The sequence below is a fragment of the Arthrobacter oryzae genome, from assembly GCF_003634095.1.
Taxonomy (GTDB): domain Bacteria; phylum Actinomycetota; class Actinomycetes; order Actinomycetales; family Micrococcaceae; genus Arthrobacter; species Arthrobacter oryzae.
The window spans coordinates 1-55,739 of the sequence record NZ_RBIR01000001.1; the positions used below are offsets into that span (position 1 = coordinate 1).

Annotated in this window: 56 protein-coding genes, 5 tRNA genes and 1 other RNA gene (1 of these 62 running past the window's edge); 35 read left to right on the top strand and 27 right to left on the bottom strand. The window is 66.9% G+C overall.

Going from position 1 to position 55,739, the window contains the following annotated elements; genetic code table 11:
• A partial coding sequence (locus tag C8D78_RS19870) for a hypothetical protein (RefSeq protein ID WP_244208162.1) occupies positions 1-206 on the bottom strand: 206 nt, incomplete at its 3' end.
• 409 nt (positions 207-615) lie between these two features.
• On the opposite strand from C8D78_RS19870, the gene C8D78_RS00010 reads away from it, so the two are divergent.
• The 4 genes from C8D78_RS00010 (at position 616) to C8D78_RS00025 (ending at position 2,666) form a co-directional block, all read left to right on the top strand.
• Positions 616-1,035, top strand: a complete 420-nt coding sequence (locus C8D78_RS00010) for a DUF3052 domain-containing protein (protein ID WP_120949872.1) — start codon at positions 616-618, stop codon at positions 1,033-1,035.
• Positions 1,032-1,559 carry a peroxiredoxin gene (locus C8D78_RS00015; RefSeq protein ID WP_425266662.1) on the top strand — a complete coding sequence of 176 codons (528 nt, stop codon included), beginning with the start codon at positions 1,032-1,034 and terminating at the stop codon, positions 1,557-1,559. Before C8D78_RS00010 ends, C8D78_RS00015 begins: the two co-directional genes overlap by 4 nt.
• A gap of 31 nt (positions 1,560-1,590) precedes the next feature.
• On the top strand, positions 1,591-2,499 hold the full coding sequence (locus C8D78_RS00020; RefSeq protein ID WP_425266663.1) for an NAD-dependent protein deacetylase: 909 nt from the start codon (positions 1,591-1,593) through the stop codon (positions 2,497-2,499).
• A gap of 91 nt (positions 2,500-2,590) precedes the next feature.
• Positions 2,591-2,666: transfer RNA gene (locus C8D78_RS00025), tRNA-Val, on the top strand.
• Between the two features lie 131 nt (positions 2,667-2,797).
• Here the strand turns inward: C8D78_RS00025 and C8D78_RS19615 are convergent.
• A complete protein-coding gene (locus tag C8D78_RS19615; RefSeq protein WP_167467812.1) occupies positions 2,798-2,941 on the bottom strand; it encodes a hypothetical protein in 144 nt (47 codons plus the stop codon).
• A gap of 211 nt (positions 2,942-3,152) precedes the next feature.
• On the opposite strand from C8D78_RS19615, the gene C8D78_RS00030 reads away from it, so the two are divergent.
• Positions 3,153-3,443: a hypothetical protein gene (locus C8D78_RS00030; RefSeq protein ID WP_120949874.1), complete on the top strand. Its 291-nt coding sequence runs from the start codon at positions 3,153-3,155 to the stop codon at positions 3,441-3,443.
• A gap of 198 nt (positions 3,444-3,641) precedes the next feature.
• On the opposite strand, the gene C8D78_RS00035 is transcribed toward C8D78_RS00030, so the two are convergent.
• The gene (locus C8D78_RS00035) at positions 3,642-4,370 is read right to left on the bottom strand and encodes a FadR/GntR family transcriptional regulator (protein WP_120949875.1); all 729 of its coding nucleotides are present in this window, start codon (positions 4,368-4,370) and stop codon (positions 3,642-3,644) included.
• Positions 4,371-4,635: 265 nt separating this feature from the next.
• Here C8D78_RS00035 and gndA point away from each other — a divergent pair, with 265 nt between their 5' ends.
• Both gndA and C8D78_RS00045 read left to right on the top strand, forming a co-directional pair.
• Entirely contained in the window at positions 4,636-6,072 is a 1,437-nt protein-coding gene (gene gndA / locus C8D78_RS00040; protein ID WP_120949876.1) for an NADP-dependent phosphogluconate dehydrogenase, read from the top strand.
• Between the two features lie 115 nt (positions 6,073-6,187).
• Positions 6,188-7,021, top strand: a complete 834-nt coding sequence (locus C8D78_RS00045; protein ID WP_120949877.1) for an oxidoreductase — start codon at positions 6,188-6,190, stop codon at positions 7,019-7,021.
• A gap of 22 nt (positions 7,022-7,043) precedes the next feature.
• On the opposite strand, the gene C8D78_RS00050 is transcribed toward C8D78_RS00045, so the two are convergent.
• From C8D78_RS00050 to msrA, 5 genes are all read right to left on the bottom strand, one after another.
• Positions 7,044-8,009 carry a formylglycine-generating enzyme family protein gene (locus tag C8D78_RS00050; protein WP_120950604.1) on the bottom strand — a complete coding sequence of 322 codons (966 nt, stop codon included), beginning with the start codon at positions 8,007-8,009 and terminating at the stop codon, positions 7,044-7,046.
• Between the two features lie 14 nt (positions 8,010-8,023).
• Complete coding sequence (locus C8D78_RS00055; protein WP_120949878.1) at positions 8,024-9,565, bottom strand: arylsulfatase; 1,542 nt, start codon at positions 9,563-9,565, stop codon at positions 8,024-8,026.
• A gap of 180 nt (positions 9,566-9,745) precedes the next feature.
• Positions 9,746-10,330: a serine O-acetyltransferase EpsC gene (gene epsC, locus C8D78_RS00060; protein WP_120949879.1), complete on the bottom strand. Its 585-nt coding sequence runs from the start codon at positions 10,328-10,330 to the stop codon at positions 9,746-9,748.
• 39 nt (positions 10,331-10,369) lie between these two features.
• Positions 10,370-11,305: a cysteine synthase A gene (gene cysK, locus C8D78_RS00065; RefSeq protein ID WP_120949880.1), complete on the bottom strand. Its 936-nt coding sequence runs from the start codon at positions 11,303-11,305 to the stop codon at positions 10,370-10,372.
• Positions 11,306-11,370: 65 nt separating this feature from the next.
• The gene (gene msrA / locus C8D78_RS00070; protein WP_120949881.1) at positions 11,371-11,895 is read right to left on the bottom strand and encodes a peptide-methionine (S)-S-oxide reductase MsrA; all 525 of its coding nucleotides are present in this window, start codon (positions 11,893-11,895) and stop codon (positions 11,371-11,373) included.
• A 99-nt stretch (positions 11,896-11,994) separates the two neighbouring features.
• On the opposite strand from msrA, the gene C8D78_RS00075 reads away from it, so the two are divergent.
• The gene (locus C8D78_RS00075; RefSeq protein WP_208641824.1) at positions 11,995-12,906 is read left to right on the top strand and encodes a Nif3-like dinuclear metal center hexameric protein; all 912 of its coding nucleotides are present in this window, start codon (positions 11,995-11,997) and stop codon (positions 12,904-12,906) included.
• 123 nt (positions 12,907-13,029) lie between these two features.
• Positions 13,030-13,767, top strand: a complete 738-nt coding sequence (locus C8D78_RS00080) for a zinc ribbon domain-containing protein (protein ID WP_120949883.1) — start codon at positions 13,030-13,032, stop codon at positions 13,765-13,767.
• Between the two features lie 90 nt (positions 13,768-13,857).
• Here C8D78_RS00080 and C8D78_RS00085 read toward each other — a convergent pair whose 3' ends face one another.
• Positions 13,858-14,622 carry a YaaA family protein gene (locus C8D78_RS00085; RefSeq protein ID WP_120949884.1) on the bottom strand — a complete coding sequence of 255 codons (765 nt, stop codon included), beginning with the start codon at positions 14,620-14,622 and terminating at the stop codon, positions 13,858-13,860.
• Between the two features lie 102 nt (positions 14,623-14,724).
• Positions 14,725-15,648 carry a slipin family protein gene (locus C8D78_RS00090; RefSeq protein ID WP_244208163.1) on the bottom strand — a complete coding sequence of 308 codons (924 nt, stop codon included), beginning with the start codon at positions 15,646-15,648 and terminating at the stop codon, positions 14,725-14,727.
• Positions 15,649-15,759: 111 nt separating this feature from the next.
• Here C8D78_RS00090 and rnpB point away from each other — a divergent pair.
• The 5 genes from rnpB (at position 15,760) to C8D78_RS00115 (ending at position 20,961) form a co-directional block, all read left to right on the top strand.
• Positions 15,760-16,153, top strand: an RNA gene (gene rnpB / locus C8D78_RS00095) — RNase P RNA component class A.
• A gap of 192 nt (positions 16,154-16,345) precedes the next feature.
• Positions 16,346-18,013 carry a GMC family oxidoreductase gene (locus C8D78_RS00100; RefSeq protein ID WP_120949885.1) on the top strand — a complete coding sequence of 556 codons (1,668 nt, stop codon included), beginning with the start codon at positions 16,346-16,348 and terminating at the stop codon, positions 18,011-18,013.
• A gap of 229 nt (positions 18,014-18,242) precedes the next feature.
• Complete coding sequence (locus tag C8D78_RS00105) at positions 18,243-19,733, top strand: glyceraldehyde-3-phosphate dehydrogenase (protein ID WP_120949886.1); 1,491 nt, start codon at positions 18,243-18,245, stop codon at positions 19,731-19,733.
• 102 nt (positions 19,734-19,835) lie between these two features.
• On the top strand, positions 19,836-20,045 hold the full coding sequence (locus C8D78_RS00110) for a hypothetical protein (protein ID WP_120949887.1): 210 nt from the start codon (positions 19,836-19,838) through the stop codon (positions 20,043-20,045).
• A 109-nt stretch (positions 20,046-20,154) separates the two neighbouring features.
• Positions 20,155-20,961, top strand: a complete 807-nt coding sequence (locus C8D78_RS00115; RefSeq protein WP_120949888.1) for an HNH endonuclease family protein — start codon at positions 20,155-20,157, stop codon at positions 20,959-20,961.
• A 25-nt stretch (positions 20,962-20,986) separates the two neighbouring features.
• Here the strand turns inward: C8D78_RS00115 and C8D78_RS00120 are convergent, their stop codons facing one another.
• Positions 20,987-21,958, bottom strand: a complete 972-nt coding sequence (locus C8D78_RS00120) for a 1-phosphofructokinase family hexose kinase (RefSeq protein ID WP_208641825.1) — start codon at positions 21,956-21,958, stop codon at positions 20,987-20,989.
• A gap of 147 nt (positions 21,959-22,105) precedes the next feature.
• Here C8D78_RS00120 and ppk2 point away from each other — a divergent pair, with 147 nt between their 5' ends.
• Both ppk2 and C8D78_RS00130 read left to right on the top strand, forming a co-directional pair.
• Positions 22,106-22,999, top strand: coding sequence for a polyphosphate kinase 2 (gene ppk2, locus C8D78_RS00125; RefSeq protein ID WP_120949890.1), 894 nt, complete (start codon positions 22,106-22,108; stop codon positions 22,997-22,999).
• Positions 23,000-23,015: 16 nt separating this feature from the next.
• Positions 23,016-23,726 (top strand): alpha/beta fold hydrolase, encoded by a 711-nt coding sequence (locus tag C8D78_RS00130; RefSeq protein WP_120949891.1) that lies wholly within the window; start codon positions 23,016-23,018, stop codon positions 23,724-23,726.
• Between the two features lie 199 nt (positions 23,727-23,925).
• Here C8D78_RS00130 and def read toward each other — a convergent pair whose 3' ends face one another.
• From def to orn, 4 genes are all read right to left on the bottom strand, one after another.
• Positions 23,926-24,498, bottom strand: a complete 573-nt coding sequence (gene def, locus C8D78_RS00135) for a peptide deformylase (protein ID WP_120949892.1) — start codon at positions 24,496-24,498, stop codon at positions 23,926-23,928.
• A gap of 41 nt (positions 24,499-24,539) precedes the next feature.
• The gene (locus C8D78_RS00140) at positions 24,540-25,694 is read right to left on the bottom strand and encodes an acyl-CoA dehydrogenase family protein (protein ID WP_208641826.1); all 1,155 of its coding nucleotides are present in this window, start codon (positions 25,692-25,694) and stop codon (positions 24,540-24,542) included.
• Positions 25,695-25,814: 120 nt separating this feature from the next.
• Positions 25,815-25,887 (bottom strand) — tRNA-His (locus C8D78_RS00145).
• A gap of 132 nt (positions 25,888-26,019) precedes the next feature.
• On the bottom strand, positions 26,020-26,664 hold the full coding sequence (orn, locus tag C8D78_RS00150) for an oligoribonuclease (protein WP_120949893.1): 645 nt from the start codon (positions 26,662-26,664) through the stop codon (positions 26,020-26,022).
• Positions 26,665-26,833: 169 nt separating this feature from the next.
• On the opposite strand from orn, the gene mptB reads away from it, so the two are divergent.
• Positions 26,834-28,474: a polyprenol phosphomannose-dependent alpha 1,6 mannosyltransferase MptB gene (gene mptB, locus C8D78_RS00155; RefSeq protein ID WP_208641827.1), complete on the top strand. Its 1,641-nt coding sequence runs from the start codon at positions 26,834-26,836 to the stop codon at positions 28,472-28,474.
• 12 nt (positions 28,475-28,486) lie between these two features.
• Here the strand turns inward: mptB and C8D78_RS00160 are convergent, their stop codons facing one another.
• On the bottom strand, positions 28,487-29,170 hold the full coding sequence (locus tag C8D78_RS00160; protein WP_120949894.1) for a DNA alkylation repair protein: 684 nt from the start codon (positions 29,168-29,170) through the stop codon (positions 28,487-28,489).
• Between the two features lie 77 nt (positions 29,171-29,247).
• On the opposite strand from C8D78_RS00160, the gene map reads away from it, so the two are divergent.
• Positions 29,248-30,015 carry a type I methionyl aminopeptidase gene (gene map / locus C8D78_RS00165; RefSeq protein ID WP_120949895.1) on the top strand — a complete coding sequence of 256 codons (768 nt, stop codon included), beginning with the start codon at positions 29,248-29,250 and terminating at the stop codon, positions 30,013-30,015.
• A gap of 79 nt (positions 30,016-30,094) precedes the next feature.
• Here the strand turns inward: map and C8D78_RS00170 are convergent, their stop codons facing one another.
• Positions 30,095-30,610: a LapA family protein gene (locus tag C8D78_RS00170; RefSeq protein WP_120949896.1), complete on the bottom strand. Its 516-nt coding sequence runs from the start codon at positions 30,608-30,610 to the stop codon at positions 30,095-30,097.
• Between the two features lie 214 nt (positions 30,611-30,824).
• Between C8D78_RS00170 and C8D78_RS00175 the strand changes: the two genes are divergently transcribed.
• A complete protein-coding gene (locus C8D78_RS00175) occupies positions 30,825-31,841 on the top strand; it encodes a magnesium and cobalt transport protein CorA (RefSeq protein WP_120949897.1) in 1,017 nt (338 codons plus the stop codon).
• A 149-nt stretch (positions 31,842-31,990) separates the two neighbouring features.
• Here the strand turns inward: C8D78_RS00175 and C8D78_RS00180 are convergent.
• A tRNA-Arg gene (locus C8D78_RS00180) sits at positions 31,991-32,063 on the bottom strand.
• Positions 32,064-32,331: 268 nt separating this feature from the next.
• On the opposite strand from C8D78_RS00180, the gene C8D78_RS00185 reads away from it, so the two are divergent.
• Positions 32,332-32,910, top strand: a complete 579-nt coding sequence (locus C8D78_RS00185; protein ID WP_120949898.1) for a single-stranded DNA-binding protein — start codon at positions 32,332-32,334, stop codon at positions 32,908-32,910.
• Positions 32,911-33,260: 350 nt separating this feature from the next.
• Positions 33,261-34,943, top strand: a complete 1,683-nt coding sequence (gene ettA / locus C8D78_RS00190; protein ID WP_120949899.1) for an energy-dependent translational throttle protein EttA — start codon at positions 33,261-33,263, stop codon at positions 34,941-34,943.
• A gap of 137 nt (positions 34,944-35,080) precedes the next feature.
• Here the strand turns inward: ettA and C8D78_RS00195 are convergent, their stop codons facing one another.
• The gene (locus C8D78_RS00195) at positions 35,081-35,245 is read right to left on the bottom strand and encodes an IS3 family transposase (RefSeq protein WP_167467813.1); all 165 of its coding nucleotides are present in this window, start codon (positions 35,243-35,245) and stop codon (positions 35,081-35,083) included.
• Between the two features lie 251 nt (positions 35,246-35,496).
• Between C8D78_RS00195 and C8D78_RS00200 the strand changes: the two genes are divergently transcribed.
• Positions 35,497-35,979: a hypothetical protein gene (locus tag C8D78_RS00200; protein ID WP_120949901.1), complete on the top strand. Its 483-nt coding sequence runs from the start codon at positions 35,497-35,499 to the stop codon at positions 35,977-35,979.
• Positions 35,980-36,180: 201 nt separating this feature from the next.
• Here the strand turns inward: C8D78_RS00200 and C8D78_RS00205 are convergent, their stop codons facing one another.
• Positions 36,181-37,161, bottom strand: a complete 981-nt coding sequence (locus C8D78_RS00205) for an acyl-CoA thioesterase (protein ID WP_120949902.1) — start codon at positions 37,159-37,161, stop codon at positions 36,181-36,183.
• 177 nt (positions 37,162-37,338) lie between these two features.
• On the opposite strand from C8D78_RS00205, the gene C8D78_RS00210 reads away from it, so the two are divergent.
• Complete coding sequence (locus tag C8D78_RS00210) at positions 37,339-37,998, top strand: DUF8185 domain-containing protein (protein WP_120949903.1); 660 nt, start codon at positions 37,339-37,341, stop codon at positions 37,996-37,998.
• Positions 37,999-38,153: 155 nt separating this feature from the next.
• On the opposite strand, the gene C8D78_RS00215 is transcribed toward C8D78_RS00210, so the two are convergent.
• The 3 genes from C8D78_RS00215 to C8D78_RS00225 form a co-directional block, all read right to left on the bottom strand.
• Positions 38,154-38,525 carry a hypothetical protein gene (locus C8D78_RS00215; RefSeq protein WP_120949904.1) on the bottom strand — a complete coding sequence of 124 codons (372 nt, stop codon included), beginning with the start codon at positions 38,523-38,525 and terminating at the stop codon, positions 38,154-38,156.
• Positions 38,526-38,829: 304 nt separating this feature from the next.
• The gene (locus C8D78_RS00220) at positions 38,830-39,288 is read right to left on the bottom strand and encodes a globin (protein WP_120949905.1); all 459 of its coding nucleotides are present in this window, start codon (positions 39,286-39,288) and stop codon (positions 38,830-38,832) included.
• A 4-nt stretch (positions 39,289-39,292) separates the two neighbouring features.
• Positions 39,293-39,952: a mechanosensitive ion channel family protein gene (locus tag C8D78_RS00225; protein WP_120949906.1), complete on the bottom strand. Its 660-nt coding sequence runs from the start codon at positions 39,950-39,952 to the stop codon at positions 39,293-39,295.
• A 146-nt stretch (positions 39,953-40,098) separates the two neighbouring features.
• On the opposite strand from C8D78_RS00225, the gene C8D78_RS00230 reads away from it, so the two are divergent.
• Positions 40,099-41,112: an NAD-dependent epimerase/dehydratase family protein gene (locus C8D78_RS00230; protein WP_120949907.1), complete on the top strand. Its 1,014-nt coding sequence runs from the start codon at positions 40,099-40,101 to the stop codon at positions 41,110-41,112.
• A gap of 57 nt (positions 41,113-41,169) precedes the next feature.
• Here the strand turns inward: C8D78_RS00230 and C8D78_RS00235 are convergent, their stop codons facing one another.
• Together C8D78_RS00235 and pepN are read right to left on the bottom strand one after the other, a co-directional pair.
• A complete protein-coding gene (locus C8D78_RS00235) occupies positions 41,170-41,655 on the bottom strand; it encodes an OsmC family protein (RefSeq protein WP_120949908.1) in 486 nt (161 codons plus the stop codon).
• 99 nt (positions 41,656-41,754) lie between these two features.
• Positions 41,755-44,310 carry an aminopeptidase N gene (pepN, locus tag C8D78_RS00240; RefSeq protein ID WP_120949909.1) on the bottom strand — a complete coding sequence of 852 codons (2,556 nt, stop codon included), beginning with the start codon at positions 44,308-44,310 and terminating at the stop codon, positions 41,755-41,757.
• A 305-nt stretch (positions 44,311-44,615) separates the two neighbouring features.
• Here pepN and C8D78_RS00250 point away from each other — a divergent pair, with 305 nt between their 5' ends.
• The 3 genes from C8D78_RS00250 (at position 44,616) to C8D78_RS00260 (ending at position 47,306) form a co-directional block, all read left to right on the top strand.
• Complete coding sequence (locus C8D78_RS00250; RefSeq protein WP_120949911.1) at positions 44,616-45,617, top strand: hypothetical protein; 1,002 nt, start codon at positions 44,616-44,618, stop codon at positions 45,615-45,617.
• Between the two features lie 226 nt (positions 45,618-45,843).
• A complete protein-coding gene (locus tag C8D78_RS00255) occupies positions 45,844-46,335 on the top strand; it encodes a ribose-5-phosphate isomerase (protein WP_120949912.1) in 492 nt (163 codons plus the stop codon).
• Positions 46,335-47,306, top strand: a complete 972-nt coding sequence (locus C8D78_RS00260; protein WP_120949913.1) for an Fpg/Nei family DNA glycosylase — start codon at positions 46,335-46,337, stop codon at positions 47,304-47,306. Before C8D78_RS00255 ends, C8D78_RS00260 begins: the two co-directional genes overlap by 1 nt.
• A 206-nt stretch (positions 47,307-47,512) precedes the next feature.
• Here C8D78_RS00260 and C8D78_RS00265 read toward each other — a convergent pair.
• Positions 47,513-47,586, bottom strand: a tRNA-Gly gene (locus C8D78_RS00265).
• A gap of 131 nt (positions 47,587-47,717) precedes the next feature.
• On the opposite strand from C8D78_RS00265, the gene C8D78_RS00270 reads away from it, so the two are divergent.
• From C8D78_RS00270 to C8D78_RS00305, 8 genes are all read left to right on the top strand, one after another.
• Positions 47,718-47,792, top strand: a tRNA-Pro gene (locus C8D78_RS00270).
• A gap of 67 nt (positions 47,793-47,859) precedes the next feature.
• Positions 47,860-49,242 carry a trigger factor gene (tig, locus tag C8D78_RS00275; protein WP_120949914.1) on the top strand — a complete coding sequence of 461 codons (1,383 nt, stop codon included), beginning with the start codon at positions 47,860-47,862 and terminating at the stop codon, positions 49,240-49,242.
• A 249-nt stretch (positions 49,243-49,491) separates the two neighbouring features.
• Entirely contained in the window at positions 49,492-50,130 is a 639-nt protein-coding gene (locus C8D78_RS00280; protein WP_120949915.1) for an ATP-dependent Clp protease proteolytic subunit, read from the top strand.
• A 38-nt stretch (positions 50,131-50,168) separates the two neighbouring features.
• Entirely contained in the window at positions 50,169-50,828 is a 660-nt protein-coding gene (locus tag C8D78_RS00285) for an ATP-dependent Clp protease proteolytic subunit (protein ID WP_120950607.1), read from the top strand.
• 131 nt (positions 50,829-50,959) lie between these two features.
• Positions 50,960-52,240, top strand: coding sequence for an ATP-dependent Clp protease ATP-binding subunit ClpX (clpX, locus tag C8D78_RS00290; protein WP_120949916.1), 1,281 nt, complete (start codon positions 50,960-50,962; stop codon positions 52,238-52,240).
• A gap of 89 nt (positions 52,241-52,329) precedes the next feature.
• Positions 52,330-52,962 carry a mycothiol-dependent nitroreductase Rv2466c family protein gene (locus C8D78_RS00295; RefSeq protein WP_279629512.1) on the top strand — a complete coding sequence of 211 codons (633 nt, stop codon included), beginning with the start codon at positions 52,330-52,332 and terminating at the stop codon, positions 52,960-52,962.
• Positions 52,963-53,325: 363 nt separating this feature from the next.
• On the top strand, positions 53,326-55,167 hold the full coding sequence (locus tag C8D78_RS00300; protein ID WP_120949917.1) for a glycoside hydrolase family 15 protein: 1,842 nt from the start codon (positions 53,326-53,328) through the stop codon (positions 55,165-55,167).
• Positions 55,168-55,323: 156 nt separating this feature from the next.
• Positions 55,324-55,617 (top strand): putative quinol monooxygenase, encoded by a 294-nt coding sequence (locus C8D78_RS00305; RefSeq protein WP_120949918.1) that lies wholly within the window; start codon positions 55,324-55,326, stop codon positions 55,615-55,617.
• 92 nt (positions 55,618-55,709) lie between these two features.
• Here the strand turns inward: C8D78_RS00305 and valS are convergent, their stop codons facing one another.
• A protein-coding gene (gene valS, locus C8D78_RS00310) for a valine--tRNA ligase (RefSeq protein ID WP_120949919.1) crosses the window boundary here: on the bottom strand, positions 55,710-55,739 show its final stretch. Its footprint extends 2,589 nt past the window's final position; the window shows 30 of its 2,619 coding nt (coding positions 2,590-2,619); its start codon lies off the right edge, out of view; the stop codon is at positions 55,710-55,712.

Consider the following 55,739-nt stretch of genomic DNA (forward strand, 5'->3'; position numbering starts at 1 on the left):
CTCTGCGCGCCGGCCCGCTGAAGCAGGCTGCGCATGATGTACCGGGCACGCTCCGTGCCCTGTTCCTGAATCAGCGTATCCAGGGACTCCAGCCATTCGGCGGTCTCTTCCGGATCACGATCAGGCAGCTGGTTTGTCAACCCGCTGAGGATATGGGAGGTATCTTCTCCTGCAGCCACGTCCAACCTCTCTTTGAGCGCATCCATCGGCACCCTCAGCTCCGGGCAGGGTGACTGCCTGGCGTGAACGCGTCGTGTGCGACATATCGGTTACAACAGCCCGGTCGTATGCGCCGGGCAAGGTCCAATCACGGTACGCCTGCCTGTGTCAGCAGGGCGGTTGCCCGCGCAGGCGTAGTCGTCATCAGCCACTCTAGCCGTGCGAGCTGGCGGATGCGTAGCCGCCGCATGGTCCCCCCGCTCTAATTCACGGGCATACTGGTTGTGTGACCAAGCGCTGCATTACGGCGTTCGGATCGCCCTGTGTGACGCAGAATATGGCGGATCGCGGGGTCAACAGCTTGAAGCGCGAGCTCAAAGGGTGTTGGCTTGGAGTAATGGAAATCACTAGTGCCATTCAAGACATGAAGCACTTCACAGAGCATAGGAGCAACACGTGAGCGAGGCCGACGCCGCCACTTCGGTAAATGTGGCGGAGAAACTGGGTTTCAAAGACGGGGACCTGATTCAGGAATTCGGTTATGACGAGGACGTCGACTTCGACTTGCGGGACGACATCGAAGACCTCACGGGGTCTGAGCTCCTGGACGAAGATGATCACGAGGTCGTCGACGCCGCCATTTTGTGGTGGCGGGCCGGCGACGGAGACCTCGTCGACACCCTGGTCGATTCGCTGACCACCCTCACGGAGGGCGGTGTCGTGTGGGTCCTGACCCCCAAGTCCGGCCGGGTCGGCTACGTGTCCCCGGCGGACATCCAGGACGCCGCGCCCACCGCGGGACTTCACTACACCACCTCCGCCGGTGTCTCGAAGGACTGGAGCGCCACCCGGCTGGTCACGCGGAAGAACAAGTGACCCAAGCGGTCCAACGCGCGGCCGGCGGACCGTCCGGCGCCGTGTCCCCTGCTCCCGGCGGGGTACCCGCCGTCGGCGATTCCGCACCGGACTTCGAGCTCGCAAACCAGTTCGGCGAGCCGGTCCGGCTTTCGGACTTCCGCGGGCGCAACGTGGTGGTTGTCTTCTACCCCTTCGCCTTCTCGGGTATCTGTACCGGTGAACTGTGCGAAATACGGGACAATTTGGCCTTCTTCGAGGCCGCCGGCGCTACCGTGCTGGCCATCTCCGTGGACAGCAAGTTCGCCCAGCGGGCCTATGCCGAAAAAGAAGGCTACGGCTTTGACCTCCTCGCCGACTTCTGGCCGCACGGCGCCGTGGCCTCGGCCTACGGGGTGTTCGACGCCGACAGCGGGATGGCCCTGCGCGGCACCTTCATCATCGACGCGGCCGGAATCGTCCGCTATGTAGTGGTAAATCCCCGCGGCCAGGCCCGGGACCTCGCCGAATACCGGACCGCCCTCGCGGGGCTCGGCGGGAACTGATCCGGTGAGGCAGCGGCGGCCAGGAATCGGCATGACTGGGTTCGCCAGTCTCCCTCCGGTCGTGGCCGCCGAGGCGACTTCAGGGGAGCTCCAGCCGGGCGAGCTCGCTGCCCTGCGGGACATCCGCGGACTCCTCGCCGGGGGGCGGTTCGCCGTGCTGACCGGCGCCGGGCTAAGCACCGATTCGGGCATCCCGGACTACCGCGGCCCCGGCGCTGCCCCGCGCGCCCCCATGACGTACCAGGAATTCATCGGCGAGCCGGGAAACCGGCAGCGCTACTGGGCCCGCAACCACATCGGCTGGTCGCACCTGCGCAAAGCGGACCCCAATGACGGCCATGCTGCGGTAGCCCGGCTCGAACACCGGGGGCTGCTCACCGGGCTCATCACCCAAAACGTCGACCGGCTCCACGAGGAGGCCGGCAGCGTCAACGTGGTGGACCTGCACGGCCGGTTCGACCAGGTTGTGTGCCTGGACTGCGGCCGGCGGTACAGCCGCCGGCTGCTGGCCGGGGTCTTGGATGAACTCAACCCCGGGTTCCTGGAACGGGCCCGGGCCGCCGGGGCGGTCGAGATGGCCCCCGACGCCGACGCCACTGTCGAGGACGCCGGACTGATCGAATCGTTCGTCGTTGCCCGCTGCCCGGCCTGCGGGGGCACTTTGAAGCCTGACTTCGTGTATTTCGGGGAAAATGTGCCCAAGGACCGGGTGGAGCGCTCCTACGCCATGGTCGACGAGGCCCGGGCCCTCCTTGTCGCGGGGTCGTCGCTGACCGTGATGAGCGGCCTGCGCTTTGTCCGCCACGCGGCCAAACAGGGCAAGGCCGTGGTCATCATTAACAGGGGGCCGACCCGCGGTGACAGCCTGGCCGCCGTCAAGCTGGAAGCCGGCGTCAGCAGGGCCCTGACCTGGCTGGCGGCCGAGCTCCCGCCGCTTTAGGGGCGGCGGTGCCCGATTGGCGCTTGCCCGGTCCGATCCGGTACAGTAACTGTTCGTTGGTTGAAGCGCGCAAGCGCGGATACCGCGGTTTGGGTCTTTAGCTCAGCTGGTAGAGCGCCACGTTTACACCGTGGATGTCATCGGTTCGATCCCGGTAGGACCCACCAAATTATCTAGCCCCGCTGTTCCGGATATTTCCGGAGCGGCGGGGCTTTTTGGTGTATTCCGGGCGTTCGGCCGGATCCACTCCCGGTGCGTGTGATCCGCGTCCGGCCCCCCACGCCAGGGACGTCGCGGCCTACTTGTTCTTGCCCTTGAGGATCAGCATGAGGTTGTGGCCTACGTGGGCCTCTTCAGGGGTTTCGGAGGCCTCCAGGTCCTTGGCGTAGTAGTGGATGTCGGCGAGCTTGTCGCCGGTTGCTTGGCGCAGTTCAGTTGTCACCGCAGAACTTTGACACGTCATCCTTGGGGCAACCTGTGAGCCCTTGGTGAAACTCCAACGCCACCGCGGATCGCCGGGCCAGGATCGCCCGCCACCGGGGGCAGCGGACGGCTGCACTGGCACCCTAGGGGAGAGGAAAACCCGGCCGCCTTGCCCGCCCCGCCGGTCCGGGCACTAAGGAATGTCCGGGCCCCCGCCTAGTGTGACGGGCATGGAGCACGTGATAGTGAAGACAGGCCCGGACGGGCGGCCGCAAGCCGTCGTCCGCGGGGGCAGGGAATGGTTGATCGGCGCCGAGCCGGTCCGGTGGTTCGAACGGGTCAGCTGGTGGGAGGCCGAGCGCCGGATGCCGAAGGGCCTGAGTCGCGTTGACGTCGAGGTCTGGCAGGTCCAGGCAAGGCTTGGCCGCAACCGCGGATCGTCCCTCACCACCATGGAACTGATCCGGGACGGGCTGGGCGGCGGGTGGCGGCTGAGGGAGGCAGTGGCCGACGCCGCATAGGCCGCGTTCCCCCGAAGGGCCACGCGGGGCCCGTAATCGGGCATTGGAAAAGCCTTCCACCGCGACTATTGGGGGATGCCGCGGTGGAAGGCTTGTTACGAATATACCGTGAACATTTGGAAATGTGAAACGCGCCGGCCGGTTAACGGACCGCCGAAAATCGCTAAACGATGGCTTAATTGACCGCAGTGCTGGGGGCTAGTGACGCTGCAGCGGGACAAACACGCGGGGCTGGTTTTTCCAGCTCGGCTCCATCTCCGTGATGGTCTCCCGCATGATCCGGTTGGAGGCCTCCCGCGCGGCGGCCGCATTCCCGGCGGCAATGGCCTCGGCGACCTCCACGTGCCACTGCAGCGCCGTCTCCCGCGGGTGGTCGGGCATGAGGCCGTGGATGGTGCGGCCGGTCAGGGTTTCGGTCACCTGGCCCACCATGTTGGCGAACATCTCGTTGCCGGAGCCGGTTAGCAATAGGGAGTGGAACAGGATGTCCAGCTCAAGGAACCGGGGCACGTCGCCGGCCTGGCCGGCTTCCCGCATGGCGTGCGAGATCTCCACGAGCTCCTGGCGGAGTTCGGCCGGGGCGTTGGCCGCGGCGAGTTCGGCGGCCACCGGTTCGACGGCGGTGCGGAGCTCGGCCAGGGAGCGCAGTTGGGCGCCGCGCCCCTCGCCGGCGAGCCGCCAGCGGATCACGAGCGGGTCGAAGGGGTTCCAGCGGCTGGAGGGGAGCACCCGGATGCCCACGCGCTTGATGGTCTCCACCAGGCCTAGGGACTGCAGCACCCGGACAGCTTCCCGGACCACCGAGCGGGAGACCTTGAGTTCGTCCTCGAGGTGCTCGGCAAGCATGACGTGCCCGGCCGGAAGTTCGCCCGCGACGATCCGGGTCCCGAGGTGCTCAACGGCACGGGTATGGAGGCTGGTCGGCATAGTCGTAAGCATAATGCTGCCGGGCCCGTCCGGGCTGAACGGCAGGGCCGGCGCCGGTGATCATAGACTGTTTGTGACGCGCAGTTATTCCGCGGAGTGGGCGCTGCTTTCCCGCGACCCGCGGAAATACATATGGTTTATGGACAGCCACTGATCCTCGAGCGCGGGTTCCGCCCCCATGCGGCGCAACCTGCCCGAGTGCTAGATGAACGTCTTACAAGAATCGCCGTGCATACATGGTGTAAAGAAATGAATTGGAGTTTTGATGTCAGCACACATCGGTGTCACCGGCCTTGCGGTGATGGGGGCCAACCTCGCACGCAACCTGGCCCGGAACGGCTTCACCGTCGCCCTGCACAACCGGTCCGTGGAAAAGACAGACGCCCTCCTCGCGAAGCACGGTGACGACGGCGACTTCGTCCGTACCGAGACGCTGCAGGAGCTCGTTGACTCGCTGGAGAAGCCGCGTCGGGTCCTGATCATGGTCAAGGCCGGCAAGCCGGTGGACTCCGTGATCGAGCAGCTCGAGCCGCTCCTGGAACCGGGCGACATCATCATCGACGCCGGCAACTCGCACTACGAGGACACCCGCCGCCGCGAAGCCGCCCTCGCGAAGAAGGACCTGCACTTTGTCGGCATCGGCGTCTCCGGCGGCGAGGAGGGCGCCCTGAACGGCCCCTCGATCATGCCGGGCGGCTCCAAGGAGTCCTACGACGCCCTCGGCCCGCTGCTGGAAAAGATCGCCGCCCACGTCGACGGCAAGCCCTGCTGCGCCTGGATCGGCACCGACGGCGCCGGACACTTCGTCAAGATGGTCCACAACGGCATCGAATACGCCGACATGCAGGTCATCGGCGAGGCCTTCGACCTCCTGCGCTCCGGCGCCGGGATCGAACCGGCCGAGCAGGCGAAGATCTTCGAAGAGTGGAACAAGGGCGAGCTCGCCTCGTTCCTGATCGAAATCTCCGCCGAGGTCCTCGGCCACGTCGACGCGAAGACCGGCAAGCCGTTCGTCGACGTCGTGGTGGATGCCGCAGGCCAGAAGGGCACCGGCCGCTGGACGGTCATCTCCGCGCTTGAGCTGGGCTCGCCGACGTCGGGCATCGCAGAATCGGTGTTCGCCCGCGCCCTGTCTTCGCAGACCGAGCAGCGCCAGCTGGCCCAGGAACTGCTGGCCGGCGGCGAGGCCGCGGTCGAGGTCCCCGAAAGCTTCGTCGAGGACGTCCGCCAGGCGCTGTATGCCTCCAAGCTGGTCTCCTACGCGCAGGGGCTGGACATGCTCACCTCCGCGGCCAAGGAATACGGCTGGGACCTGAAGCTGGACGAAATCGCCTCGCTGTGGCGCGGCGGCTGCATCATCCGGGCAGAACTGCTCAAGGAGATCACCAAGGCGTACGCCGCCGCGGAGAAGCCGGCCAACCTGCTCTTCGCCCCGGCCTTCACCAAGGCGATCGCCGAGGTCCTCCCGGCCTGGCGCCGCGTGGTGGCCACCGCCGTCCAGCTCGGCATCCCGGTGCCGGTGTTCTCGTCCTCGCTGGCCTACTACGACGGCCTGCGCCGCAAGCGCCTGCCGGCCGCCGTCATCCAGGGCCAGCGCGACCTCTTCGGCGCGCACACCTACGGCCGGGTCGACGCCGAGGGCACTTTCCACACCCTTTGGGGCGAGGACAAGTCCGAGATCGAGGCAGTCGACACGCACTGACCCACCCGGGTCCGACGCGGCGGCCGGCGCCTTCCAGTTACTCTGGGAGACGCCGGCCGTTCGCGTTTCCGAACGGCCCGTGCCCAAGGAATTCAGCGCCCAAGGAGCTCAGCCCATGCCCCAGCAAGTAGCGATTGTCACCGGCGCCTCCACCGGGATCGGCTTTGAAACCGCGAAGAAGCTGGCGGCAGCCGGCTTCACGGTCTATGCCGGGGCCCGCCGGGTGGAGAAGATGGAGCCCCTGAAGGCCTCCGGCGTCAGGGTTTTGGCGCTGGACGTGACGGACGAGGACTCGATGAGCGCCGCCGTCGCGCAGGTCCTGGCCGCCCACGGCCGCATCGACGTGCTGGTCAACAACGCAGGCTACGGGACGTACGGCTCGCTTGAGGAAGTGGAGCTGGCCGAGGGACGGCGGCAGTTCGATGTCAACGTCTTCGGCCTGGCGCGCATGACCCAGCTCGTGATCCCGGCCATGCGGACCGCGCGCGCGGGCAGGATCATTAACATCTCCTCCATCGGCGGGAAGATGTACGAGCCGCTGGGTGCGTGGTACCACGCGACGAAGTTTGCGGTGGAAGGCCTCAGCGATTCTTTGCGGGTCGAGCTCAAGCCGCACGGCATTGACGTGGCCATCATCGAACCCGCCGGGACGCAGACGGAGTGGGGCGCCATCGCGGCCCAGGGGCTCCTGACCAGCTCCGGGACCGGTCCCTACGCGGCGCAGGCCAAGGTGGTCGCGGCGGCGCTGGGCACCACGGACAACGCCGCAACCTCGACCCGGCCGGAACTCGTGGCCGGGGCCATCCTGCACGCCGCGACGGCCCGGCGGCCCAGGACCCGGTACCCGGTTGGGGCCAGCGCCCGGGGGATCCTGCTGCTGCGCCGCCTGCTGCCGGACCGGACGTTCGACGCGGTGCTCTGGAATATCTACAAGCGGTTCCCGAGCTAGGGCTCCGGGTTGCCGGCGGCCCTCACCCGGGGCCTAGGCCCGTGTCCGGCGCCGATGCCACGCCGGCCCTGGGTTCCGGGAATGAGGCAGCGCAGCGGAATCCGACATGGCTCATCCCGGTATCGATCATCTGCGGGCGCCGCGCGGCGGGCCGGTACCGCTGGCAGTAGTTGTCGGCACAGAGGAACGAGCCGCCCTTAATGACCTTGCGGGGCACCGGGACCTGACCCGGGTCGACGCTGGCGTTGCGCTCCCCGCCCCGGGGATCGCGCGGGACGCAGCATCCGGGGCCGGCGTCGTGCTGCCGGTACCAGTCGCTGGTCCACTCCCACACGTTTCCGGCCATGTCATAGAGTCCGAACCCGTTCGGCGGGAAGGAACGCACCGGCGCGGTCGAGCCGTAGCCGCGTTGTGCCCGCCATGGGAAGTCGCCGTGCCAGTAGTTCGCGCGGGGCGTGTACGCGTCCTCGGGGTCGTCGCCCCACGTGAACTGCGCACCCTCAAGACCGCCGCGGGCGGCGTATTCCCATTCCGCCTCGGTCGGCAGCCGGCATCCGGCCCACCCGGCATAGGCCTCCGCGTCCTCGTACGCGACATGCACCACCGGGTGGTCGGCCCGGTTGCCGATGGAGGTGCCAGGCCCGAACGGCCTGCGCCAGTTCGCGCCGGGCGTCCACGCCCACCACTGGCTCAGGTGCAGCAGGTCCACGGGGCCCGGCGTCCCCGTGAAGACCATTGAACCCGGGACGAGGTTCTCGGCTGGCGCACCCGGGAACATCTCCGGATCGAGGGGCCGCTCCGCGACCGTACGGTAGCCGGTCGCCCGGACGAAGTCCGCAAACTCGCGGTTGGTCACGGCCGCCGGACTGATCCAGAAGCCGCCGACCCGTACCCGGTGCGCCGGGGCCTCCTCCTGGTAGTGCCCGTCCGAGCCCATCGTAAACTCTCCGCCGTCGAGGCGTACGAACCCCTCAGGGCCGCCCGGCATGGCGAGGTTCTGGTTCAATCGCCACCGGCCAGGAACGCCTGCAGTTTCTCCACGGCCTGATCGATGCTGAACGTCGCGGCGCGCTGACGCGGCGGGAACTCCTCGAATGTGGCGAGGAACTCGGTCATGAGCGCCTGGGCGGCGAAGATGAGGTAGTCGTTCTCGAAAAGCCAGTCGAAGTACGTATTCGACGTGACGTCCGCCCGTTCGAAGGGGTCGGTGCGCAGGTTGAAGAGTTTTGGGATCCGCAACTGCACGAAGGGTTCGAACCAGACCTGGAGAGTGCCCTGGATGCGTTGTTCCATGAAGACCACCTTCCAGTTGTCGAACCTCAGGGCGAGCACATCGCCGTCGTCGGAGAAGTACACGAGCCCCTTGCGGGGGCTGGCGGCGACCTCGCCCGTGAGGTAGGGAAGCAGGTCGTAGCCGTCGATGTGGACTTTGTAGGTGCGGTCGCCGATCAACTTGCCCTGCTTGAGTTCGCCGACAGTGCTCGTGTCGCCCGCCGCCGCGAGCAACGTCGGCAGCCAGTCATGGTGCTGGACGATCTCGTTGGACACCACGCCCGCCGGGATGTGGCCCGGCCAGCGAATCATTTCGGGGACGCGGAACGCACCCTCCCAGTTGGTGTTCTTCTCGCTGCGGAACGGGGTCATGCCCCCGTCGGGCCAGGTGTTCATGTGCGGGCCGTTGTCGGTGGAGTAGATGACGATCGTGTCGTCGGCAATGCCCAGTTCGTCGAGGTGGTCCAGGAGTACGCCGACGAGTTTGTCGTGGTCGATCATCGTGTCGTGGTACTCGGACTGCCAGCGGCCGGCCTGCCCGATGCTTTCGGGCTTCGGGTGCGTGCGGAAATGCATGTGCGTGGTGTTCATCCACACAAAGAACGGCTCGCCGGAGCCATGCGCGCGCCCGATGAAGTCCATCGCGGCGGCGCCGAACTCCTCGTCGATCGTCTCCATGCGTTTCTTGGTGAGCGGGCCAGTGTCCTCGATGCGTTGCCGGCCGCGCCGGCCGAACCGCCCGTCCACCGTGCCGTCGTCATCCTCGGTTGCCCACGAGCGGATGACCCCGCGCGGCCGTGCACGGTCATTAAACCCGGGGAATTCCCGGACACTCGGCCAGTTGGGCGATTCCGGCTCCTCCTCGGCGTTGAGGTGGTACAGGTTGCCGTAGAACTCGTCGAAGCCGTGGGCGGTTGGCAGGAATTCGTTCTTGTCGCCCAAGTGGTTCTTACCGAACTGGCCGGTCACGTAGCCGTGCGGCTTGAGGACCTCCGCGATAGTGGGGTCCTCGGCCCGCAGCCCGAGATCAGCTCCCGGCATGCCGACCTTGCTGAGCCCGGTGCGGAACACACTCTGGCCGGTGATGAACGACGCCCGCCCCGCGGTGCAGCTCTGTTCGCCGTAGGAGTCCGTGAAGCGCATGCCCTCTTCGGCAATGCGGTCGATGTTTGGTGTGTGGTATCCCATCAGCCCGTCGCTGTAGCAGCTCAGGTTGGTGATACCGATGTCATCTCCCCAAATGACCAGGATGTTCGGCTTACCGTTGGGCATTGTGTGCCTCCTCGCAGGCTCGCGTGCTCGGACGGCGCCAATTCAAAGGACACTGCGGACGGACGCGCCGCTGTGCTCGACATCCTAGCGATGCACGCAGCGGGTGAGAAGGCTCCGGTCGAAAACACCAGCCGCACCCACGAGGCATCCCGGAGGCGGCCACCGTGGTTGCGCAGGACCCTAGATGCGGTATTCGATCAGGTATTCGGCCGGGTCGACGGCGGGCTTGGTTTCGCGCTGCGCGTCGCGGTGCCGCCAAGTGGCCGGCACGCCGGTGACGATGGATTCGGCCGGGGCGTCTTTGACCACGACGGCGTTGGCTCCGATTGCGCTGTCCCGGCCGATCGTGATGGGTCCCAGGACCTTGGCCCCGGCGCCGATCACCACGCGGTCCTCGATGGTGGGATGGCGTTTGATCTTCGCGAGCGAGCGGCCGCCGAGGGTCACGCCGTGGTAGATCATGACGTCCTCGCCGATCTCGGCGGTTTCGCCGATGACCACGCCCATGCCGTGGTCGATGAAGAAACGCCGGCCGATGGTGGCGCCGGGGTGGATCTCGATGCCGGTGAGGAACCTTGCCAGCTGGGAGATCAGCCGTGCCGGGAACCGCAGGGAGGGGTTTTGCCACAGCCGATGCGTCAGGCGGTGGAACCAGATCGCGTGCAGGCCGGAGTAGGCGAAGAAGTTCTCAAAAGAACCCCGAGCCGCCGGGTCGTGCGACCGGGCGGCGTCGAGGTCTTCTTTCAGTCTTGCGAAGAAGCTCACAAAGACCTTTCTGGGGAATCGTGGGACAGCGGCCGGGGCCTAGCCGCGGATGTCGTCGTACAGCACGGTGGAGATGTAGCGCTCACCAAAGTCGCACACAACAGCAACAATGAGTTTACCGGCGTTCTCCGGGCGTTTGGCGAGCTCCAGGGCCGCCCAGACGATCGCGCCGGAGGAAATGCCGCCCAGGATGCCTTCCTTGATGCCCAGATCGCGGGCCACGCGGACGGAATCCTCCAGCGTGGCGTCTATGACCTCGTCGTAGACGTTGGTGTCGAGGATTTCGGGGACGAAGTTCGCGCCGAGGCCCTGGATCTTGTGCGGGCCCGGGGCGCCGCCGTTGAGGATGGGGGAGTCCTTCGGCTCGACGGCGATGATCTGGACGTCGGGGTTGCGTTCCTTAAGGACCTGTCCGACGCCTGTGACGGTGCCGCCGGTGCCGACGCCGGCGACGAAGATGTCCACCTTGCCGTTGGTGTCCGTCCAGATCTCCTCGGCGGTGGTGCGGCGGTGGACCTCGGGATTGGCCTCGTTGGCGAACTGCTGGGCCCAGATGGAGTTCTCCGTGTTGGCCACGATCTCCTGGGCCTTCTCAACGGCGCCGCGCATGCCCTCGGAGCCGGGGGTCAGGACGATCTCCGCGCCGTACGCGCGCAGCATGACCCGGCGCTCGGTGGACATGGTCTCCGGCATGGTCAGGATGACCTTGTAGCCGCGGGCCGCGCCCACCATGGCCAGGGCGATTCCGGTGTTGCCGGACGTGCCTTCAACAATGGTCCCGCCGGGCTTGAGGGCACCGGACTTCTCAGCGGCATCAACGATGGCGACGCCGATCCGGTCCTTGACGCTGTTGGCCGGGTTGTAGAACTCCAGCTTGACGGCCACGGTGGCGTCAAGGCCTTCGGTCAGCCGGTTCAGCCGGACCAGCGGAGTTCCGCCCACCAGCTGGGTTACATCGTCATAGATCGGTGCCATGTATGTATGCCTGTCTTTGAAGAGGGTTGACTTCGGTCAGCCTAACGAGCGCCTGCTGACCCTAGCTAAGCATTAAGCCATGCAGAGTAATATTTCCTCGCCTTGGCCAGTTTTGGGTTGATGATCACCTGGCAGTAGCCCTGCTCCGGGTATTTGGCGAAGTAGTCCTGGTGGATTTCCTCGGCCACATGGAATTTCGGCAGCCGGCTGACCTCCGTGACGATCGGGTGGCGCCACAGGGCCTGGTTCCGTTCGATCGCTTCCTCGAACAGGATCTTTTCCTCGGTGGTCTCGTAGAACATCGAGGAGCGGTACTGGGTCCCGACGTCGTAGCCCTGGCGGTTCAGCGTGGTGGGGTCGTGGAGGGCGAAGAACATGTCCAGGATGACCTCCGCCGGGATGATGTCCTCGTCGAACGTCACTGCCACCACCTCGGCATGGCCTGTGGTCCCCGAGCACACGGAGTAGTAGTCGGGGTTGCGGTCGTGGCCTCCCGTGTAGCCCGAAACGACCGAGCTGACGCCCGTGGTTTTCTGGTAGACGGCGTCGAGGCACCAGAAGCAGCCTCCGCCGAGGACAAAAGTTTTCATGATCTCTTCAATGGTTCAACAGCTCCGATGATTCCCCAGCCACCTTACGAGACTCTTACGAGTGACAGGGCCGGCCGCGGATAGGGTAAAAATGGGGGTATGGAACCTGTGAACACCGCTGTTTCAGCCGAGTCCGACGCCGCCGACGCCGATTCCGGCACCGGGGAGGCGCCCGCGGCCGTGACGTTGGGGACGATCCAGCTTGCGGTGGAGGAACTCTGGCCCGAATCGCTGGCCGAGGACTGGGACGAGGTGGGCCTTGTCGCGGGACACCCGAATGCCGAGGTGACCAGGATCCTGTTCGCAGTCGATCCGACCACCGCGGTGATCGAGGAAGCCATCGACTTCGGCGCCGAGCTGCTCATCACCCATCATCCGCTGCTGCTCAAGGGAGTGACGAGCGTCGCCGCGAACACGGCCAAGGGCAAGGCCGTGCACCGCCTCATCGAGTCCGGGACCGCGCTGATGACGGTGCATACCAACGGTGACTCCGCCGTCGGAGGCGTCTCCGATGTCCTGGCCGACGCCCTGGGACTGCAGAACGTGGCCCCGCTGACGCCAGCCGCGAACGGGCTCCCCGAGGAAGGCATCGGCCGGGTCGGCGAGCTCGACGAGGTTTTGACCCTGGGCGATTTCGCGGCCCGCGTGTTCGGCATCCTGCCCTCCGTGGCCGGGGGCGTCCGCGTGTCCGGGGACCGGGACGGGCTGGTCCGGCGAGTGGCCGTCTGCGGCGGCGCCGGCGACTCGCTCTTCGGCCAGGTGCGGGCCAGCAACGCCGACGTCTACCTGACAGCGGATCTGCGCCACCACCCGGCGTCCGAAGCGCGCGAGGCGGCCGTCAATGACCGGCCCTACCTGATTGACGTCTCACACTTCGCCAGCGAATGGCTGTGGCTCCCTGCCGCCGCCGAGGCGCTGGGCAATGTCCTCGCCGATCAGGGGCACGACGTCGAGATCCGGGTCAGCACCACCAACAGCGACCCGTGGGACTTCATACTGACTCCGGGCTAAGCCTGGCGTGCGAGGGGCCCCGGGTGAGCGTAGCGAGGCCGGGGAGCACGCTAGGCGCTAGAGTCTAGTAAGCGCCGGTACGGTGCCCGGCTCCGGCCGGAAGGGAACAAGCGGAGGTAAATAGTGGCCAAGGCAGCACCGGCGGAACAGTTGAAGTTGCTCGAATTGCAGGGACTCGATGCCAAGCTCAAGTCCCTGTCCAACCGCCGCCGCAGCCTTGAAAGCGACTCCCGGATCACCGACCTGGAGGCGGCGCTCAGCGTGGCCAACGGCGAACTTGGCGCCGCCAAAGTGGCCGTCCACGACGCCGAACTCGAGCTCAAGCGCTCAGAGGCCGACGTCGAGCAAGTAGCCTCCCGGATCGTGCGCGACGAGGCCAAGCTCAACAGCGGCACGGGCCTGTCCAAGGACCTCGTCGCCCTGCAGCGCGACCTCGTCTCCCTCAACAAGCGCCGCTCCGACCTCGAAGACGTCGAGCTCGAAGTCCTGGAACGGCTCGATTCACTCCGCGCCCGGCAGGCCGCGCAGCAGCAGATCGTCGACGATATCCAGGGCTCCTTCGGCTCCATCCGCGCGGAACTGGACGAGCAGCTCGCCGAGATCGCCGCCGAGGCCGCCGTGGTGCGCGGGCAGCGTGCCGAGTTCGCCGCGGGACTCGACGCCGGAATGCTGGCCGTCTACGAGAAGACCCTGGCCAAGCGCGGCGTGGGCGCGGCGCGGCTGTTCCACGGCACCTCGGAGGGATCCGGCATGCAGCTCAGCCCGGGTGACCTCGCCGAGATCAAAGCCGCGGCCGAGGACGACATCGTTTTTTGCCCGGACTCCGGCTGCATCCTGGTCCGCTCGTCCGAGTGGGCCTGACCACCCGACTGACGCGCAGCTGCGGCCGTTTCAAGCAATCGCAACGGCAGTCACTGCGTCCGTGGGAAAGACGCCTAACCAGGGAGGATCCTAACCAGGCAGGATGATGTTCAGGGTGTGCGGCTTCCGGGCCGTGCCGCCGACCAGTTCCGCCGGCCACTTCTCGGCCGCCGCCTTCTGCAGCTGGGCCGGGGTTTGGGGGGCCTTGCCCCTGCGGCTGAGCAAGTGCCGTGCCAGCTCGCCGCGGGTGTGCTTGGCAAAGTGGCTGACCACCTTGCGCACCCCGGCCGTCTCGGTGAAGACGTTCACGGCCACCGTCTGCTCCGGTGGGGGAGTCCAGGCCGCGGCGTACGTGCTGGACCGGCAGTCCACCAACAGCTCGCCCCCCGTGGCCGCAGCCAGGGCATCGTTCAGTAGCGGCTTCCAGAACGAGGCGAGGCGCCCGACGTCGGGCAGCGAGGTCGCCATCGACAGCCGGTACGCAGGCACCCGGTCGGCGAAGCGGATGGCGCCCCAGAGCGCGGAAACCACCAGCACGGAATTGTCTGCCTTCGTCCGTTGCGCCCGGGTCAGGGAGTCGTAGCCGAGGGCGTCATAGAGCACACCGGAGTAAACCTGGTGGGCCGGGGCGGCAGGTTCGGCGTGCAGGCGGGTGTTGCGTTCGACGTCGGCACTCAGGGAGGGGCCGACGCCCAGCAGCGCCAGCGCGTCCTCGTGGGCACTGATCGTGCCGAGCGCGTCAAGGACCTTGGCCCGGGCACTGTTGAGGGCGGGAAAACTCAGGGTGGTCCAGTCGGCGGCGTCCCCGCCGGTCGCGGGGGTCTTGCCCTCCGAGGGCGGCAGCAGAATTAGCACCGTACGATCTTACCGGCGGCGGCCCGTCGGGCCGGCGCCCAGGCCGGAGCCGACGAGGAGGGGCAGGGCGTCGGCCGGCAGCATGCGCCCGTCCACGTGACGCTACGCGGCTTTGGCCGGCGGGTTCGTCGGGGCCGTCGGTGGTGCTGCCGGCGCGGGTGCCGTTACTGCTGCCGGCGCTGGTGCCGTTACTTCTGGTGCTCCCGGCGCTGGTGCTGTAACTGCTGCTGCCGCCGCCATCCCTGCCTTGGCCGCCTGGGCCTCGCGCGTCAGGAAGGTGCCCAGCTCCGCAATGGTGCTCATGAGCGGCGCGGGGAAGACGACGGTTGAGTTCTTGTCCACCCCGATCTCCACGAGGGACTGAAGGTTCCGCAGTTGCAGGGCGACGGGATGGGCCATCATTGTGTCGGAGGCCTGGCCGAGCGCCACGGCCGCGATCGCCTCGCCTTCGGCCGAGATGATCTTGGCCCGCTTCTCCCGCTCGGCCTCCGCCTGCCGGGCCATGGCCCGCTTCATGCTGTCCGGGAGTTGAATGTCCTTGAGTTCGACCAGGGTCACTTCGACGCCCCATTCCAGGGTCAGGGCGTCCAGGATCTGCCGGATGTCGGTGTTGATGCGCTCGGTTTCGGAGAGCGTCTGGTCAAGGCTGTGCTGGCCGACGACTTTCCGCAATGTGGTCTGGGCGATCTGGTTGATGGCTGCGGCCACATCTTCGATCGCCACGACGGACTTCACGGCGTCGATCACCCGGTAGTAGGCCACCGCCGAGATGTCGACGCTGACGTTGTCCTGGGTGATGATGCCTTGGGACTGGATCGGCATTGTCACTATTCGCAGACTGACGAGCTGAAGCCGGTCCACCACCGGGATGATGAACCGCAGGCCCGGCATCCGGACCGCGACCACCCGGCCGAGCCGGAACAGGACGCCTTGTTCGTACTGGCGCACAATTTTGATCGACATCCTGGCCAGAATGAGTACCAGGACAATGACGAGCAGCCAGCTGATGATGGCGGTCCAGTTCACGGCAATCGCTTCCTTACCTAGCAGGAATCTTGCTCCAATTCTCCCACCGGTCGGGTCAAATGGCCCCGGTGGGCCGGGGGCGGCGGGGGAGACCGTAGAATGAACAGCGGATGGGTTGACCAGGCGGCCGCGCGTCACGCAAGTGGCTCGAGGAACGTCCGGGCTCCGCAGAGCAGGGTGGTGGGTAACGCCCACTCGGGGTAACCCGCAGGCCAGTGCCACAGAGAACAGACCGCCTGCGTACGGCGTGTGCTTGCACAGGCCGCACGGCAGGTAAGGGTGAAACGGTGGTGTAAGAGACCACCAGCTTCCCGGGTGACCGGAAAGGCTAGGTAAACCCCACCCGGAGCAAGGCCAGACAGGGCACGATTGAGGGCTGCTCGCCCGAGTGCCCGGGTAGGCCGCTGGAGGGCGTCGGCAACGGCGTTCGTAGATGGATGGCCGCTACTCCCGCGCCGGCAACAGCGCGGGAACACAGAACCCGGCGTATCGGTCAACCCATCCACTCACCCGGCGCGGAGCCTGTCCTCCCCGCCGTAAATACCCCGCCGTCATTGCGCGCCGTCAATCCGTGACGCATCCCGCCGGCCCGCCGGGGTTCCAGGCTGAATAAATGCTTGACATCGCCCCGGTGAATCCCGAGACTTCAATGAACGCTTCAAGTAGTGATGCATTCGGTGATGGTTGAGGAGTCATTGTGCCGAACGATGCAGCATTCGATTACGTGATTGCGGGAGGTGGCACTGGGGGCAGCGTCCTGGCCGGCAGGCTGAGCGAAGACCCGTCCGTTAGCGTCTTGCTGCTCGAGGCTGGCAGATCCGACCGCCATCCCTTCATCCATATGCCGGCGGGCTTCCCGAGGCTTAAGGGCGGCCCCTACCAGTGGGCGTACCAGAGCATCCCGCAAAAACACAGCAACGGCCGCAGCATCCCGCTCCCTCAGGGTCGCGGGCTAGGCGGCGGCGGATCCATCAATTCCCAGGTTTTCACCCGGGGGGTGGACGAGGACTACGACGGCTGGGTCGCGGACTACGGGTGCGAGGGCTGGTCCGCCGCCGAGATCTCCAAGTATTTCGTCCGCTCGGAGTCAAATTCGAGACTCTCCGGACCCCGCCACGGAACTCAAGGGCCCCTCGGCGTCTCAGACCCCCGGAGTCCGCACACGCTCTCGGCGGCATTCGTGCAGGCGGGCCAGGAGTTCGGGCTCCCCTTCAACAGCGATTTCAACGGCGCCAAGCAGCTCGGCGTCGGCTTCTACCAGACCACCACCAGGAACGGACGCCGGTGCAGCGCCGCCGTCGCCTATCTGAAACCCGCACGCAAGCGGCCGAACCTCGCAGTTCGGGTCAATGTGACCGTCTCCAAGGTGGTCATCAAGAATGGCCGCGCCGTCGGGGTCCAGGCGATCGAGGGCGGCGTTGAGCGAACCTACAGTGCACGGCGCGAGGTGATCGTCGCCAGCGGTGCCTTTGGATCCCCGAAGTTGCTTCAGCTTTCAGGCATCGGCGACCCGGCTGACCTTGCGGCCGCCGGCATCGAGCTTCGCCATGCCTTGCCGGGCGTCGGGAAGAACCTGCAGGACCACCTGGACCTGGACATCATTTACGAACTAAAGGACGACCACAGTCTGGACCGGTTCAATCGCGTGCGCCCGGCCACTGTCCTGGCCGGGCTCGAGTACCTGGCGTTCCGCTCCGGACCGTTCGCGTCCAACCTGGTCGAGGCCGGTGGCTTCAGCCACGCCAACAAGGACGAGAAGACTCCGGACCTGCAGTTCCACTTCCTGCCCGCGGCGAGGTCGGAGCCAGGCATAGTGTCCCTGCTGCCCGGATTCGGGGCGACACTGAACTCGTACTTCCTGCGCCCCCGCAGCCGGGGGACGGTCCGCGCCGCGTCGTCAGACCCCACGGCCGCACCGTTTATTGATCCGAATTTCCTTGCGGACGACTACGATCTCGAGATAACGATCGCCGGCGTGCAGCAGAGTCGCCAGATCATGGAGCAGCCGTCGATGGGGGCCTTCATCAGGAAGGAGCACATCGGCGACGGCTCACCGGTGACAACCCGCGACGAGTACGTGAAGTTTGTGCGCTCCTTCGGACGGACCTCCTACCACCCGGTGGGCACCTGCGCCATGGGCACCGCCGATAATTCCGTCGTCTCGCCGCGGCTGAAGGTCCACGGGATCGAGGGGCTGCGCGTCGCCGACTCCTCGATCATGCCCCGTCTGATCAGTGCCAACACCCAGGCTCCCACCATCATGATCGCGGAAAAGGCCGTCGACATGATTCTCGAGGACGCCGCCGCGCTGACCGCCGGTGTGGGCCGCTTCGCCAGCCCCTCCAGGGCACCCGACCCCGTGTGAGTCATTTCACGCGTCACAGGCGCCAGGCGTGGTCGGGCCGCCCGTAGAATTGATGGTGAACGTAGAAGTTCTGCCGCCGGGTCTGCGTTCGCAGCCGGCGGTTTTCTTTGCGCTTAGCGAGGCGCCCGGGGTGGACCGAATCCCCGCCGGCGCCCAGGTACCGGACACCCTCCGGCGGCCGACTTCCCCCTACGAGGACGTAGGGGGTGGATTTTAGGAAGGTAGTTCTGTGAGCCAGACGTCAGATTCTTGTCTTGATACGTGGATGGGCCGTGAGGCGCTCGCCGAGGCCATGATCCCCGTGATCGGCCGGCTATACCGCGAGAACAACGTGGTGACCTCGATCCACGGGCGCAGCTTGATCAACAAGTCCACCATGAACATCCTCAAGGCCCACCGCTTCGCCCGCCGGATGAGCAAGGAAGAACTGCGCCTTGAGGAGACGGCCCCGCTGCTGGAGGCCCTGACCAAGCTGGAGCTCGGCGCCGCGGCGATCGATATCGCCCGCCTCACCGAGAAGTACCGCGCCGAGGGCGACGGCGCCAGCCTGGATGAGTTCCTGCGCGCGGAACTCGCCGAGGTTGTCGGCAAGCGCGGCGGCGACGACCGCACCAGCACCGACGTCGTCCTCTACGGCTTCGGCCGGATCGGCCGGCTCCTTGCCCGCCTCCTGATCGAAAAGGCCGGCGGCGGCCACGGCCTGCGCCTGCGCGCCATCGTGGTGCGCCGCGGTTCGGACAACGACCTCGCCAAGCGCGCCAGCCTGCTGCGCCGCGACTCGGTCCACGGCTCCTTCGAGGGCACCATCAAGGTGGACCTCGAAAACGACACCATTACCGCCAACGGCGTCCAGATCCAGGTCATCTACTCGGACAACCCCGCGACGGTCGACTACGCGGCGTACGGCATCCACGACGCCCTGGTGGTGGACAACACCGGCCGCTGGCGCGATGCCGAGGGCCTGTCCCAGCACCTGCAGAGCAAGGGCGTCTCCCGGGTCCTGCTCACGGCTCCGGGCAAGGGCGAGCTGAAGAACATCGTGCATGGCATCAACCACCGCACCATCACCGACTCGGACACGATCGTCTCGGCGGCCTCCTGCACCACCAACGCCATCACCCCGGTCCTGAAGGCCATCAATGACCGCTACGGTGTGGTCCACGGCCATGTCGAGACGGTCCACTCCTTCACCAACGACCAGAACCTGATCGACAACTTCCACAAGGGCGACCGCCGCGGCCGCTCAGCGGCGCTGAACATGGTGATCACCGAGACCGGTGCCGCCAAGGCCGTCGCGAAGGCCCTGCCCGAGCTGCTGGGCAAGCTGACCGGCAGCTCCATCCGCGTCCCCACGCCGGATGTGTCCCTGGCCATCCTGAACCTGAGCCTGGAAAACGGCACCACCAAGGACGAGGTCAACGACTACCTGCGGGAAATGTCGCTGCACTCTGAGCTGCGCAAACAGGTCGACTACATCGATTCGCCCGAGGTGGTCTCCACGGACTTCGTCGGCTCCCGCCGTGCAGGCATCGTCGACGGCCTGGCCACGATCTCCAACGACAAGAACCTCGTACTGTACGTCTGGTACGACAACGAGTTCGGCTACAGCTGCCAGGTGGTCCGCGTCATGGAGGAAATGGCCGGGGTCAACCCGCCGTCCTTCCCGGCCAAGGACGCCGCGTCCATCCTCGAGGCGGCCGGGCTGCCCGTCGGGGCCTGACGGCCACGACCAGGCGGGACCTTGCGTCCGCAGCCTGGACTCGCTCCTCCTTTCCCGGCCGATGTACTGGAATCGGCCGGGAAAGGCACCCACAATGGAGCCATGGAACAAAACCCGGCTGTTGAACACGAGACCACCCTGGAACACGCGCTGGACGTCGCGCGGAGCAACGCCAAAGAGGCGAAACGGCTCTTCGACGACGCCCTCGCGAAACGCCAGGCAGGTGAAGTCAACGACGACCGGGTGAACCAGCTCCAGTCACTGCTGGATCTGGCCAACGAAGACCTGAACCGGGTTAACCGGGAACAGTAGCCACGGCTGCCCGGCCACCGTTCCGCAACACTGTGGACAACCTCCGGGGCGTCGGACCGTCGTCGTAGGCTCGGAGCGTGCAGCCAGAACGCAGCCGCCGGCGACCCCCATGAGCGTCACGTGGACGCAATTCCGCCGCGCCCGGCGCCGCTCCCGTCAGGCCTGGCTGGTCCTGGCCGCAACCGGACTGGCTCTCCTAGGCGGGGCGGCCTGGTTCTTCGTGGCCGGGCAGTTTGGGGCCGCGGAGTCACCGGCCACTGGTCCCAGCGAGGCCCCCGTCCTTGCGGGCGGGTGGATGAAAGCGGTGGTTGCGGTCCGTGCCGTGCCGGCGGGAAGCGCCGCCGGCGTGTTGGACACGCTCGCGGTCAAGGGCCGGGCTCCAAAGGACACCTATGACCGGAGCGCCTTCGGCCAGGCGTGGCTCGACGTCGACCGCAACGGCTGCGACACACGCAACGACATCCTCCGCCGGGACCTGGCGGCCGTTGAATTCGTCCGCGGCTCCCGGTGCCAGGTGGCCGGCGGCAACTTCCAGGAACCGTACACTGGCCGCATGATGGCCTTCCGGCGCGGCGCCGAGACCAGCGCCGCGGTGCAGATCGACCACGTTGTGGCGTTGGGTGACGCCTGGCAGAAGGGGGCCCAGCAGCTCACCGCCGGACAGCGTGAACACCTGGCCAACGACCCCCTGAACCTGATCGCCGTCGACGGTCCCGCCAACCAGGACAAAAGCGCGTCCGACGCCGCCACATGGCTGCCGCCGAACAAGGCGTTCCGCTGTCACTATGTGGCGCGCCAGATCTCCGTCAAGGCTGCCTACCGCCTGTGGGTCACGGTCGCGGAGAAGGAGGCGATGAAGCGGATCCTTGGGTCCTGCCCGCGGCAGCAGACCATCGTTCCGCGGCCTGGTCGCTGAAGGAACCCCGCATTGCGGGAACCGGCTAGGGCCGGGCCGCGGCCGCGGCCGCGAGTTCCGCCTCCAGCCGCTCGACGTCGTCCCGCCGGCAGAGTTCGGTGGCAGGGGTCATCACGGCCGCGCTTCCGGCAGCAACGGCCGCACGGAACGCCGCCTCACGATTCCGGCCCTGTGCCAGCCGCAGGATGAACGCGGCCAGGAAGCTGTCCCCGGCACCCACCGTGCTCCGCACCTGAACCCGGGGCACGGCCAGCCTGAGGATCCCGGACCCCGAAGCAAGAACGGCGCCCTCGCCGCCAAGGGTCAAGGCGACGTGCTCGGCGGAGCCGTCCGCCACCAACGCCGTCGCCGCCTGAACCTGGCTCTCGGCGCTCTCCAGCTCCGCTCCGACATGCAGGCCCAGTTCCCGGCGGCTTGGTTTGACGAGGAAAACCCCCTCGGCGAGAGCCGCGGAGAGCGCCGGGCCGGAGGCGTCGACAATGCAGCGTGCCCCCTGCCGGCGTGCCAGCCGGGCGACCCGGGCATAGAAGTCCTCCGGGACCCCGGGAGGCAGGCTCCCGCTGGCCACCACATAGCCGCCCGCCGGGATCAAATCCGCCAGCAGCGCCAGGCACAGCCGCCACTCGGGCTCACTCAGCGTGGGGCCCTGGAGCACGAACCGGAACTGCCGCCCCGTCGTCGTCTCATCGACGGTGAAGTCTTCGCGGGTGCTTCCCTGGATCGGCACCACGAGGGCTGGGAGCCGTTCAGCTTCGATCAGCCGGCGGTACGCCTCACCGGTGGGTCCGCCCGCAGTGTAGACCGCGAGCGTCCGCCCGCCAAGCCGCTGCACAACCCGGGCGACGTTGACCCCGCCGCCGCCGGGGTCAAGCCGGCTGGCGCCGCAGCGCAGTTTGTGGCCGCTGATAACGCGCTCCGTTGAGGAACTGACATCCAGGGCCGGGTTCACGGTCAGGGTGAGAATGGGCTGCATCGGCGTGGGCACTGAGGCTTCCATGGCCCAAGCATAGGAGAGGACGCCGTAACGCAGCAGGGTCCGTAGGCATGACGTCCCCTTGTCGGCCGCCACGTGCTCGGCGAGAATGGGCGCCGGAGGGACTTTCGCGGCGCCGGAACTGGCGCCGGACCTATCGGAGCGGAAACCATGGCACATCGCACGCGTGATCCGGGCAACGGGCACCCCGGGCACAAGGACACCCACTCGAAGCGCGACGGCGGGTCCGGACGCCGGCCGGCCCGGCTCGCCCTGGGCATCTACGAGGCTGAACTCCTGCGGCTCCAGGCCGAACTGGTGGCGCTCCAGGAATGGGTCCGGAGCACCGGGGCGAGGGTGCTTATCATCTTCGAGGGCCGGGACGCCGCCGGCAAGGGGAGCGCGATCAAGCGCGTCACCGAGTACCTGAACCCGCGGTTCGCCCGGATCGTGGCGTTGCCGGCGCCCACCGAGCGCGAACGCGGCGAATGGTACTTTCAGCGCTATGTGGCGCATTTGCCCGCCGCCGGGGAGATCGTGCTGATGGACCGCTCCTGGTACAACCGCGCCGGCGTCGAACATGTCATGGGCTTCTGCACGCCCGCCGAGCACAAACGCTTCATGGCACAGTGCCCGGTCTTTGAACGCCTGCTCATCCAGGACGGCATCCTGATGTTCAAGTACTGGTTCTCAATCAGCCACGCGGAGCAGGAGCGGCGGTTCAAGTCCCGCCTGGACGATCCCATGCGGCAATGGAAGCTCTCACCGATGGACCGCGAAGCAATCCTGCGCTGGGAAGACTATTCGCGGGCCAAGGACGACATGTTCGTGCAGACGGACACCGCTGAATCGCCGTGGTTCGTCGTGGAAGCCGAGGACAAGCGCCGGGCCCGGGTGAACCTCATTGCCCATCTGCTCTCCAGCATCGACTACACCGAGGTACGGACAGAACCCGTCACGCTGCCGGAGCGGCCCAAAGCCGTCAACTACACGCGGCCGCCGCGGGAACTGTTCCGCTATGTCCCGGACTACGCGGCAAGCCTGGAAAGACCGGCCCGGGAATAGCAGGTAGGGTACCGGCATGAACATCATCCTCGTACCCGGATTCTGGTTGGACGCCTCGTCGTGGGAGGAGGTCACGCCGCCGCTCACCGCGGCCGGGCATAAGGTCTACCCGCTGACGCTGCCGGGTCTGGAGTCGGCCGATGCGCCGCGCGCCGGAATCGGCCTGCGCACCCACATCGACGCCGTCGTGGCGAAAATCGATTCCTTCGATGCGCCCGTCGTCCTTGTGGGCCACTCCGGCGGCGGGGCCATCATCCACGGCGCCGTCGATGCCCGCCCGGACCGGGTGGCCCGGGCCATCTACGTGGACAGCGGCCCGCTCGGGGAGGGCGGGGTCATCAACGACGAACTCCCGGCCGACGGCGACGAGCTGCCGCTGCCGCCGTGGGAGCTGTTCGAGGACGCGGACCTCACCGACCTGACCGATGATCTGCGCGCCATGTTCCGTGCCCGCGCCATCCCGCAGCCTCGCGGCGTGGCCCAGGACCGGCAGCAGCTCAAGGACGAACGCCGCTACGAGGTTCCGGCCACCATCATCGCCTGCGAGTTCCCGACCTCGATGCTGACGGAAATGATCGCCGGCGGCCACCCGTTCGTCGCCGAACTCGGCCGCATCCGGGACGTCGACTATGTGGATCTGCCCACGGGTCACTGGCCGCAGTTCACCAAGCCGGCCGAGCTCGGCGCCGCCATCCTGGCCGCCGTCGACGGCACGCCGGGGAGCTAGCCGGCCGGGTTCACGTCTGCGGGCCGAAATGCGGTCGGCATTGGCGATCTCCGCTGAGATTCCCCACCTTTGAAACCCGCCGGCGGCGCGTCCCGCTAAACCGCCGTCGAATTCCTGCGCGCCGATGTCAAAGGTGGGGAGAATCCGCGCACAGCCCGGTCACTGACGGCCGTTCACTGACGGCCGTCTGTGGCCGGCGTCAGTGGCCGAACGGATCCGGGTCCACGCCCGGCATCCAGGTCAGGCCCGGCACGCCCCAGCCGCTCCGCTTGGCCTGCTTCATCGCTTTGCGCGAATAGCGGTCGAGCAGCCGGTCGACATAGAGCTTGCCGTCGAGGTGGTCGTACTCGTGCTGGATCACCCGGGCAAACCAGCCGGTTGCCTCGAATTCCACCGGCTTTCCGTCCCCGTCAAAGCCCTGGACCCTCGCCCATTCCGCCCGCTTGAGCGGGTACTGCCCGCCGGGGAAGGACAGGCAGCCCTCTTCTTCCTCATCGGGGTCCGGCAGGGCCCCGGAGACCTTGGAGAGGGTCAACACCGGGTTGACGACGACGCCGGCGGGCGGGGCGCCGTCGTCGTTGTCGTACTTGTACACGAAGAGCCGCTTGCCGACCCCCACCTGCGGGGCTGCCAGCCCGACGCCGTTGGCGGCGTCGTTGGTCTCGAACATGTCGGCGATCAGGGTGCGGAGCTCGTCGTCGAAGACTTCGACTTCGGCGGCCCGGCGGTGCAGCACGGGCTCGCCCCAGATCGTGATGGGCAGGACGGTCATGTCAGGAAGATTCCTCGGGGATGCTGGTGGAAAAGGACGGGTCAGCCGGCAATGGAGCGGCCGATCACGTCGCGCATGATTTCGTTGGTGCCGCCGAAGATCGTCAGCAGCCGCGCGGCGAGGTAGGCCTGGGCCACCGGGTACTCCATGATGTAGCCGTAGCCGCCGTGCAGTTGCAGGCAGCGGTCCGTGACGGACTTGGCCCGCTCGGAGGCCCAGAGTTTGGCCCGGGCAGCGCCGGCGGCATCGAGCTCACCGGCGTTGAAGGCATGGATGGCCTGGTCCACGTACGTCTCAGTGACCTCGACCTCCGTGAGGATATCGGCGAGTTCGAAGCGGCTGTTCTGGAAGTCGATGATGCGTTCGCCGAACGCGTTGCGGTCCTTCGTGTAGCTGACGGTCGCCTCATAAACGGCGCGCACGACGGCGGAGCTGGCCACGGCGATCGCCAGGCGGCCCTGCGGGAGCTGTTCGGCCGCATACTGCAGGCCCTTGCCTTCCTCGCCCACCAGGTCGGCGTGCGGGACGCGGACGTTGTCGAAGAACAGTTCCGCGGTATCGGAGGCCTTGAGTCCCATCTTGTCCAGCTGCTTGCCGGTGTTGTAGCCCTCGCCCTTCCGGACCATGAAGAGCGAGAACGAGTCGTGGTTTCCGCGCCCGGAGCCGCCGTCGGTACGGGCCAGGACCAGGGAGGCGTCGCCGGAGATGCCGTTGCCGATGAACGTCTTCTGGCCGCTGATCAGCCAGTCGTCGCCGTCGCGCACGGCTTTGGTGCGGATGCCGCGGAGGTCTGAGCCGGCCCCCGGTTCGGTCCAGGCGATCGAGGTGACCGTTTCGCCGGAGACCATGGCCGGCAGCCAGCGCGCCTTCAGGTCATCGGAGCCGTAGGCCAGCAGGTGGGGGAGGACCATGTCGTCGTGCAGGTGGAACGCGAGGCCGACGGCGAGGTGGTTGCTCTTGGCGAATTCCTCGTCGAGGACGGCCCGGAAGCGGTAGTCGTCCATTCCCATGCCGCCGAACTCTTCCGGCACGGCGAGGCCCAGCAGGCCCTGTTCGCCGGCCGCGGACCACAGTTCCCGGGACATCATGTGCTCTTCGTCCCACTGGGCGTAGTGAGGGGCCACCGCGCGCACGTTGAACTCGGCGGCCATCTCACGGAACATCTCGTGGTCTTCTTCAAAGAGCTTGCGCTTCACTGCATTTCCTTCCAATGACAACGACATTTCACCGACAATGTGCACAGACAACAAAGGCCGCACCGGATAACCGGTGCGGCCTTTGGAAAAGGTCGGACAATCACTGCCGTCCTTCATGAGGGTGAGCGACGGGGGTTGAACCCGCGACCTCCTGGACCACAACCAGGCGCTCTGCCAACTGAGCTACGCCCACCATGTGCTTATCGTCGCCATCCGGCGAACCGGCTGGCTGGAAAGGCAACGACAAATAGCTTACCTGTTGTTCGGGGGTGGTTTCGCCACTTTTGCGTATTTCGCCGAAATTTTCCGCGAAACGTGGTGCAGATTACTTTTTGGCCGGCTCGGTTCCTGCCGTTTCCGCGGCGTCGCCGCCCATGACGCGCTTGGCGATCTTCTGCGCCGTGGCGCTGTCCGGACCCGGCGCAGGGACAAACACCGCCTCGCGGTAGTAACGGAGTTCGTCAATGGAGTCCTTGATGTCGCCAAGTGCGCGGTGCCCGCCGAGCTTGGCGGGGGACTGGAAGTAGGCCCGGGCAAACCAGCGGCGGGAGAGTTCCTTGATGGTGCTCACGTCGATGACGCGGTAATGCAAGTGCTCCACGACGTCGGGCATGTCACGCACCAGGAACACTCGGTCGGTGCCGACGGAGTTGCCGCCGAGCGGGGCCTTCTTGGGCTCCGGCACCCACTTCTTGATGTACTCCAGCACTGCGGCCTGCGCCTCGGCCATCGTCTTGCCGTTCGGGAGCTCAGCCAGGAGCCCGGACCGGGTATGCATGTCCCGGACGAAGTCGTTCATCTGGGCCAGGGCAGCGTCGTCGGGCTTGATCACGACGTCGACGCCGTCACCCAGGATGTTCAGCTCCGAATCGGTCACCAGGGCGGCGACCTCGATGAGGGCGTCGTTCTTGGTGTCAAGGCCGGTCATTTCGCAATCGATCCAGACGATGCGTTCGTTAGTTATAGGCACCCGCCCAGCCTACCGTTCCGACGCCACAGAGCCGTCCGGTGCTAGGATTTCGGATACGCGGCCGTCGATTTAGTTCGTCAACTTATTTCGTCAACGCGGCGCCCCGGGCCGGATATTTCGGCCGGCTGTGGGCGGAACTTTGACCCACAACAGATTGGACGATTCTGACATGACGGCGCCTGTGCCTGCGGCGGGGGAAACGGCTGCCGGTATCACCCGCGCGTCAACGTCCGGTCCATCCAAATCCGGTGCTTCTCCGTCCGGTCCGTCTCCGACCAGTGTTTCTCCGACCGGTGTTACTCCGGCGGCCGGCGCTGACGACGTCGACAACCCCCGGTCGCCAATCCTTGCGGGGTTCCTGGGCTCGCTGTTCATGGCCATCGGGTCGATCGGGGTCGGCTGGCTCGCCCCCGTCTCCGAGCTCCGCCGCGTCCCGTTGTTCATCTGGATGCGCACCGAGGCCATTGGCGTGGCCTTGTCCATTGTCTTGCTGGCCTTCGGCGGCATGCTGCTGGTCCGCGCCTGGCTGCGGCTCGGCCAGCGGGTCCGGGTCTGGGGAGAGGGGGCCCGCAAGGCCACGCTCCAGGCGACGGTGGCGTGGGGCCTGCCGCTGATGTTCTCCGTGCCGCTGTTCAGCCGGGACGTCTACGCCTACATTGGCCAGGGCCGGCTCATGGTGGAGGGATTCAACCCCTACGAAAACGGCATTTCTGCGCTGTCCAACTACTTCCAGCTGGGTGCGGACAGGATGTGGACCGAAGCTCCCGTCCCGTACGGCCAGCTCTTCCTGTGGATCGAACAGTTCGTGGTCTGGGCCACCCATGTGCACCCGGAAGGCAGCATCATGCTGTTCCGGATGGCGGCGCTGGTGGGAATCGTCCTGTGCGTGATCTACGTGCCCAAGCTGGCCGAACTCCACGGGGTGAACCCCACCAGGGCCCTGTGGCTGACCGCCGCCAACCCGTTGTTCCTGACCAACTTTATCGCCAGCGTGCACAACGATTCGCTCATGATCGGGCTGGCCCTGGCCGGCCTGTATTACTGCGCCACCCGCCGCGTCATCCGCGGAATCGTGCTGGTCACGCTGTCCATCGCGGTCAAGCCCATCACCATCGTCTTCCTGCCGTTCATCGGCCTGCTCTGGGCGGGGAAGAACGCCAGCTGGCCGCGCAAATTTGTCTTCTGGGGCCTTACTGCCGGCATCAGCCTGGCCCTGCTGTATCTCATGAGCCGGGTCAACGGCTTCGGCTTCGGCTGGATCAACGGGCTGTCCGCCCCGGGCAGCATCTGGATCTGGTACGCGCCCGTCGGCCTGATGGGCCTGATCGTGGCCACCATCTCCAACGCGTTCGGGCTCGACGGCTGGGGCCTCGCCAAATGGGCGTTCGACGCCGGCAAGCTCCTCGCCGTCGGAGTCGTCGCCTGGCAGATCTTCCGCGGTGACTACGACCGCCTGATGCGCCGGCTCACCCTCGCGTTCGCCGCCGTCGTGCTGCTGTCCCCGATGATCCAGTCCTGGTACATCGTCTGGCTCATCCCGCTGTTTGCCGTCACCGGCATCCGCGACGACTGGCAGGTCAAGGCGCTCTACTTCATCGTGTCCTTCTTCATGGTCTATGCGATCTCGGACCAGCTCGATGTCTTCCCGTACCTGCAGGCCGCGGACCTGGGCCTGGCGCTGGCGCTGGCCCGCAACGCCGCGGCCATCATCGCCCTTCTGTTTGCCCTGTACCTGATCTTCCTGGATCCCAAGACCAAGCTGCTGTTCAGCAAGTCGGACGAGCCGGTGACCACCCGGCCGATCATCTAGGGCTGATTCTGACTAGGCCGCCAGCCTCCTGAGCGCTTCCCTGCGCGAGAGCGGACTGAGCTGATCCCGGTGCCGCTGCACGAACGCCCGCACCCACTCCGGATCCGTCCTGGCATACTGGCGCAGCGCCCACCCGATCGCCTTGCGGATGAAAAACTCCGGATCATCCAGGTTGGCCTCGAGCACGGCGGCGAGGAGGGCCGTGTCCGTCGCGGACTTCGCCCCCAGCTGTGACGTGATGGCGGCCCGCCGAATCCAGAGATCATTGTCCCTGCTCCAGCGGGTCAGGATCGGGCCCAGTTCTGTCCGGTGTGCCTGCAAGAGCGCGCCCAGCCGGTGCGCGACCCCGTCCACGAGGTCCCACCAGGCGCCAGTGCGGATGATTTCCTCGTACAGGTCCAGCATGCTGAGCTCCCCGGCCGCGAGCTTCAGCCCGGTCAGCTCGATCGCGGCGTAGCGGTCCTCACGGCAGACGGCGTTGCGCCACAATCCGAGCACGGTGTCCTGCAGATCCGCCAGGCAGGCCGGCGGGTGGTCTGCGGCAGCGGCTTTGACGATCCTGCGGACCTCCGGAACCCGCACGCCCAGGAACGGCAGCTGGGATTTCATGTAGGCCTGGGCCCCGGCGGCGCGGCCTGAGTCGGCCGCTGACCGCAGACGGCCGCGGATCGCCTCAATCAGTTCCGTGTTGACCATGAAGCCACTGTAGGCATCCTGCGGCGGGATTAGAGTTGAAGCCAGCACGCCGAGGCTCCGCGCCGGAAGGAAACCGCATGTCCATGATCAAGAGTCCCGAAGAGATTGCCCTGATGCGCGAGGCTGGCCGCGTCGTCGCCAACACGCTGGCCCGGGTCCGGGAGGCCGCCGCCGTCGGCGTCTCACTCAAGGAACTGGACGGGGTCGCGGCCGCGTCCATTGCCGACGCCGGTGCCACGCCGGCGTTCCTGAACTACCGCCCGCGGTGGGCATCCGTTCCGTTTCCCGGCGTCATCTGCACCAGCGTCAATGACGCCGTGGTGCACGGCATCCCCAACGACTACCGGCTGCAGGACGGGGACCTGCTGAGCGTGGACTGCGGGGCATTCCTGGCCGGCTGGTGCGGCGATGCCGCCGTCAGTTTCATCGTCGGCACCCCGGACCCGGTGGACCAGGCCCTCATCGACGCCACGGACGCCGCCCTGGCCCGGGGGATCGAGGCGGCGAGGATCGGGAACAAGATGGGGGACCTCGCCTACGCGATCGGCGGCGCGGCGCGGCGGGCCGGCTACGGGCTGCTTGCGGACCACGGCGGCCACGGGATCGGCCGGACCATGCACGCCGAGCCGCCGGTGCCCAACGACGGCCGGCCGGGCCGCGGCATCAAACTGACCGAGGGTTTGGTCATCGCAATCGAGCCGATGCTGATTCTGGGCCGCAAGGATGACTACTACCACGACGACGACGAATGGACTCTCCGCTCCGCGAATGGGCGCCGCGCTGCGCACAGCGAGCACACCGTCGCCATCACCGCCGACGGGCCCGTCATCCTGACACTGCCTTGACGCGGCCCTGACACGGCCCTGAAGCTGCCCTTATTCCGCCCCGTCCCGGCCGACGCGGCGCCGGTATTGCCTGCCGGCTTTAGCGCGTGCGGGTGTCCGGGCTGGTCCGTCGGCTGACGCGCTGACGGTGGGCGGCGAGCCGCAGTTGAATGATGCGGGCGGCGCCGGCGATCGCAACCAGCACACCGCCGCCGACTGCCGCGATAAACAGGGCAATGCCGAGCGGGACCGAGCCTTCGAGTCCGAAGAACTTCACCTGCACGTATTCCTGGTTCTGCAGGATGAAGGCAATGAGCAGGATCAGCACCACCAGCGCGCAGGCAACTGCTGCCCAGACCATTCCCGCACGGGTCACTTGGCGCGTTTCCGGGGCAGGAGGAGGCGTTTCCGGCGTTGCGGCGCGGGACGCGTCCGCTTGCGGTGCCATCGGCGCGGCAGCGGGGGCCCCGGAAGCGAGATCAGGGCTGCCGGCCGGGGCCTCGGCACCGTAGCCGGGCCGAGGGGACCCGGCCCGGGCGTCATCGACCGCCGGGTGCTCGGAGTGGAGGGCGTCGTCGGGATTACTGGGATCGAATCTGCCGGGTGTCTGGGTCATGGCGGCCGTACCTTTCGAGTTGCGGGCAGGGCGACCGGGTTGTCCCGGGTGGCCCGCCTGTCCACTCAATACTAAGCGTGCTGATGGGTGGGGGTGCGCCGGTAGCGGGGTGGGCCGCGGCAGCTTGCGGGCCTGAGATTCGGGACTGTTGGCACCGGACCGGGCACGGTATAACGTCACAGCCAAGGGAAAGCCTTGATGAGGAGGCGCGGCCGTGACAATCATCGACAATGCCGTCTATGTGGACGGTCGCCGGACCGCCGATCCGGAAGACCTCGAGGAAACGTACTTTCTTCTTCGGCAGCGCCAGGGCATGGCCTGGATAGGGCTCTACCGGCCAGAACCGGAAGAACTGCGTTCGGTGGCCGAGGAGTTCGACCTGAGCCACTTGGCCGTGGAGGACGCGCTCGCAGGCCACCAGCGGGCGAAGCTGGAGCACTATGGCGAGACCTTGTTCCTGGTGCTGCGGCCCGCCCGCTATCTGGACGATGTGGAGAAGGTCGAGTTTGGCGAGATCCATGTTTTCGCCGGTCCGGACTTCGTGGTGACTGTCCGCCGGGCCGAGTCCCCTGATCTGGCCAAGGTGCGCCGGCGCATGGAGTCCGAACCGGAGTTCCTGGCGCTCGGACCGGACGCGGTCCTGTATGCGATTCTGGACCAGGTAGTGGACGAATACGAGCCGGTGGCCGCCGGGCTGGAGAACGACATCGACGAAATCGAGGACGACCTCTTCGCCGCCGATCCCGGGGTGTCGCGCAGGATTTATGAACTGTCCCGCCAGGTCATCACGTTCCAGCGTGCGACGGCGCCATTGTCCGGAATCCTGCAAACACTTATGGCCGGCGGCCCCGACCGAGTGCCGGATCCTGAGCTTCAGGACCATTTCCGTGACGTCCTGGACCACGCCCTCCGGCTCGGAGAGCGCGTGGCGGCGTTCCGCGCCCTGCTGCAAAATGCGTTGGCCGTCAACGCGGCCCTTGTGGCCCAGCGGCAAAATGACGAGATGCGCCTCCTGACCGAGTCAAGCTTCGAACAAAACGAGCAGGTCAAGCGGATTTCCTCGTGGGCCGCGATTCTCTTTGCCCCGACGCTGATCGCATCCATCTACGGCATGAACTTCCGGGCAATGCCCGAGCTCGACTGGCCTTTCGGTTATCCGATGGCGATGGGGCTCATGGTCGGCATGGGCGGCGTCTTGTACCTGACGTTCAAGCACAACAAGTGGATTTAAGGCCCGGACAGCGGCGGTGTGGGGCGGGCTGGACCGGCAGCGCGCCTGGCCGGAGCGGTCACGGTGGGGGCTGCGGGTTGGCGACGCGGAGGTGCTGCCGCCATTGGTGGCGCTCCGGGCTGCGGACGCAGCCCGGAGCCGCACTTTTGTGCCCCAGGAGGGAATCGAACCCCCGACCGGCGGATTAGAAGGCCGCTGCTCTATCCCCTGAGCTACTGGGGCACGTGGTGACCGCCGGCTGTTGCCGGGGGACGCCTCAAAAAGTTTACAGTGCCCGACGCCCGGTGTCGGTCAAAGCCTGCCGACGGCCTGTCCCATACCGGGGGACAGTGGCCGCCGGATCCCGCGGGGGCGACGCCCGCAGTTTTCCGGGCACCGCCGGCGGTGCCCGGTTTTCCACATGGCACAGTCGGCCCCTCCCGGGCCGCTGTCCCCGGCGGGATGCTGGAACTGCCCGTCAGGGCACCACAACTCGAGACAGGACATGAGAATGAGTGACAACCTTACGGTCCGCGGCTTCGTCGCCTCGGAGATCAGAAGCTCCACCACCCCCGGCGGCGTGGCAACGGCGTCCTTCCGGCTCGGTGCCACCGCCCGCCGGTACGACCGTGCCTCCAGCACCTGGGTGGATGGCAACACGAACTGGTTCACTGTCCAGGGCTACCGGCAATTGGCCGGCAACATGGGCTGCAGCGTCAAGAAAGGCCAGCGGGTCATCGTCGTAGGCAGGCTCAAGATGCGGAGCTGGGAAAAGGACGGCCGGATCTACCACGACGCCGAAATTGATGCCGAGTCCGTCGGCCACGACCTCATGTGGGGGTCTGCCAACTTCACCCGCTCGGCCGGAGCCGGAACCCAGCCGGCCGCCGGGACCGCCGCACAGGGTGCGTTTGGCGCCGGGAACGGTGATGGCGGCGGCCCGCAGGCAGAGGCCCCAGGCGAGGGGGACACCGACGGGGACGCCGACGGGGACGCCGACGGCGAGCAGCACGAGACGTTCATCAATGACGCGAGCGGCGAGGAAGAGGAGGTGGACCAGGAGACCGGAGAGCTAAAGGGGGCCGCCTGAATCCCGCGGATGGCGGGGCGCCGCGGAATGGCCGCGTGGGGTTAGCACGACACGGCGGTGGTGCAGTCCGGTGAAACACGCCAGGATGCGCCCGGGACCGTCGTCCGCTGGCCCCCAGCTGAATCGTCGCCAGGATCCGCAAACGGCGACGGCGGACGCCCGGGGCCGGGCCGGGCTGGGCCGTCCCCGGCCGTGTACCGGACTGTGTCCCAGACAGCGTCGCAGACCTTTCCGGGACAGCCCCTGACTGGAAGGGGACCGTCCGGCGGTGTCAGTCCGGCGTCGCAAAAGGCAGGATCCGGGGTTGGTGGAATGTGAGTTATCCCGGCCGAACCACTAGATTTGTAGGCATGGCGGAATTTATCTACACAATGACCAAGGCCCGTAAGGCTGTCGGCGAAAAACTCATCCTCGATGACGTGAGCATGTCCTTCTTCCCGGGGGCCAAGATTGGCGTTGTCGGCCCGAATGGTGCCGGTAAGTCCACCATTCTGAAGATCATGGCGGGTCTGGACACCCCCTCCAACGGCGAGGCCCGGCTCAGCCCCGGCTACTCGGTCGGCATCCTGCTGCAGGAGCCGCCGCTGAACGAGGACAAGACCGTCCTGGGCAACGTCCAGGAAGGCGTGGGTGAAATCTACGGCAAGATCCAGCGCTTCAACGAGATCTCCGAGGAAATGGCCAGCCCGGACGCTGACTACGATGTCCTCCTCGAGGAAATGGGACAGCTGCAGGAAGCAATTGACGCGGCCGATGCCTGGGATATCGATTCCCAGCTGGAACAGGCCATGGACGCTTTGCGCTGCCCGCCGGCCGATGCTGACGTCACCCTGCTCTCCGGCGGTGAGCGCCGCCGCGTGGCCTTGTGCAAGCTCCTGCTGCAGAAGCCGGACCTGCTGCTGCTCGACGAGCCCACTAACCACCTCGACGCCGAGAGCGTGCTGTGGCTTGAACAGCACCTCTCCAGCTACGCCGGCGCCGTCCTCGCCGTGACCCACGACCGGTACTTCCTCGACCACGTGGCCGAATGGATCGCCGAAGTGGACCGCGGGCACCTGTACCCGTACGAGGGCAACTACTCGACGTACCTGGAGAAGAAGCGCGCCCGCCTGGAAGTCCAGGGCAAGAAAGACGCCAAGCAGGCCAAGCGCCTCACCGAGGAACTCGAGTGGGTACGCTCCAACGCCAAGGGCCGCCAGACCAAGTCCAAGGCCCGTCTGGCCCGCTACGAGGAAATGGCTGCCGAGGCGGACCGCACGCGCAAGCTCGACTTCGAAGAGATCCAGATCCCGCCGGGACCGCGCCTCGGTGGACTCGTGCTGGAGGCCAAAGACCTCCAGAAGGGCTTCGATGACCGTACGCTGATCGACGGATTGTCCTTCACCCTGCCGCGCAACGGCATCGTCGGCGTCATCGGCCCGAACGGCGTCGGCAAGTCCACGCTGTTCAAGACCATCGTGGGCCTCGAGCCGCTCGATGGCGGCGAACTGAAGATCGGCGATTCGGTCAAGATCTCCTACGCCGACCAGAGCCGTGGCGGCATCGACCCCAACAAGACCCTGTGGGAGGTCGTATCCGACGGCCTCGATTACATCCAGGTCGGCCACGTCGAAATGCCGTCGCGCGCCTATGTGGCCGCCTTTGGCTTCAAGGGCCCGGACCAGCAGAAGAAGGCCGGGGTACTCTCCGGCGGTGAGCGCAACCGCCTCAACCTCGCGCTGACCCTCAAGCAGGGCGGCAACTTGCTGCTCCTTGACGAACCGACTAACGACCTCGACGTCGAAACCCTCAGCAGCCTCGAAAACGCCCTGCTCGAATTCCCGGGCTGCGCCGTCGTGGTCTCGCACGACCGCTGGTTCCTGGACCGAGTGGCAACCCACATCCTCGCCTACGAAGGCGACGAGGAGAACCCGTCCAAGTGGTACTGGTTCGAGGGCAACTTCGAATCCTACGAGGAGAACAAGGTGGAGCGACTGGGCCCGGACGCGGCCAAGCCGCACCGCGTCACGCACCGCCGCCTCACCCGCGACTAAGTCCGCGAGGCGCACAAGAGCCACGAAGATGCCGGCCTCCCATCCTGAACTGGTCCCCGAAAGTTGGACTGGCCCAGTGTGAGAGCCTAAGCCGCGAGGGCCTGAGCACGGTATTGCACCGGGCTCAGGCCCTCGCTCTATATCGGGATCCTTTCGGTGTTGTACCAGCGGATGCATCCCTTCAGCTGCGCTGCCGGTGCATCAGTGTTGAGGAACCGGAGATGGTGGCAGAGCTCTTCTTTGAGGTGTCCGAAGAGGTTCTCCAGCGGGGCGCTGTCATAGCAGTTGGCCTTCTGTGACATGCATTGGAGGTGCCGGCGCATTTCCAAGAGCGCCGCCTCAACAAGGTCTAGCGGGAGCGTGACAACAGGAGCACGATTAGCCTACCGGGCATGCTTGGCGCAGCCCCGGCCTAAGCCCTCATTCAGAACCGGCGAACTAATCGAAAGTGGACAGACGTGCCGCCGATTTCGGCGCAACCGCGGCGTGTTCGTGGTCGGCACACGCCCTCCGACCCTGCTGAATCGCATCATCGAGTAGGAGCACCAAAGAAATGTCCCGCACCCCATCATCAACAACGCCCCGCCCCCGCGCGGCCAAGTTCACCCTTGTCGCGGCCGTGACCCTGGGACTCCTCGGCGGCCCGGTCGCCTGGGCCGCACCGGCGGCCGCCACGACCTCCTATCGTGGCTGCACCGTGGACCCGTTGAGGCCCTCATCGCAGCGTAACCACTGGGCGGATTTTCGTATCAGGCTGGACTGCCGGGACAACGGAACCGTCGAAATCAAACAGCTGCGTTATGAAGATCAGGGCGGCCGCAGGCACGACGATTTCCTGGGCGGCACGACGTTCTGGTGGTCCTTCAACCGCCGCGGCGGGACGGTCACTCTTCACAGCTATGACGTCGTGCCCATCCAGGGCCGCCACAGCAGCGAGCGGGTATACCAGCTCGTGTCGTTCCGCGTACGCGTCGGCAACCACTGGTCGAATTGGACCCGATGGGAAAAGAGCGCCGAGGCGATCGTCCGGCGCTGACGCCCTCTGAGGCTCGGGCTCTGCTCGGCCGCTGACGGCGTCGCATCGGAAAGCCAGGTGACCCCTTGGCTTTCCCTTGTGAACCGGTCGCCGAAAGTCAGCACTGAGCTCTCAGCCCAACTCTTGGGGGGGGGACCACTTCATCTTGGGAGCCGGCCTTCTGCGTTAAGCTGCGTCGTGTCGCGGCCGGTCGGGCCCGCGTCAGCGGGACTCGGCCTTGCGCATCTGGTGCTGTAGGACTCTGGACTGGACGGCGCCCTTGACCTTGTTCTTCAGGTCATTCGGCACGCGGATCATGCCTTCCTGGGCCACCGTCGCCACGTGCCGCCCGTCCTGGCTGAAGATCTTGCCCGTGGCCAGGCCCCGCGCGCCCTGCGCGCTGGGGGACTCCTGGACATACAGGAGCCATTCGTCCACCCGGACCGGCCGGTGCCACCACATGGCGTGATCCAGGCTCGCCACGGACATTCCGGGCGTAATCCAGCTCATCCCGTGCCTGCGGAGAATCGACTCCAGCAGGGTGTAGTCGCTCGCGTAGGCCAGGGCGGCGCGGTGCAGGCCGGCGTCGTCGGGCATCGGGCCGAAAGTCTTCATCCAGACGGCGTTGCGTGCTTCCTTGGGACCCTTGGCCGAGACGTACAGCGCGGGGTCGACGTGGCGGATATCGAAGGGCCGCTCGTAGGCCCAGTGCCGGGCGACGGGGTGATCGAACTTGCCCAGCAGATCGGCGGTGCTGGGCAGCGACTCCGGGTCCGGGATACCTTCGGGCATCTCCGACTGGTGTTCGATCCCTTCGTCTTCGGCCTGGAAGGACGCGATCATCGAAAGGATGGGCATGCCCTCCTGATAGGCGTGGACCCGGCGTGCCGAGAAGGACCGGCCGTCGCGCAGGCGCTGCACGCCGAAGGTGATCGGCTTGTTGGCGTCGCCCGGCCGGAGGAAGTAGCCGTGCATGGAGTGCACACTCCGGTCCGGATCGACGGTGCGGCCGCCGGCGATCAGGGACTGCGCCAGCACCTGGCCACCGAAGACCCGGTGCCTGGGCTGCTGCTGGGAGGGGCCCATGAAGATGTCCTCGTCCGTGCGTGCGCCCTCGAGTTCGCCAAGGTTGAGGAGCTGGATGAGCGAGGAGGTGGGGTCCTGCGGGGGCAGCCCCAGCAGGCCGGCTTCGGCTTCAGTCATGGTCTGACTCTAGACGGCCCTGTCACACTGCTCAAAAGGGACACTGCTCAAAAGGGACACTGCTCAAAAGGGACACTGCTCAAAAGGGACACTGCTCAAAAGGGACACTGCTCAAAAGGGACACTGCTCCAAACGGGCGCGCCGCTCCAACGAGGCGCAGCCGGTAGAGTCGGTGATGTGTCTGATGTCCTAACCCAGCCCCTGCAGTTCACCGATCCGCGCGACCTCGCCGACCTTCGCACTTTCGCTACGCGCGCCAAGTCCATAGACGACGGCGCCATCCGGCTCCAGGCCGCGGGGCCGGTCCTGGCCGCTTACGTCTGCGTCCTGCGTCCCCGGCTCCTGGGCGAATCCACGCCCACCATCCTGGGCCTGCGGACCATGGCCCTGGCAACACCGGCGGAAACTGACGTGACCGTGCCGCTGTCCGCGGTGCTGGACCGTTTGGCACGGGCAGGGGAGCACGACGTCGAACTTCCCGTCCCGCCGGTGACCGTCAGCGAGTCTTGGGCCGGGATCGGGGCGCCGCGGGCCGGGTGGGAGCTGCTCGGTACGCTGGCCGACGCCGTCCTGCAGCGGTCCGCCGAAGCCGGAATCAGGGAGATCGCCGCGATCATCCCGGACAAGCCGGGCGCGCTGATCGTCAACAACGCCCGGGCGACCGTCTGGGGCCGGGAACTGCCCGACGCCGGCGGCCTCCCGGCCGGTGCCGCGTTCGCGGCGCTGACCCTGGGGTTCCTGGCCGACGGCGAACAAAAGCTCTACCGTGCCGGGCGCTGGTTCCGCCTCAGCGGTACCCGTGGCCATGTGCTGGTCCGGACCGGTTCGGGCCTCTAGGGCGCAGCACGGGGGAACCTGCCGGGGTTTCCGCCACCGGTGCCCGCAGGGCACCGCCGGACCGGGCCACGGTTCCGATGGCCCCTAGTCGAAGCGCCACTCTCCGCCGCGCAACGGCGTCCGTGCCGGCCCGCTGGGCCCGGCCGGGGGGAAATTTACTGCGCTGCGTTGTCGAACTTCATCTGCCACTGGGCATGCTCGCGGCCGGCGTCCAGCCGGCGGCTGGCAGTCCACCTGGGCAGATAGGCGGGCACGGGCAGCTCGCGGGAAGGCATGGGCTTAAGCTGGGCCGCAGGCCGGGCCTGCACGGGCCTGGCCTGAACGGCCCTGGTTGCGGGACGGGCCTGGACCGGCCTGGCCGAGGGCCGGGTGTGAACGGGCTCCCGGCGGTAATTCCGCTGGTCGGCCAGCGTCCAGTTGATCACGGCGCGCGTAATGAGCACGAGCACCCAAAGGCCGAGCCCGGCCAGGATGTATTGCCAGAACAAGACCAGTAACAAGATGGCCAATAGCACGAATAGAAACATGGCGCCACTATCGCATATGCGGCGTGCCGGACAAATAGGTCTTTCTCCCTGATCTCCTGCCCGCGAGTTGAGGACAGGGAGCTGCCGGACGCGGACGGGGACGAGCGCGAATCTTGCCGGCCGGGTGGGCGCCCCGGCGCGCCAATCCGACGCGGCCGGATCAGGCATCTTGCCACGCGGATACCCGGAAGGGTATTCTCGTGCACAGAAAGACCCCGGAGACATTCCCCCAAGTGCCTCCGGGGTCTTTCGCTGCTCGGGGTCGGGGCCCCATGTGCGGGTCCCCTGTCCGGGCCTTACGGGGTCAGGCCTCCGACGGGCTGTTCACCATGGAGAGGGCGGCCCGCTCCATGTAGTCCCAGAGCGTTCCTTCATACAGGGGCGGCAGCTCCAGGGCATCCACCGCCTCGCGCATGTGGAGGAGCCAGCGTTCCTTCGCTTCCGGCGTGACCCGGAACGGCATGTGGCGCATCCGCAGCCGCGGGTGCCCGCGCTCCTCACCGTACGTCGTCGGGCCGCCCCAGTATTGTTCCAGAAACATCAGGAAGCGCCGCTTGGCAGGGCCCAGGTCCTCTTCCGGGTACATGGCGCGCAGGAGCGGATCGGCCGCTACGCCGTCGTAGAAGACGTCGATCAGCTTCACGAAGGTCTCGTGACCGCCGACGGCGTCGTAGAAGTTGTCCGTGTAGCCGGGCTGGCTGAACGGATCGTTCTGCAGCAGCTGCTTGGGCTGCCGGGGTTCGCCGGCGCTGGGGATCGTCATCGCTCTATTCTCCGGCCTTCTGCTGCGGTGCGGATTCGGGCTCCTCGGCGGGCGGGGCCGCGGGCGGGGCGTAGGTGCCCTGGGAACGGTTGCCAACGCGCAGGATTTCCCCGTTGCGCAGGTACCAGATGGTGCCGTCCTCGGCCCGGACCCGGGTAATCCGCAAGTTCATGGACTCCACGGTGCCCACCACTTCGGAAGTCTCGATGACATCGCCGATGCCGTACTGGTCCTCCAGGGTGATGAATATGCCGGCCAGGAAGTCGCGGATCAGCTGTTGGGCGCCGAAGCCGATGGCGATGCCGAGAATGCCGACGCTGGTCAGCAGCGGTGCAATGTCCACGTTCAGGTTCTTGAGCACGTACATGATGGTGAGGGCGGCCACCAAAACGCCCACCACGCTCCTCAGGAGGGCGCCGACGGTATTGGCCCGCTGGACCCGGCGCTCGTGGTCCAGTGCCCGCAGTGCGGGAGTCACCCAGCGGAAGTGCCGCTTCTTGAAGAAGGTGCTGCCCTCGGCGACACGTTTGGTGATCCCGGAAATGATAAAAGAGGCGACCAGCCAGACCGCAACGCCGATTCCGATGCTGATCAGGACCCCCGGCAGGTTGATTGCCGAAATTTCCTGCGGCGTGATGGGCTCGACGGTTAAGGTGCTGTACATCGGTAGGGCTTGCTCCTTGCAGCGGTGGACGTGTAACTGGTGGTAACTGTTGGTGCTCACGGTGCAGTTGTTCAACTACGTGCCGGCGTTCGCCGGCCGCATAACGCACTGTCCTCATTCAACATTAGCGCCGTACCGTGGCACCCATGCGCATCCTCATTCTTGGCGGTACGGCCTTCCTCTCCGCAGAAATAGCCCGGCGGGCCCTGATCTCCGGGCATGACGTCACCTGCCTGGCCCGCGGAACCCTCGCCGCACCGCCCGCCGGAGCCACGTGGGTGCGGGCGGACCGATCCCAGGGGAAGGCCGCCTACGCGCCGGTGGCAGGTGAAGGTTCCGGCGCGGCCGGATGGGACGCCGTGATCGACGTTGCGCGGGACCCCGTGCACGCCCGCGAGGCGCTTGAGGCACTGGCGGGAGCCGCCAGGCACTGGACCGTCATTTCCAGCTGCTCGGTCTACGCGGACCATTCCGTCGCCGGAGCAGCCGAAAATGCGCCGGTGCTCCCGCCGCTGGCTCCCGGTAGTGAACTGACGATGGAACACTACGGAGAAGCCAAGTCCGCGATTGAACACTGGGCGCTCGCGTTGGCGGGGGACAAGGCGCACCTCTGCCGCGCGGGGCTGATCGGAGGCCCCGGAGACGGGTCGGATCGTTACGGGTACTGGCCGGCCCGCTTCGCCCGGGACGATGATCCGGTCCTGGTCCCGGACATCCCCGCCGACCCCACCCAGATCATCGATGTCCGCGACCTCGCGGCCTGGGTTGTCGCTGCGGCGGAGATGCAAGTCACCGGCGCGTTGAACGCCGTCGGCGAGATCGTGCCTTTTGCGTCCTACCTGCAGGCATGCCGGCAGCTCGCGGGCGGCAATTCCCGGATGGTGGCGGCCCCGGGAGAATGGTTGGCCGGGCGCGGGGTGAACTACTGGGCCGGTCCCGATTCGCTGCCGCTCTGGTTGCCGCCAGGCCACGACGGCTTTGCGGCCCGGAGCAACACCGCCGCCACGGCCGCAGGGCTGCGGCTCCGGCCGTGGACGCAGACACTGCGCGACACGCTCGAGGACGAACGCCGTCGTGGCCTGAGCCGGGAGCGCAAGGCGGGCCTGAGCCCGGAAAAGGAACGGACGGTTTTGGCCGACTACCAGGCTCAGCCCGCCTGAGCGGCCCCGTCCTGTCGGCAGACGCTGTTCCTGCAGACGCGGCCCGCCGGCGCGGTATCAGTCCGCCAGGGGCTCCGCCACGGTGGTGGGCTGGTGCAGCACAGGGAAGTTGACGCTGCGGGCGATGAAGCAGACCTTGTTGGCCTCGGCGTGGAGCTCCTCGAGGAGTTCCGGGGCGACCGGTTTCGCGACCGTCACAGCGGGCTTGAGCGTGACGGATTCGAATTGCCCGCTGCCGTCCCGGTTGGTCCGCATCAGGCCCTCGGCCCGGTCCTCATAGGCCGTCACCACCACACCGTGCTTCACGGCCACGTGCAGGAATGAGAGCATGTGGCACTGCGAGAGCGCGGCCAGAAGCAGCTGTTCGGGGTTGTAGCGCTGGCGGTCCCCGTGGAAGGTCGGATCAGCCGAGCCGCGCAGCACCGGCAGCCCGGGGATCTCCACGTCGTGGTCCCGTGAGTAGCCGCGGTACGAGGACGTGCCTGCCCCGAGATTCCCGGTCCAACGGACAGTCAGCGCGTAGCGGTGTTCGTCAAGGCTCATGGGTCCAGCCTAGGGCACGTCCCGGTCCGGCCTGCCGGCACGCAAAGGGCCGTCCCGGCGATGCGGAACGGCCCCTGCTGCGGGAAAGCGGCTGTACTCCTAGCCGACGTCGGCGCGCCGGGCCCGCAAGGCGCGTTCAACGCCGTCGCGGTTTTCCAGCATCATCCGGCGCAGCGCGGCGCTGTCCTCCGGCAGCGACGCAAGGAACTCATCCGTGCGGTCCACGGTGGCCTGCGTGGTCAGCTGGGCCGGGTAGAGCCCGACGACGATCTGCGAGGCCAGCGCGTGCGTGCGGTTGGCCACGATGCCGGGGACGGCCTCGAAGTACTTCTCGGCGTACGGTTCCAGCAGGGAGGTGTCCAGGACCCGGGTGAAGCCGGTTACCGCGGAGCCCTGCAGGGCGTTGGACAGATCGCCCTTGACCACAATGGATTCCCAGGCCGCGGCCTTGGCCTCCGGCGTGGGGATGGCCGCCTTCGCGAGGGCCGCCGCGTTCTGGCCGTTGGAGGTGTTGTCGTGCGCCAGTTCCTCGTCGATCCGCTCCTGAGCGGCGCGCCCGCCCGCCACCAGGGACGTGAGCAGCTCCCACCGCAGGTCCTGGTCAACGCTCAGGCCGTCGAGGATGCGCGAGCCGTCCAGCAGCCCGGACACCGTGTCCAGCTGCCCGGCGCTGCGGGCCAGCAGGGCGTAGGACTTCACGAACTGCAGCTGGGCGTCGGAGCCGGGGGCAACGGCCGAGGCGAGGTCCCAAAGCCGGTCGGCCGCGGCCACGGTGGTGGCTTCCTGGTGTTCCTCGGCCACGTAGAAGGTCAGCGTGGTGGCGAGCTGCCGGAGCTGGACCAGGATGACGGAGGAATCGGATTCCTCGGCAATGTTGGCGAGGATCAGGTCCACGTAGCCGCGGGCCGGGGTTTCGCCGTCGCGCGCCGCGTCCCAGGCCGAGCCCCACACGAGGGTGCGGGGGAGGCTCTGGCTGAAGTCCTTCAGGTGGGCGGTGGCGGTGGCGAGGGACTTCGGATCCAAACGGACCTTGGCGTAGGCGAGGTCGTCGTCGTTGAGCAGGACCAGGTCCGGCGTTGCCAGCCCGGCCAGGGCCGGAACCTCGGTGCGCTCGCCGTCGACGTCGAGCTCCTCGCGGTGCACGCGCTCCAGCTTGCCGGCGCCGTTGAGGTTGTAGAACCCGATGGCCAGGCGGTGCGGGCGGAGCGTCGGCTCGCTCTCGATCGCCGACTGCACGATGGCGAACGAGCCGATGGTGCCGTCGGCGTCCGCCGTGATTTCCGGCGTCAGGGTGTTGACGCCGGCGGTCTCCAGCCAGAGCTGCCCCCACTTTTCGAGGTCGCGGCCGCTGGCCTTCTCAAGCTCGGCCATGAGGTCGCTGAGCTCGGTGTTCTGCCAGGCGTGCTTGCTGAAGTACTCGCGGACGCCGGACATGAATTCTTCCGGGCCCACCCAGGCGACGAGCTGGCGCAGCACCGAGGCGCCCTTGGCGTAGGTGATGCCGTCGAAGTTGACCTCGACGTCCTGGAGGTCGTTGATCTCGGCGAAAATCGGGTGCGTGGTGGGCAGCTGGTCCTGCCGGTAGGCCCAGGATTTTTCCATGGAGGCGAACGTGGTCCAGGCATGGTCAAACCGGGTGTTCTCCACGGCGGCCAGATGGGACATGTATTCGGCGAACGACTCGTTGAGCCAGAGGTCGTTCCACCAGCGCATCGTCACGAGGTCGCCGAACCACATGTGCGCGAGCTCGTGCAGGACCGTGATGGCGCGCCGTTCCACCTGGGCGTCGGTGACCTTGCCGCGGAAGACGTAGCCCTCCAGGATGGTCACGGCGCCGGCGTTCTCCATGGCGCCGGCGTTGAACTCCGGCACGAAGAGCTGGTCGTACTTCTCGAACGGGTACGGGCAGCCGAACTGGGCCTCGAAGAACTCGAAGCCCTGCCGGGTGAGTTCGAAGATGTTGTCCGCGTCGAGGTACTGCATGAGGGACTTGCGGGCGAAGATGCCCAGCGGGGTGACCTTGCCCTCGGCGGAGGTGACCTCGCTGCGGACCGACTGGTACGGGCCGGCGATCAGTGCCGTGACATAGGAGGAGAGCCGCGGCGTGGGCGTGAACTCCCAGACGGAGCGGGCGCCGCCGTCCAGGCCGGGGATGGTTTCCACCGGCGCCGGGGTGGGGGAGTTGGAGATGACGTCCCAGTGGGACGGGGCCGTGACGGTGAAAGTGAAGCTGGCCTTGAGGTCAGGCTGTTCGAACACGGCGAACATGCGCCGTGAATCGGGGACCTCGAACTGGGTGTAGAGGTACACCTCGTTGTCCACCGGATCGACGAAGCGGTGCAGGCCCTCTCCGGTGTTCATATAGGGCGCGTCGGCGACCACCAGCAGGTGGTTCTCGGCCTCCAGATCCGGGAGCTGGATCCGGACGCCGTCGGAAACCTCGGCCGGATCGAGGTCACGGCCGTTGAGGCTCACGCTGTGTACTGCGTGGGTTACTGCGTCGATGAAGGTCGAAGACCCCGGCTTCGCCCGGAACTTCACGGCGGTCGTGGACCCGAAGACTTTCTCGCCGCGCGTCAGGTCCAGGCTGACCTCGTAGGACTCGACGTCGATGTGGGTGGCGCGCTCGCGGGCTTCGGCGCGGGTGAGGTTCATACCGGGCAAAGGGGCCTCCAGAAGAAGTTGGATACTGCCGGACGGCCGCAGCCGCCGGCGATACTGTGAAATCATTCTTTCACGACACCGGCCGGTGGCAAGGTAGTCCGATCACAAAGTCTTTCCCGGGCGCTTCGCGGAAGTCCGCCGGCACCCTCTCCATCGATTTGCCGCAGAGGGCCGCTACGCCACACTCCTTAGCGGCCATTCGCGTCAAGTGGGTGCGCCGGGCGGCGGGCATCGACCTCCTGACCTGCGCACACGTCCCCGGATCTCTCCAGTCCCGGCCGGGGTAGCGTTGGAGCATGGGAAAATTCCGGGACTCAGTCGATGTCAGGGCGCTGCGCTTTGCTATCGGATTCCCGCTGCTGCTGGCTGTCGGATTCGTCGTGTGTGCCCTGCTGGTGCGCCCGGAACTGCCCGAGCCGCTGGCCGTCCGCTGGACCGACTCCGGCGCCGCCGACTTCGCGCCGTTCGCTGCGGTCACGGGTGCCGGTGCCTCGCTGATCATTGTGGTGGGATGGGCCGTGCTGTTCCAAGCCGTGCCGCTGTCCCGCCCCGCAATGATGCGCCGCATCATGATGGGCGCCGGGTTGTCCATGAGCCTTTTCATCACAACCGTCCTCGCCGCGGTGCTCGTGGGCCAACTGGGGCTGGCGGATGCGCGCGAATCCCACGTGGATGCCTCTGTCCTGGCACTCGGCAGCGGCGCGGCCGTCGGCCTGGGCGTCGTCATGGGCTTCGTGTTCAAGGCCGACGAACGCTGGTCCGTCGATGACGACGTGGCCGTGCGGCAGGCCCTCGAGCGCGAGCGGGACCCGGAGCTGGCCCGGGACACCGTCAGCCTCTGGGTCCACGCCCGCAGTTCAATCTTTGTCATGCTCGGCATTGCGACGGTCCTGCCCGCCGCCCTCCTCACCATTGCCGTGCCCTGGCTGGCGGCGCTCCTGGTAGCTGTGGCGCTGGTGGCCGCGGCGTTCCTGTTTGCGCGGATCCGAGTTGACCGCAGCGGCCTGCGGGTCTTCGCTGCCGGAATCATCCGGGTGATGGACGTGCCGGCCGCGGCCATCGACGCCGCCACGCCCAAGGACGTCCGGGCGGCGGATTACGGCGGGTGGGGCTACCGGATCCACGGCAACACCACCGCCCTGCTGGTCAGCAGCGGACCCGCGGTGGTCATCGACCGCGCGGACGGACGCCGGCTGGCAGTCAGCGGGGGAACCGCAGTCTCGGCCGACAACCTTTCCCAGACCCTGTCCCGGGTCGCCGACAGGGCCCGGCACGGCGGCGGGCCACCCGCCCCGTAACACGGGCATGTAACTCGGGCATGTAACTCGGGCATGTGACAGGGCCCCCGTAACTCGGGCATGTAACAGGCCCCGGTAACTCGGGCATGTAACACGAGCGCACAGGGGCGATCCGGGCCCGCGGGGCACCGTCCCGGAAGGCCCGGCCTAGTAGGCTTGGACCAGCCCCCAACCGCCCCCAACCGCCCCCGGCCGCCGTCTGGCGCCGCAACTGAACGGAATCGCCGTGACCCTTTCTGACTTCCCGCGCGTGCACATTGCCACCGACCACGCCGGAATGGAGCTCAGCGCCCACCTCGTCAACTACCTCAGCGCCAAGGGCTACGAGGTTGTGGACCACGGACCGAAGGTCTACGACGCGCTCGATGACTACCCGTCGTTCTGCATCAACGCCGCACTCGCAGTCGTCGCGGACCAGCAGGCCGGAACCCGCGCACTGGGCATCGTGCTCGGCGGCTCCGGCAACGGCGAACAGATTGCCGCCAACAAGGTCAGGGGTGTGCGCGCCGCCCTGGCCTGGAACCTGTCCACGGCCCGGCTCGCCCGCGAACACAACGACGCCAACGTGGTAGCCGTCGGCGGCCGCCAGCACAGCGTGGACGAGGCGACCGCTATTATCGAAGCCTTCCTGACCGAGCCGTTCAGCCAGGACGAACGCCACGTCCGGCGGATCGGCAAGATCGCCACCTACGAGCGCACCGGCGAAGTTGTGCAGTAGTGCCGGAGGGGCACTCCGTCCACCGGCTGGCGCGCCAGTTCGATGACGTATTCACGGGGGAGCGGCTGAGCGTCGCGAGCCCGCAGGGGCGGTTCGCGCCTGGTGCGGCCCTGTTGGACGGCCACGTCATGACCGCCGCGGCCGCCCACGGGAAGCACCTCTTCCTCGAGTTCGACCACGGACTGGTCCTGCACGTGCACCTGGGCCTATACGGCGCCTGGAATTTCGGCGGGGATGCCACCTTCCGCGGAGCGTCCAGCATCGGCGCGCCCCGGAAGGTGGGGGAGCGGGAGGTTTATGACGTCGCCGCCGAACCTGCCGCGCCCACCCCCGGAGCGTCGGCTGCGGCCTCCCCTGCTTACGCGGGGCCGCCGGAACCGGTGGGGGCCGTCCGCGTCCGGCTGGTGGGCACTCACGGCTGGGCGGATCTGCGCGGCGCCACCACGTGCGCGGCCATCACCGTCGCTGAAGCGGCGGCCGTCCTCGCCCGCCTGGGCCCGGACCCGCTGCGCAACCTTCCCGGCGACCGCGACGCCTTCGCGGCCACCCTGGCGGGCAAACGCACGGCCGTGGCGTCCCTGCTCATGGACCAGAAGGTGATTGCCGGCGTCGGGAACGTCTACCGCGCCGAACTGTTGTTCAGGCAGCGGCTGAACCCCTGGCTGCCCGGGAATGCACTATCGCCGGACGCGGCGCGCCGGCTCTGGGACGACACCGCGGCCATGATGTCCCACGGCGTCCGGGACGGCCGGATTATTACGACGCCGCCGCAGTATTGGGACGCAACGTCGCGGGGCAGGCCCGGCCGCGGCGAGCCGGGCGGCACTGCAGAAAAACTCCCCGAGCCGGCGGAGGCTCACTTCGTTTACCGCAGACACGGCCTCGGCTGCCGGGACTGCGGCACTGCAGTTGCGCTCACGGAACTCGGGGCGCGGAAACTGTACTGGTGCCCGCAGTGCCAGCAGGCCTGATCCCGAATAGCTGCCCCGGGTCGGCGCCGGCTGCTCCGTGACGGCCCTTTTGAACCGCCAGAAGGGCAGTGGCGGAGCAGCCGATGAGGGGTGCGGGGACGTGACAGTGGGTTTCTTGGGGGGCGTAGCGCACGCCGACAAGGTGACGGGGAACGAAAAAAGCCCCTTAGGTGAGGGGCTTTTCTGTTGGTGCCTTGCGGCTGTCCTGGAGGGGACGACGGGAATCGAACCCGCATCATCAGTTTGGAAGACTGAGGCTTTACCACTAAGCTACGTCCCCGGGGGCGATGCTGGATTCCAGCAAAACTTCCGGTCGGCTGTTCAAGCCGGATACCACTAAACCTAATGCAGGGCCCCGGTGTCAAATGTGCAAATCGGCGCAGTATGACCGTAGACTGTTCTGTGCACTTACGGGGTGTAGCTCAGCTTGGCTAGAGCGCCTGCTTTGGGAGCAGGAAGTCGCAGGTTCAAATCCTGTCACCCCGACTCTGCAAGGACTGCCAGCACGTGGCAATGCAGAACCCCATCCCCCCACACCAGGAGTACTTAGACTGTGAAGAGCGCTGTCGAGAACCTCACCCCCACGCGGGTCAAGCTCAATGTTGAGGTCCCTTTTGAGGAATTGAAGCCCAGCATCGCAGAGGCATACAAGACTGTTGCTTCGCAGATCCAGGTCCCCGGTTTCCGCAAGGGCAAGGTCCCCTCCAAGCTCATTGACCAGCGCGTCGGCCGCGGCTACGTCCTGGAGACGGCCATCAACGAAGGCCTCAACGGCTGGTACCAGGCTGCCGTGCAGGAAACCGGTATCCGCCCGCTGAGCCGTCCCGAGGTTGAGATCACCGAGGTTCCGGACCCGTCCGCCACCGACGGCGAGCTCAAGTTCCACGCCGAGGTTGACATCCGCCCCGAAATCGAGCTGCCCGACTACGCCGGGATCAAGGTTGAAGTTGCTGCCGCCGAGTCCTCGGACGCCGACGTCGACAAGGCCCTGGACGAGCTCCGCGGCCGCTTCGGCACCTTGAAGTCCGTGGACCGCCCGGCCGCCGACGGCGACTTCCTCACCATCGACATCGCTGCCTCGATCGACGGCGCCGAAGTTGATTCCGCGGCAGGACTGTCCTACCAGGTCGGCGCCGGCACCATGCTCGAAGGCCTCGACGAGGCCGTCACCGGCCTGAGTGCCGACGAGGACGCCATCTTCGACACCACCTTGGTGGGTGGCGACCACGCCGGCGAGTCCGCCCAGGTCAAGGTCACCGTCAAGGCCGTCAAGGAGCGCGAGCTCCCCGTCGCCGACGACGACTTCGCCCAGCTCGCCAGCGAGTTCGACACCCTGGCCGAGCTCCGTGAGGACCTCGCCAAGCAGGCCGCCGAGTCCAAGGTTGTCGAGCAGGGCGTCGAGGCCCGCGACAAGGTCCTGGACAAGCTCGTTGAGCTCGTCGCGGTCCCCGTCCCGGAATCGATCGTCGAAGAGCAGCTGGAACAGCACTTCAGCGCCGAGAACGCCCACGGTGACGGCGAGCACGACACTGAGGAGCACCGCGCCGAGGTCAAGGCCAACACCGAGCGCGCCTTCCAGAACGAGATCATCCTTGACGCGATCGCCGAGAAGGAAGAAGTCAACGTCAGCCAGAACGAGCTGATTGACTACATCGTCACCACCGCCGGCCAGTACGGCATGGACCCGAACCAGTTCGCCCAGATCATCGATCAGAGCGGCCAGGTCCCCATGATGGTTTCCGAGGTCCGCCGCCGCAAGGCACTGGCCGTTGTCTTGGGCCAGGCCGAGGTTACCGACTCCGAGGGCAACAAGGTTGACCTGAGCGATTTCGTCCGCCCCGGCGACGAGGCCGCCCCGGCCGCCGAGTCGGCTGACGAAGCAGCAGACGCTGCCGAGGCCACGCCGAGCGATGACCCCGCAGCAGTGAAGTTCTAGCAGTCCCTGGGACTTAGAACAGTCGGCCCCCGGATCACGGATCCGGGGGCCGTCTGTTTTAAGCCCGCCCGGGATTAAACCCCCCGCGCATCGGACGTGCGCCGTCAGCGAACAGCCCGGCGCCAGCGAACAAAGCGGCCGTGAAAACGGTTAGTGTCGCTGTAGGAAAGTTCAGTGATGTCGTCCAGTGACGTCACCGTCGCCAGCGAGAGGTAAGTACATATGTCACAGCAAGCAGGGGCGCCCCGGATGGCCACGGTCGATCCGGCAGCCCAGGATAACTACATTTACAACCGCCTGCTGAAAGAGCGCATCATCTGGCTCGGCTCCGAGGTCCGCGACGAGAACGCCAACGCGATTTGCTCGCAGCTGCTGCTGCTTTCGGCCGAGAACCCTGAGAAGGACATCTACCTCTACATCAACTCTCCCGGCGGCTCCGTGACCGCCGGCATGGCCATCTATGACACCATGCAGTTCATCCCGAACGATGTTGTCACCGTGGCAACCGGCTTGGCCGCGTCCATGGGCCAGTTCCTGCTCTCCTCCGGGACCAAGGGCAAGCGCTACGCCACCCCCAACGCCCGCATCCTCATGCACCAGCCCTCCGGCGGCATCGGCGGCACGGCGTCGGACATCAAGATCCAGGCCGAGCTGATCCTGCACATGAAGAAGGTCATGGCCGAGTTGACCGCTGACCAGACCGGCCAGTCCGTGGACACTATCCTCAAGGACAACGACCGCGACAAGTGGTTCACGGCCCCGGAAGCCCTGGAATACGGCTTCTTCGACAAAATCGCCGCGCACGCAGGATCCGTGGCCGGCGGCGGCGGAACCAACGCCAACGGCTCCGGCAACGGCGGCGGCGCTGCGACCGCCACCGAGAACTGACCGGCACGTAGACAGCAATGAATTCAGGAGCAATGAACATGAACTACAACTTCGGTTCGACTGCCGGCAACCTGCCGACCAGCCGCTACGTGCTGCCCCAGTTCGAAGAGCGCACCCCCTACGGCTTCAAGCGCCAGGACCCGTACACCAAGCTGTTCGAGGACCGCATCATCTTCCTCGGCGTCCAGGTTGACGACGCCTCGGCGGACGACGTGATGGCCCAGCTGCTGGTGCTCGAGTCCACCGACCCGGACCGCGACATCACGCTCTACATCAACTCCCCGGGCGGGTCCTTCACCGCCATGACCGCGATCTACGACACCATGACGTACATCCGGCCGGAGATCCAGACCGTCTGCCTCGGCCAGGCGGCCAGCGCGGCAGCCGTGCTGCTCGCGGCCGGTACGCCGGGCAAGCGCCTCGCGCTGCCGAACGCCCGCGTGCTGATCCACCAGCCCTCACTGTCCGGCGGACAGGGCGGGCAGGCCTCAGACCTGGAGATCCAGGCCGCCGAGGTGATGCGCATGCGCTCCTGGCTCGAGGACACGCTGGCCAAGCACTCCGGCCGGACGCCGGAGCAGGTCAACAATGACATCGAGCGGGACAAGATCCTCACGGCCGCCGAGGCCATGCAGTACGGTCTCATCGACCAGGTCCTGGATTCCCGCAAGATCAAGCCCCAGGCAATCGCGCGCTAATCAGCAATTCCCGACGCCGGTGCGGTGCTTTTACTTGGCCGCACCGGCGTCCGCTTTCCACCCAACAGGCTCATTGTGACCTAGAGTGGAACATGTCACTGCCAGCAGCAAGCTACTAAAGGGGTTCACACATGGCTCGGATTGGCGAGAGCACTGATCTGCTGAAGTGTTCTTTCTGCGGAAAGAGCCAGAAGCAGGTCCGCAAGCTTATTGCCGGGCCCGGCGTCTACATCTGCGATGAGTGCATCGAGCTCTGTAACGAGATCATCGAAGAGGAACTCGCCGAAGTAGCCGACCTCGGCAGTTTCGAACTGCCCAAGCCCCGCGAAATCTTCGATTTCCTGCAGGAATATGTGATCGGGCAGGAACCCGCCAAGCGGTCCCTCGCGGTGGCGGTGTACAACCACTACAAGCGGATCCAGGCCGGCCACGCGCCCAAGAGCGGCAGCCTCGCCGACGGCGTGCACCACGACGACGTCGAGATCGCCAAATCCAACATCCTGCTGATCGGCCCCACCGGCTGCGGCAAGACGTACCTGGCCCAGACGCTGGCCCGCCGCCTCAACGTCCCGTTCGCGGTGGCCGACGCCACGGCCCTGACCGAGGCCGGCTACGTCGGTGAAGACGTCGAGAACATCCTCCTCAAGCTCATCCAGGCCGCCGACTATGACGTCAAGAAGGCCGAACAGGGCATCATCTACATCGATGAGATCGACAAGATCTCCCGCAAGAGCGAAAACCCGTCCATCACCCGGGACGTCTCGGGCGAGGGCGTGCAGCAGGCGCTCCTGAAAATCCTCGAGGGCACCGTGGCCTCGGTCCCGCCCCAGGGCGGACGCAAGCACCCGCACCAGGAATTCATCCAGATCGACACCACCAACGTGCTGTTCATCGTGGCCGGTGCTTTTGCGGGGCTCGAGGACATCATCGGGTCCCGTTCCGGACGCAAGGGCATCGGGTTCGGCGCCCCCCTCAACGAGGTCAAGAACACCACGGATTCCTACGGCGAGGTCATGCCGGAGGACCTGCTCAAGTTCGGGCTGATCCCGGAATTCATCGGCCGGCTGCCCGTCATTACGACCGTCTCGAACCTGGACCGCGCGGCGCTTATCCAGATCCTGTCCACGCCGAAGAATGCCCTCGTCAAGCAGTACCAGAAGATGTTCCAGCTCGACGGCGTCGAACTCGTCTTTGACGACGATGCGCTCAACACCATCGCCGATCAGGCGCTCGAACGCGGCACGGGTGCCCGCGGGCTGCGGGCCATCATGGAGGAAGTGCTGCTTCCGGTCATGTTCGACCTGCCGAGCCGCGACGACATCGCCACGGTGGTGATCACTGAGGACGTCGTGTCGAAGAAGGCCGCGCCCACGATGATCGGCCACGATGTCAAGCGCCGCAAGTCCGCCTGATCTGGAATAAATAAGACGCACCGGTCGCTGTCCTAATCAGACGCGCCCGGTGCGCACCTTTTCCCCACGACTTCCCTAGGAGATCATCTGTGTCTGAATCCCTGACCACTCAAGCAGAGACCAACAAGGCCGATTTCTGGTTCGACCCGATGTGCCCCTTCGCCTGGGTCACTTCCCGCTGGATCGGCGAAGTGGAAGAAGTCCGCGACATCAAGACCGAGTGGCACGTGATGAGCCTCGCCGTGCTGAATGATGGCCGTGAGGAGCTCCCCGAGCAGTACAAGGAGTTCATGAAGAAGGCATGGGCCCCGGTCCGCGTCATCACGGCAGCCGCCGAGCAGCACGGTGCCGAGTACATCAAGCCGCTCTACGACGCCATGGGCACCAAGATCCACAACGAGGGCATCGAGGATATCGACGAGGTCATTGCCAAGTCACTGGCCGAGGCGGGACTGCCGGCCGGCCTGGCCGCGGCAGGACAGTCGGACGAATTCGATCCGCAGCTCCGCGCCAGCCACGAGGCCGGCATCTCCCTGGTCGGCCAGGACGTCGGCACCCCCGTGGTCGCCTTCAACGGCACGGCCTTCTTCGGCCCGGTCCTGACACGCATCCCGCGCGGCGAGGAAGCCGGCCGCCTCTGGGACGCCACCGTGACGCTGGCATCCTTCCCGTACTTCTTCGAAATCAAGCGCAGCCGGACCGAAAGCCCCGTCTTCGACTAGGCCCCGGATGCCGCGCCGCGCACCGCTCCCGGCGCGCGGCGCGGCCCGCCTCAGGCCCCGGAAGAACTACTCCCATGTAGTTCATCCGGGGCTCTTGTGCATGCCAAACCGGAGGAGAACAATAGAACTTACCCACTTCGAAAGAAGCGGGACGCAGGAACCAAAGATTCAGTGACACTCATCTGACGCAGCCTTCGGCAAAGCCAGATGATGGCTACCAGTGACGAGGTAGGAAGACCTGGACATCTGAGGATCCCGCCAGATTGTCTAAGACGTCACGTGACAATCGAAAAGTCGAAGCCCCACCAACGGCTAACGCTGATGGGGCTTCCCCTTTGCCCAAAAACTGGTCAGAGTGTGCCCATGAGTAATGTCCAGGGCAATGAACCCATTGCGGACTATGCCCTCCTTTCCGACTGCCGCTCCGCTGCGCTGGTCAGTGCGGCCGGCTCCGTGGACTGGCTCTGCTTCCCGCGCTTCGACAGCCCCTCGGTGTTCGGCCGCATTCTCGGCCAGGACGCGGGCTTCTGGTCGGTCCGCCCGGCAGGAAAATATCGTTCCACCCGCCGCTACCTGGGACCCACGATGGTGCTGGAGACTACCCATACCGCCGCTGACGGCCGCCTGAGCGTCACGGAGGCCCTCGCCCTGGGGGACGGCAGGAGGGGGCACGATCTCGGGGCGGATTCCCCCGGCGCCTTGCTGCGTCAGCTGTCCTGCACCGAGGGCTCCGTCGAGGTCGACATCGTCCTCAGCGCGCGTCCGGACTACGGGCTGTCCAGTCCGATTCTGCGCGCGGCGGACGGCGGCATCGTGATCAGCGCCGGGGCCGCGGCGGCGTCGTTCTCGGCGCCGGTATCGTTCCGGCTCGGTCAGGGGACCGCGCGGACAAGAGTGACCCTCCGCGCCGGGGACGTTCTTGGATTCGCCCTCCACACCGGGACCCGCGGGAACGGGGACCCGGTCTTCTGGAGCCAGGCGGAGATCGCCCGCCGGCTAGGGGACACTTTGCAGGGCTGGACCAGCTGGTCCCGGCTCCACCAGGGCTACCGCGGCCCCTGGCAGGAACTCGTCGCCGGCAGCGGACGGGTCCTGCAGGCACTGAGTTTCTACCCCACCGGCGCGATCGTGGCTGCGCCGACAACATCCCTGCCCGAGGTCTCCGGCGGAACCCGCAACTGGGACTACCGGTACACCTGGATCCGGGACGCGAGCATGACCCTGCAGGCACTCTGGGTGGCAGCCTGCCCGGACGAGGCGGGCAAGTTCTTCCAGTTCCTGGCGACTGCGGCGGCCCGCCAGCTTGCCGCCGGCGAGGAGCTCCAGATCATGTTCGGCATCGGCGGGGAACGCGAACTGCCCGAACGGGAACTGAACCACCTGCCGGGCTGGCGTGCCAGCGCCCCGGTCCGGGTGGGCAACGGGGCCTGGAACCAGCGCCAACTCGACGTCTACGGGGAACTGCTCGACGCCGCCGCCAGGCTGCCGGAATATCTTGCGGACCTGGCGCCGGAGACACGCCGGTTCCTCGCCGACGCCGCGGACGCGGCCGCCTCCCGCTGGCAGGCCGCCGACCACGGCATCTGGGAGGTCCGCGGCGAGCCACGCCACTACCTGCACTCCAAGCTGATGTGCTGGGTGGCCGTCGACCGTGCCATCTCCCTCGCCGGGCTCCTGCAGGCCGCCGATCGGGTTCCGCGCTGGGACGCCGCGCGGGCCCGGATTGCGGCGTCCATCCGGGCCGAGGGATGGAGTGACGCTGCGAACGCCTACACCCAGGCCTACGGTTCCGTGGACCTCGACGCGTCCGCCCTACTCCTCTCCATCACGGGATTCCTCCCGGCGGACGACCCCGGCGTCCTCGCCACGCTTGAGGCGGTCGAGGAGCGGCTCACGGACCGCCGCGGCCTCGTCTACCGCTACCTGGCCGACGACGGCATCCCGGGGGAGGAGGGGACGTTCCTCCTGTGCACCTTCTGGCTGGCCCACGCCCTGGCCCTCGCCGGACGCACGGACCGGGCCCGTGCCGTCTTCGAGCGGGCTGCCGGATTCGCCACGGACCTGGGCCTGATGTCCGAGGAAGTTGCGCCGGGCAGCGGCGAACTGCTGGGGAACTTCCCGCAGGCGTTCAGCCACATCGGCCTGATCAATGCCGCCTGGGCAATCAGCGAGGCGGAGCGCCGGCACCTGGAAGCCGGCACCTAGCAGCGGACGCCGGCCTGCGGGGCCGGACCGAAGGAACAAGTCCGGAGGCTCCGGTGTTGCCGCCAGTGGCAGGCACCCGGTCCGGCGTCGTGATGTGAACGCATCCCGCGCGGCGGCGTGCCGTGTCCCGAGCCCACCTACGAACATTGGAGCACCATGCCCATCACCGCCCATCTTGACCTGGTCCTCAAAGCCGAAGCCCTGCCCACGGCCCCGGCCGTGCTCCGCGACATCCTTGCCGATACCCGGGCGTTTGACGGCTGCCTCGGCGTCGAGGTCCTGGTTGACAGCACCGATCCGGCGCACGTCCTCGTGGTGGAACAGTGGGCGTCCCCGGAGCGCGACGCCGCCTACCGCGCGTGGCGTGCCGGCGACGGCGCGAGCGGGCTGGGCGAGCTTTTGGCCGCCCCGCCGGTGCTGACGCACTTCGAGACGTCCTTTAGTATCTGAGGCCGCCCGGACGCACAAGGGCCCCCGCCCGGATCAGGACTGCTTCCCTGAGCCGGACCGGGGGCCCTTTTGTGTGCTGTTCCTGCCGGGAGCTACGCCTGCGCGGGCTCCTCGGGAGCTGC

Bases quoted from the DNA above. Each gene is read 5' to 3' on its own strand.
- C8D78_RS00020 (WP_425266663.1), top strand. From the start codon at position 1,591: ATGACTGGGTTCGCCAGTCTCCCTCCGGTCGTGGCCGCCGAGGCGACT.
- C8D78_RS00030 (WP_120949874.1), top strand. From the start codon at position 3,153: ATGGAGCACGTGATAGTGAAGACAGGCCCGGACGGGCGGCCGCAAGCC.
- C8D78_RS00035 (WP_120949875.1), bottom strand. From the start codon at position 4,370: ATGCCGACCAGCCTCCATACCCGTGCCGTTGAGCACCTCGGGACCCGG.
- gndA (WP_120949876.1), top strand. From the start codon at position 4,636: ATGTCAGCACACATCGGTGTCACCGGCCTTGCGGTGATGGGGGCCAAC.
- C8D78_RS00045 (WP_120949877.1), top strand. From the start codon at position 6,188: ATGCCCCAGCAAGTAGCGATTGTCACCGGCGCCTCCACCGGGATCGGC.
- C8D78_RS00050 (WP_120950604.1), bottom strand. From the start codon at position 8,009: ATGCCGGGCGGCCCTGAGGGGTTCGTACGCCTCGACGGCGGAGAGTTT.
- C8D78_RS00055 (WP_120949878.1), bottom strand. From the start codon at position 9,565: ATGCCCAACGGTAAGCCGAACATCCTGGTCATTTGGGGAGATGACATC.
- cysK (WP_120949880.1), bottom strand. From the start codon at position 11,305: ATGGCACCGATCTATGACGATGTAACCCAGCTGGTGGGCGGAACTCCG.
- msrA (WP_120949881.1), bottom strand. From the start codon at position 11,895: ATGAAAACTTTTGTCCTCGGCGGAGGCTGCTTCTGGTGCCTCGACGCC.
- C8D78_RS00075 (WP_208641824.1), top strand. From the start codon at position 11,995: ATGGAACCTGTGAACACCGCTGTTTCAGCCGAGTCCGACGCCGCCGAC.
- C8D78_RS00110 (WP_120949887.1), top strand. From the start codon at position 19,836: ATGGAACAAAACCCGGCTGTTGAACACGAGACCACCCTGGAACACGCG.
- C8D78_RS00115 (WP_120949888.1), top strand. From the start codon at position 20,155: ATGAGCGTCACGTGGACGCAATTCCGCCGCGCCCGGCGCCGCTCCCGT.
- C8D78_RS00120 (WP_208641825.1), bottom strand. From the start codon at position 21,958: ATGGAAGCCTCAGTGCCCACGCCGATGCAGCCCATTCTCACCCTGACC.
- ppk2 (WP_120949890.1), top strand. From the start codon at position 22,106: ATGGCACATCGCACGCGTGATCCGGGCAACGGGCACCCCGGGCACAAG.
- C8D78_RS00130 (WP_120949891.1), top strand. From the start codon at position 23,016: ATGAACATCATCCTCGTACCCGGATTCTGGTTGGACGCCTCGTCGTGG.
- def (WP_120949892.1), bottom strand. From the start codon at position 24,498: ATGACCGTCCTGCCCATCACGATCTGGGGCGAGCCCGTGCTGCACCGC.
- mptB (WP_208641827.1), top strand. From the start codon at position 26,834: ATGACGGCGCCTGTGCCTGCGGCGGGGGAAACGGCTGCCGGTATCACC.
- C8D78_RS00160 (WP_120949894.1), bottom strand. From the start codon at position 29,170: ATGGTCAACACGGAACTGATTGAGGCGATCCGCGGCCGTCTGCGGTCA.
- map (WP_120949895.1), top strand. From the start codon at position 29,248: ATGTCCATGATCAAGAGTCCCGAAGAGATTGCCCTGATGCGCGAGGCT.
- C8D78_RS00170 (WP_120949896.1), bottom strand. From the start codon at position 30,610: ATGACCCAGACACCCGGCAGATTCGATCCCAGTAATCCCGACGACGCC.
- C8D78_RS00185 (WP_120949898.1), top strand. From the start codon at position 32,332: ATGAGTGACAACCTTACGGTCCGCGGCTTCGTCGCCTCGGAGATCAGA.
- ettA (WP_120949899.1), top strand. From the start codon at position 33,261: ATGGCGGAATTTATCTACACAATGACCAAGGCCCGTAAGGCTGTCGGC.
- C8D78_RS00195 (WP_167467813.1), bottom strand. From the start codon at position 35,245: ATGTCACAGAAGGCCAACTGCTATGACAGCGCCCCGCTGGAGAACCTC.
- C8D78_RS00200 (WP_120949901.1), top strand. From the start codon at position 35,497: ATGTCCCGCACCCCATCATCAACAACGCCCCGCCCCCGCGCGGCCAAG.
- C8D78_RS00205 (WP_120949902.1), bottom strand. From the start codon at position 37,161: ATGACTGAAGCCGAAGCCGGCCTGCTGGGGCTGCCCCCGCAGGACCCC.
- C8D78_RS00215 (WP_120949904.1), bottom strand. From the start codon at position 38,525: ATGTTTCTATTCGTGCTATTGGCCATCTTGTTACTGGTCTTGTTCTGG.
- C8D78_RS00220 (WP_120949905.1), bottom strand. From the start codon at position 39,288: ATGACGATCCCCAGCGCCGGCGAACCCCGGCAGCCCAAGCAGCTGCTG.
- C8D78_RS00225 (WP_120949906.1), bottom strand. From the start codon at position 39,952: ATGTACAGCACCTTAACCGTCGAGCCCATCACGCCGCAGGAAATTTCG.
- C8D78_RS00230 (WP_120949907.1), top strand. From the start codon at position 40,099: ATGCGCATCCTCATTCTTGGCGGTACGGCCTTCCTCTCCGCAGAAATA.
- C8D78_RS00235 (WP_120949908.1), bottom strand. From the start codon at position 41,655: ATGAGCCTTGACGAACACCGCTACGCGCTGACTGTCCGTTGGACCGGG.
- pepN (WP_120949909.1), bottom strand. From the start codon at position 44,310: ATGAACCTCACCCGCGCCGAAGCCCGCGAGCGCGCCACCCACATCGAC.
- C8D78_RS00250 (WP_120949911.1), top strand. From the start codon at position 44,616: ATGGGAAAATTCCGGGACTCAGTCGATGTCAGGGCGCTGCGCTTTGCT.
- C8D78_RS00280 (WP_120949915.1), top strand. From the start codon at position 49,492: ATGGCCACGGTCGATCCGGCAGCCCAGGATAACTACATTTACAACCGC.
- C8D78_RS00285 (WP_120950607.1), top strand. From the start codon at position 50,169: ATGAACTACAACTTCGGTTCGACTGCCGGCAACCTGCCGACCAGCCGC.
- clpX (WP_120949916.1), top strand. From the start codon at position 50,960: ATGGCTCGGATTGGCGAGAGCACTGATCTGCTGAAGTGTTCTTTCTGC.
- C8D78_RS00300 (WP_120949917.1), top strand. From the start codon at position 53,326: ATGAGTAATGTCCAGGGCAATGAACCCATTGCGGACTATGCCCTCCTT.
- C8D78_RS00305 (WP_120949918.1), top strand. From the start codon at position 55,324: ATGCCCATCACCGCCCATCTTGACCTGGTCCTCAAAGCCGAAGCCCTG.